At 70.8% G+C, this 56,982-nt stretch carries 46 protein-coding genes and 1 other RNA gene (2 of these 47 running past the window's edge); 35 read left to right on the top strand and 12 right to left on the bottom strand.

The annotated features are described in order from the left end of the window. Nucleotides 1–402 carry the 3' portion of an alpha/beta family hydrolase gene (locus tag O7R11_RS03715; protein WP_337996139.1) on the top strand. The gene continues 234 nt to the left of window position 1, outside the view, so the window shows 402 of its 636 coding nt (coding positions 235–636); its start codon lies off the left edge, out of view; its stop codon occupies nt 400–402. Beyond that, nucleotides 399–626, top strand: a complete 228-nt coding sequence (locus O7R11_RS03710) for a ribbon-helix-helix domain-containing protein (protein ID WP_337996138.1) — start codon at nt 399–401, stop codon at nt 624–626. Before O7R11_RS03715 ends, O7R11_RS03710 begins: the two co-directional genes overlap by 4 nt. A gap of 193 nt (nt 627–819) precedes the next feature. Here O7R11_RS03710 and O7R11_RS03705 read toward each other — a convergent pair whose 3' ends face one another. Beyond that, nucleotides 820–4,203 (bottom strand): AsmA family protein, encoded by a 3,384-nt coding sequence (locus O7R11_RS03705; RefSeq protein ID WP_337996137.1) that lies wholly within the window; start codon nt 4,201–4,203, stop codon nt 820–822. A 205-nt stretch (nt 4,204–4,408) separates the two neighbouring features. Here O7R11_RS03705 and O7R11_RS03700 point away from each other — a divergent pair, with 205 nt between their 5' ends. The 24 genes from O7R11_RS03700 to ligA all read left to right on the top strand — a co-directional run bounded on the left by O7R11_RS03700 (nt 4,409) and on the right by ligA (nt 32,006). Beyond that, entirely contained in the window at nt 4,409–5,191 is a 783-nt protein-coding gene (locus O7R11_RS03700) for a TerB family tellurite resistance protein (protein ID WP_337996136.1), read from the top strand. After that, nucleotides 5,188–6,081, top strand: a complete 894-nt coding sequence (locus O7R11_RS03695) for a DMT family transporter (RefSeq protein ID WP_337996135.1) — start codon at nt 5,188–5,190, stop codon at nt 6,079–6,081. Before O7R11_RS03700 ends, O7R11_RS03695 begins: the two co-directional genes overlap by 4 nt. A gap of 8 nt (nt 6,082–6,089) precedes the next feature. Continuing rightward, complete coding sequence (locus O7R11_RS03690; RefSeq protein ID WP_337996134.1) at nt 6,090–6,782, top strand: N-acetylmuramoyl-L-alanine amidase; 693 nt, start codon at nt 6,090–6,092, stop codon at nt 6,780–6,782. Between the two features lie 40 nt (nt 6,783–6,822). Continuing rightward, nucleotides 6,823–7,211: RNase P RNA component class A (gene rnpB, locus O7R11_RS03685), an RNA gene on the top strand. A gap of 355 nt (nt 7,212–7,566) precedes the next feature. Then, on the top strand, nt 7,567–8,052 hold the full coding sequence (locus O7R11_RS03680; RefSeq protein WP_337996133.1) for a division/cell wall cluster transcriptional repressor MraZ: 486 nt from the start codon (nt 7,567–7,569) through the stop codon (nt 8,050–8,052). After that, nucleotides 8,049–8,993, top strand: a complete 945-nt coding sequence (gene rsmH, locus O7R11_RS03675; protein ID WP_420792968.1) for a 16S rRNA (cytosine(1402)-N(4))-methyltransferase RsmH — start codon at nt 8,049–8,051, stop codon at nt 8,991–8,993. Before O7R11_RS03680 ends, rsmH begins: the two co-directional genes overlap by 4 nt. Further along, nucleotides 8,990–9,352 (top strand): cell division protein FtsL, encoded by a 363-nt coding sequence (ftsL, locus tag O7R11_RS03670; protein WP_337996132.1) that lies wholly within the window; start codon nt 8,990–8,992, stop codon nt 9,350–9,352. Before rsmH ends, ftsL begins: the two co-directional genes overlap by 4 nt. Further along, nucleotides 9,349–11,097 carry a peptidoglycan D,D-transpeptidase FtsI family protein gene (locus O7R11_RS03665; RefSeq protein ID WP_337996131.1) on the top strand — a complete coding sequence of 583 codons (1,749 nt, stop codon included), beginning with the start codon at nt 9,349–9,351 and terminating at the stop codon, nt 11,095–11,097. The genes ftsL and O7R11_RS03665 overlap by 4 nt, the downstream gene beginning before the upstream one ends. Before the next feature lie 4 nt (nt 11,098–11,101). Beyond that, the gene (locus O7R11_RS03660; protein ID WP_337996130.1) at nt 11,102–12,574 is read left to right on the top strand and encodes a UDP-N-acetylmuramoyl-L-alanyl-D-glutamate--2,6-diaminopimelate ligase; all 1,473 of its coding nucleotides are present in this window, start codon (nt 11,102–11,104) and stop codon (nt 12,572–12,574) included. Beyond that, the gene (locus tag O7R11_RS03655; RefSeq protein ID WP_337996129.1) at nt 12,574–13,986 is read left to right on the top strand and encodes a UDP-N-acetylmuramoyl-tripeptide--D-alanyl-D-alanine ligase; all 1,413 of its coding nucleotides are present in this window, start codon (nt 12,574–12,576) and stop codon (nt 13,984–13,986) included. Before O7R11_RS03660 ends, O7R11_RS03655 begins: the two co-directional genes overlap by 1 nt. Nucleotides 13,987–13,999: 13 nt before the next feature. Further along, nucleotides 14,000–15,088: a phospho-N-acetylmuramoyl-pentapeptide-transferase gene (gene mraY, locus O7R11_RS03650; protein ID WP_337996128.1), complete on the top strand. Its 1,089-nt coding sequence runs from the start codon at nt 14,000–14,002 to the stop codon at nt 15,086–15,088. Between the two features lie 16 nt (nt 15,089–15,104). Beyond that, on the top strand, nt 15,105–16,505 hold the full coding sequence (murD, locus tag O7R11_RS03645) for a UDP-N-acetylmuramoyl-L-alanine--D-glutamate ligase (RefSeq protein WP_337996127.1): 1,401 nt from the start codon (nt 15,105–15,107) through the stop codon (nt 16,503–16,505). Beyond that, nucleotides 16,502–17,620, top strand: a complete 1,119-nt coding sequence (locus O7R11_RS03640) for an FtsW/RodA/SpoVE family cell cycle protein (RefSeq protein ID WP_337996126.1) — start codon at nt 16,502–16,504, stop codon at nt 17,618–17,620. Before murD ends, O7R11_RS03640 begins: the two co-directional genes overlap by 4 nt. Then, on the top strand, nt 17,617–18,738 hold the full coding sequence (gene murG / locus O7R11_RS03635) for an undecaprenyldiphospho-muramoylpentapeptide beta-N-acetylglucosaminyltransferase (protein WP_337996125.1): 1,122 nt from the start codon (nt 17,617–17,619) through the stop codon (nt 18,736–18,738). Before O7R11_RS03640 ends, murG begins: the two co-directional genes overlap by 4 nt. Further along, nucleotides 18,735–20,159: a UDP-N-acetylmuramate--L-alanine ligase gene (murC, locus tag O7R11_RS03630; protein ID WP_337996124.1), complete on the top strand. Its 1,425-nt coding sequence runs from the start codon at nt 18,735–18,737 to the stop codon at nt 20,157–20,159. Before murG ends, murC begins: the two co-directional genes overlap by 4 nt. Next, nucleotides 20,156–21,094: a UDP-N-acetylmuramate dehydrogenase gene (gene murB, locus O7R11_RS03625; protein WP_337996123.1), complete on the top strand. Its 939-nt coding sequence runs from the start codon at nt 20,156–20,158 to the stop codon at nt 21,092–21,094. The genes murC and murB overlap by 4 nt, the downstream gene beginning before the upstream one ends. After that, nucleotides 21,091–22,020 (top strand): D-alanine--D-alanine ligase, encoded by a 930-nt coding sequence (locus O7R11_RS03620; RefSeq protein WP_337996122.1) that lies wholly within the window; start codon nt 21,091–21,093, stop codon nt 22,018–22,020. Before murB ends, O7R11_RS03620 begins: the two co-directional genes overlap by 4 nt. Continuing rightward, nucleotides 22,008–22,898, top strand: coding sequence for a cell division protein FtsQ/DivIB (locus O7R11_RS03615; protein WP_337996121.1), 891 nt, complete (start codon nt 22,008–22,010; stop codon nt 22,896–22,898). The genes O7R11_RS03620 and O7R11_RS03615 overlap by 13 nt, the downstream gene beginning before the upstream one ends. Next, on the top strand, nt 22,895–24,193 hold the full coding sequence (gene ftsA, locus O7R11_RS03610) for a cell division protein FtsA (protein ID WP_337996120.1): 1,299 nt from the start codon (nt 22,895–22,897) through the stop codon (nt 24,191–24,193). Before O7R11_RS03615 ends, ftsA begins: the two co-directional genes overlap by 4 nt. Before the next feature lie 131 nt (nt 24,194–24,324). Further along, nucleotides 24,325–25,815 carry a cell division protein FtsZ gene (gene ftsZ / locus O7R11_RS03605; protein WP_337996119.1) on the top strand — a complete coding sequence of 497 codons (1,491 nt, stop codon included), beginning with the start codon at nt 24,325–24,327 and terminating at the stop codon, nt 25,813–25,815. A 373-nt stretch (nt 25,816–26,188) separates the two neighbouring features. Further along, on the top strand, nt 26,189–27,187 hold the full coding sequence (gene lpxC, locus O7R11_RS03600; protein WP_337996118.1) for a UDP-3-O-acyl-N-acetylglucosamine deacetylase: 999 nt from the start codon (nt 26,189–26,191) through the stop codon (nt 27,185–27,187). A 112-nt stretch (nt 27,188–27,299) separates the two neighbouring features. Further along, on the top strand, nt 27,300–28,235 hold the full coding sequence (locus O7R11_RS03595; RefSeq protein WP_337996117.1) for an outer membrane protein assembly factor BamD: 936 nt from the start codon (nt 27,300–27,302) through the stop codon (nt 28,233–28,235). 25 nt (nt 28,236–28,260) lie between these two features. Continuing rightward, complete coding sequence (gene recN / locus O7R11_RS03590; protein WP_337996116.1) at nt 28,261–29,925, top strand: DNA repair protein RecN; 1,665 nt, start codon at nt 28,261–28,263, stop codon at nt 29,923–29,925. Continuing rightward, nucleotides 29,922–32,006 carry an NAD-dependent DNA ligase LigA gene (ligA, locus tag O7R11_RS03585; RefSeq protein ID WP_337996115.1) on the top strand — a complete coding sequence of 695 codons (2,085 nt, stop codon included), beginning with the start codon at nt 29,922–29,924 and terminating at the stop codon, nt 32,004–32,006. The genes recN and ligA overlap by 4 nt, the downstream gene beginning before the upstream one ends. A 1-nt stretch (nt 32,007) precedes the next feature. Here ligA and O7R11_RS03580 read toward each other — a convergent pair whose 3' ends face one another. The 3 genes from O7R11_RS03580 to O7R11_RS03570 all read right to left on the bottom strand — a co-directional run bounded on the left by O7R11_RS03580 (nt 32,008) and on the right by O7R11_RS03570 (nt 37,218). Then, a complete protein-coding gene (locus tag O7R11_RS03580; protein ID WP_337996114.1) occupies nt 32,008–33,804 on the bottom strand; it encodes an aminopeptidase P family protein in 1,797 nt (598 codons plus the stop codon). Between the two features lie 251 nt (nt 33,805–34,055). Further along, complete coding sequence (locus O7R11_RS03575; RefSeq protein ID WP_337996113.1) at nt 34,056–35,000, bottom strand: 50S ribosomal protein L11 methyltransferase; 945 nt, start codon at nt 34,998–35,000, stop codon at nt 34,056–34,058. Between the two features lie 13 nt (nt 35,001–35,013). Continuing rightward, the gene (locus tag O7R11_RS03570; RefSeq protein ID WP_337996112.1) at nt 35,014–37,218 is read right to left on the bottom strand and encodes an ATP-dependent helicase; all 2,205 of its coding nucleotides are present in this window, start codon (nt 37,216–37,218) and stop codon (nt 35,014–35,016) included. A gap of 299 nt (nt 37,219–37,517) precedes the next feature. On the opposite strand from O7R11_RS03570, the gene O7R11_RS03565 reads away from it, so the two are divergent. Continuing rightward, a complete protein-coding gene (locus O7R11_RS03565) occupies nt 37,518–38,921 on the top strand; it encodes a chloride channel protein (protein ID WP_337996111.1) in 1,404 nt (467 codons plus the stop codon). Between the two features lie 7 nt (nt 38,922–38,928). On the opposite strand, the gene O7R11_RS03560 is transcribed toward O7R11_RS03565, so the two are convergent. The 4 genes from O7R11_RS03560 to O7R11_RS03545 form a co-directional block, all read right to left on the bottom strand. Then, on the bottom strand, nt 38,929–39,987 hold the full coding sequence (locus tag O7R11_RS03560; RefSeq protein ID WP_337996110.1) for a GGDEF domain-containing protein: 1,059 nt from the start codon (nt 39,985–39,987) through the stop codon (nt 38,929–38,931). Between the two features lie 45 nt (nt 39,988–40,032). After that, on the bottom strand, nt 40,033–43,527 hold the full coding sequence (gene metH / locus O7R11_RS03555; protein ID WP_337996109.1) for a methionine synthase: 3,495 nt from the start codon (nt 43,525–43,527) through the stop codon (nt 40,033–40,035). A 74-nt stretch (nt 43,528–43,601) separates the two neighbouring features. Further along, nucleotides 43,602–44,528 (bottom strand): methylenetetrahydrofolate reductase [NAD(P)H], encoded by a 927-nt coding sequence (gene metF / locus O7R11_RS03550; protein WP_337996108.1) that lies wholly within the window; start codon nt 44,526–44,528, stop codon nt 43,602–43,604. Continuing rightward, nucleotides 44,525–45,454 (bottom strand): ArsR/SmtB family transcription factor, encoded by a 930-nt coding sequence (locus O7R11_RS03545; RefSeq protein ID WP_337996107.1) that lies wholly within the window; start codon nt 45,452–45,454, stop codon nt 44,525–44,527. Before O7R11_RS03545 ends, metF begins: the two co-directional genes overlap by 4 nt. Before the next feature lie 262 nt (nt 45,455–45,716). Between O7R11_RS03545 and O7R11_RS03540 the strand changes: the two genes are divergently transcribed. Beyond that, on the top strand, nt 45,717–46,505 hold the full coding sequence (locus O7R11_RS03540; protein WP_337996106.1) for an MlaA family lipoprotein: 789 nt from the start codon (nt 45,717–45,719) through the stop codon (nt 46,503–46,505). Nucleotides 46,506–46,536: 31 nt separating this feature from the next. Beyond that, nucleotides 46,537–47,190, top strand: coding sequence for an MlaC/ttg2D family ABC transporter substrate-binding protein (locus O7R11_RS03535; protein ID WP_337996105.1), 654 nt, complete (start codon nt 46,537–46,539; stop codon nt 47,188–47,190). Nucleotides 47,191–47,457: 267 nt separating this feature from the next. Here O7R11_RS03535 and ettA read toward each other — a convergent pair whose 3' ends face one another. The 3 genes from ettA to O7R11_RS03520 form a co-directional block, all read right to left on the bottom strand. After that, on the bottom strand, nt 47,458–49,140 hold the full coding sequence (gene ettA, locus O7R11_RS03530) for an energy-dependent translational throttle protein EttA (RefSeq protein ID WP_337996104.1): 1,683 nt from the start codon (nt 49,138–49,140) through the stop codon (nt 47,458–47,460). Nucleotides 49,141–49,248: 108 nt separating this feature from the next. Next, on the bottom strand, nt 49,249–49,842 hold the full coding sequence (locus O7R11_RS03525) for a mobile mystery protein B (protein ID WP_337996103.1): 594 nt from the start codon (nt 49,840–49,842) through the stop codon (nt 49,249–49,251). Further along, complete coding sequence (locus O7R11_RS03520) at nt 49,835–50,308, bottom strand: mobile mystery protein A (protein WP_337996102.1); 474 nt, start codon at nt 50,306–50,308, stop codon at nt 49,835–49,837. Before O7R11_RS03520 ends, O7R11_RS03525 begins: the two co-directional genes overlap by 8 nt. A gap of 202 nt (nt 50,309–50,510) precedes the next feature. On the opposite strand from O7R11_RS03520, the gene O7R11_RS03515 reads away from it, so the two are divergent. From O7R11_RS03515 to O7R11_RS03505, 3 genes are read left to right on the top strand one after another with little or no spacing between them, the layout of a single operon-like run. Further along, nucleotides 50,511–51,881 (top strand): ribulose-bisphosphate carboxylase, encoded by a 1,371-nt coding sequence (locus O7R11_RS03515; RefSeq protein ID WP_337996101.1) that lies wholly within the window; start codon nt 50,511–50,513, stop codon nt 51,879–51,881. A 21-nt stretch (nt 51,882–51,902) separates the two neighbouring features. Further along, nucleotides 51,903–52,793: a phosphoribulokinase gene (locus O7R11_RS03510; RefSeq protein WP_337996100.1), complete on the top strand. Its 891-nt coding sequence runs from the start codon at nt 51,903–51,905 to the stop codon at nt 52,791–52,793. A gap of 13 nt (nt 52,794–52,806) precedes the next feature. After that, a complete protein-coding gene (locus O7R11_RS03505) occupies nt 52,807–53,223 on the top strand; it encodes a GFA family protein (RefSeq protein ID WP_337996099.1) in 417 nt (138 codons plus the stop codon). 172 nt (nt 53,224–53,395) lie between these two features. Here O7R11_RS03505 and O7R11_RS03500 read toward each other — a convergent pair whose 3' ends face one another. After that, nucleotides 53,396–54,307: a LysR family transcriptional regulator gene (locus O7R11_RS03500; RefSeq protein WP_337996098.1), complete on the bottom strand. Its 912-nt coding sequence runs from the start codon at nt 54,305–54,307 to the stop codon at nt 53,396–53,398. Nucleotides 54,308–54,416: 109 nt separating this feature from the next. Between O7R11_RS03500 and O7R11_RS03495 the strand changes: the two genes are divergently transcribed. From O7R11_RS03495 to O7R11_RS03485, 3 genes are all read left to right on the top strand, one after another. Beyond that, nucleotides 54,417–55,370, top strand: a complete 954-nt coding sequence (locus O7R11_RS03495; protein WP_337996097.1) for a DMT family transporter — start codon at nt 54,417–54,419, stop codon at nt 55,368–55,370. Nucleotides 55,371–55,487: 117 nt separating this feature from the next. Then, nucleotides 55,488–56,669 (top strand): Na+/H+ antiporter NhaA, encoded by a 1,182-nt coding sequence (gene nhaA, locus O7R11_RS03490; RefSeq protein WP_337996096.1) that lies wholly within the window; start codon nt 55,488–55,490, stop codon nt 56,667–56,669. After that, nucleotides 56,666–56,982, top strand: partial view of a TIGR03862 family flavoprotein gene (locus O7R11_RS03485; protein WP_337996095.1) — the 5' portion only. Its footprint extends 886 nt past the window's final position; the window shows 317 of its 1,203 coding nt (coding positions 1–317); its start codon is at nt 56,666–56,668; its stop codon lies beyond the right edge, outside the window. Before nhaA ends, O7R11_RS03485 begins: the two co-directional genes overlap by 4 nt.

Below are 56,982 nucleotides of genomic sequence, written 5' to 3'. Positions count from 1 at the left end.
GCGCGCGCGGCGCAGGCGCGCTTCCCCGGCCTGCCGCTCGCCCTCGGCGGCAAGTCCATGGGCGGCCGCGCCGCGGCGATGGCCGCGCCGGAAATCGCGCCCGGGGCAGTGCTCTGCCTCGGCTATCCGTTCCACGCCGCGGGCAAGGCGGCGACGCCGGAACGCCTCTCCCCCCTGCTCGCCCCGCCGTGCCCGGTGCTGCTGGTGCAGGGGGAACGCGACGCGCTGGGCAGCGCCGCCGACGTCGCCGCTCTCGCCCTGCCGCCCGCGGTGCGCATCGCCTGGATCGCCGACGGCGACCACTCGCTGAAACCGCGCAAGAGCGCCGGAATCACCGCCGAGGAGGCCCTCGACGACGCCGCGCAGGCCGCCGCGGCCTTTCTCGCGGAGGCCGCACGATGACCGCCACGCGCAAGCGCTCGGTGACGCTCGACCGCCACCGCACCAGTTTCTCCCTCGAAGACCCGTTCTGGGAGGCGCTCAAGGAGATCGCCAAGGAACAGGGCAAAAGCCTCCACGCCCTGGTCGAGGAGATCGACCGCACCCGCGCCGAACCGGAAGGCAACCTCTCCGCCGCCCTGCGCGTCTTCGTGCTGCGCGATCTCCAGAAAAAACTCCGCCGCTGACGCGGTAAAAATATAACTTCGCGGAGGGTCGCGGACCCTCCGCCCCTCCCATAACTTTTGGTTTTTGCGCGTCGCGCGATGGAACCGTCACGCGGCGTGACGGTTGCCTGCCGCTTCGCGGCGAAAAACAAGTTATGGGGTCAAGGGGACCGAGTCCCCTTGCGGGGTCCGGGGCAGAGCCCCGGCCTAGTTTTCACTTCTGCGGAATCGCCTGGAGCACTTCGCGCAGCACGTCCTTGGGCTTGAGCTTTCCCTTGGGCGGCGGCGGTTCGTCGGCGGAGGATTTCTGTTTGGAGAGGGACCGCAGGAGGTTTTTCAGGCCCTTCTGGATCATGTAGCCCTGGAAATCGCCGGTATCGAAGAAGACGCGCGGGTTTTCCCATGCGCCTTGCAGGCGCAGGCCGAGGGGCGGCGCGTCCTTGAGGCCGGCGAGCGCGAAGCGCACCTCGGCATTGACCTTGCGCGCCGCGAGGTCGGCGGTGCCGCTGGCGGAGCCTTCGCCCGAGGGGGCGGAGAGCTTGAGGTCCCGGCTTTCGAGAACGCCGCCCGCGACGGTGAAGTTGCCGGCGAGGCTGTCGAAGGCGGTGCGTCCGCGGCCGCCCGCTTCGAAGGCGGAGATCAGGTCCTGGAGGGTCTTGATTTTGGCGAGGCGGTCGTTGACCGCGCCGAGGTCCACCCCGGCGAAGGAGCCGTTCAGCACCGAAAGCTTGCCCTTGCCGTTCAGGCCGCGCAGCAGGGTGTCGGCATCGCCGCCTGCGGCTTCGCCCGCGGCGGCGAGGGTGACGGTTCCGGCGAGCGGCGCATTGCCGGAGAAGAGCGGGCTTTTCGCATCCACCGCGATGTTCTCGGCGTCCACCGTGGCAACGAGCCTGGGGATGGCGGTGAGGTCGGCGCGGCCGCTGGCGGAGAGGCGGCCGCCGAGGAGTTCGGCGGTGGCTTCGTCGAGGGTGAGGAGGCCCTGGTCGAGCCGCGCGGTGAGCTTCACCGCCCGCGCGGTGAGCTTCGGCGCGACCACGGAATCGAAGCTCGCGGCGAGGTCGCCGTCGATGTCGCGCAGCACCGTCCAGGCGGGCGGCGGCGCGGCGGCGGCGTTTGCGGGCTGCTGCGGCGCGGACGGAGCGGCGGGGGCGGCGGGGGCGGCGGCGGGGACGATGCGCGGCGGCAGCGCGGAAGACCGGCGCGGCGGCGCGCCGTTGCGCGGCACGAACACCGGCAGCAGGTTGCCGATCAGGCGCGCCGAGACCTGCGGGCGCGGGCCGTCGGTCTTGACCGTGAGTTCGCCGCCGATGGCGATGTCGCCGGCGGTGGCGGTGAGCGCGGGCACGGCATAGCCATGGGCGTCGCCGTTGAGCGGGATGTAGATCTCCACCGTGCCTTTTTTCGCCATCTCCGGGGCCACGTCGGCATCCAGCACCGCGGCGAGCGCGCCGAGGGTGGGGGCGGAGACGGCGATGTCGCCTTCGGCGCTGGGGCGCATGCGCACCGCGTCGAAGCGGGCGGCGACGGTGAGTTTGACCTCGCCGACGCCGACCGCCGCGTCGGTGCGCAGGTCGGTGAGCGGGCCGTCCGCCGAAAGCGTGGCGGTGAGCGCCCGCCAGGTGCGCACGAAGCCGGGCCAGGAGACCGGCATCAGGCCGAGGAGGCGGTCGGCGCGCGGCGTGGTGACTTCCGCCTTCAGCGCCTCGACGCGGGCCGCGCCGTGGGTGGAGACCTTGCCGGAGGCGGTGATGCGGCCCTCGCCGCCGATCTCCGCCGACAGTCCGGCGATGTCGAGGGTGGAGTCCTGCCAGCGCCCTTGCAGGCGCAGCCTGTCGAGCGGCTGCCCCCCGGCGACGAGGCGTCCGACCTGGAGGTCGAGGTTGGCGTCGAAGCGGTCCCACAGCGGCGGTTCGTCCGCCGGAGCGGCATCGGCGGGCGCGGCGGCGGGAAGGATGCGCGGCGGCGCGGCGGCGGTGGGACCGGGGGCGGCGCCGCGGTAGGCGTCGATGTCGAAGCGGTCCACCGCGAGGGAAAGGCCGAAGGCCGGGCGCGCCCCCCAGCGCAGGTCGAGCGCGCCCTTGGCGTGGGTGGCGTCGAGCACCGCGTCGATGTCGCGCAACTGGATCAGCCCATCGCCGGATATCGCGGCGCGGGCGGAGAACCCGGCGCGGCGCAGGCGGTCGGCGGGCACCGCGGAGGCATCCGCGCCGATCCAGGAAAGCAGGCTGCGCAGGTTGGCGGCCCCCGCCTGGAGGGTGAGGTCGAGGCGTTTCAAGTCGCCGCCGATGAAGCCGATGGCGCGCACCTGCGCCGCGCCCGGCAGTTCCGCCGCGGCCTGGTTGACCACCACGTCGCCGCGGTTGAGCGAGAAGTCGAGAAGCGCGGTGCGCGCCGCATCGCCGTGCCAGGTGACGGCATCGGCGGCAAGCTTGACGTCCGCGTCCAGGCCGGTGGGCAGGGAGAACGTGAAGGCGGGCGCGGCGGCCGCGGCATGGGCGATGGCGGGGGCGAGCAGCGCGACCCCGCCGAAGTCCTCGCCCCTGGCGGCGCGCGCCGGAGCGGCGAAGGCGTCGAGGTCGAGATGGCGGGAGGCGAGATCGACGGAAAGCCTGGGGCGCGACCCGTCGAGGTGCCAGCCGATGCGCCCGGCGGCCTCGGTGGGGCCGAGACGGACCTGGCTTTCGGTCACCTCGCCGCCCTCGGCGGCGAGGCGCACCTGCCCGGAGAGGGAGAGCGCGCGCCCGGCGAACCGCCCCGGCAGGCCCGCGCCGAAACGCGCCGCAAAGGCGGCGACATCGGCGACGGCGGCGTCCAGGTTGCCCTTCAGCACCGGCCCGGCATCGGTATCGCGCAAGAGCAGGCCGTCGAGCTTGACCCGCCCGTTCTCCGCCGTGGCCTCGATGTGCAGCGGCACGGCGCGGCCGGGTTGGACGCGCCCGGAATCCCCCTTGAAGGTGACGGCATGGCCGGAAACCGTGGCCCCGCCCTCGGCGCGGAACGGCCCCTGCGGCGACTGCGCCTGCGCTTCCAGGGCGATGGCGGTGGCGGCGAGGGTGCGCCCCGCCGCGCCGTCGCGGTAGGCGATGCGCCCGTCGCGCACCAGCAGCCTCTCCACCGAGACCGGCGGTCCGTCCTCCGCCTGCGCCGCAGCGGCGGCGGGCGCGGCGGCGGCGGGCGCGGCGGCGGCGTCCGGCCGCGGCGGCATCTGCCCCGGCGGCACGAAGGACCAGTTGCCGCGCCCGGCGCGGCGTTCCAGGGTGAGGCGCGGGGAGTCCAGTTCCACCGTCTTCGCCACCAGGCGGCCGCGCAACAGGTCGCCCGCGGAGACGGTGATGGTCATCCGCTTGACGTCGAGCATCCAGGGTTCGGCGCTGTCCGGCCAGTTGGCGAGGCGCAGACCCTCCGCATGCAGGCGCGGCGTCGGCAGAAGGGAGAAACCGATGTCGCCGATCGCGAGTTCGCGCCCCGTCGCCTCGTAGGCGGCGCGTTCCAGGCGGTGCTGCACCGCGGCCTCGTCGATCAAAAGAGGGGGCAGGACGGCCGCCGCCGCCGACAACCCGGCAACGGCGATCAGCCCGTAACGCAACGATCTCTTCACGGCTCGGTCTTCCCCCGGGGTTCGGCGGCGGCCTTCGGCCGCTCGTTGCTGGATTGCCCGGAGCATAGCGCAAGACGCGCCGGAATGCCCCATGCGATCACAGGAAAAATGCCCCGGACGCGCCGCCGATGCAACCGCCTCTTGCCCTTCCCGGTGCGGCGCGTTAAGTGGGGGGAACGCGATTCGCGGCGACGGACGGATTTCCATGAGTGTCTGGGGAAAAATCATCGGCGGCATGGCCGGCTTCTCGCTGGGCGGGCCGTTGGGCGCCGTCCTCGGCGCGGTGCTGGGCCACGCGGTGGACAAGAAGATGGGCGGCGCGGCCGTGGCTGCGCCGTGGCTGGGCGCGACGCCGCGCTCCGAATACGAGCGCCAGGCCGCCTTCACCCTGGCGGTGATCGCGCTTTCCGCCAAGATGGCCAAGGCCGACGGCGTGGTCACCCGCGCCGAGATCGACGCCTTCAAGCGGCTGTTCCAGATTCCGCCCGCCGAGATGCACAAGGTCGGCCCGATGTTCGACCAGGCGCGGCAGACCTCCGACGGCTTCGAGGTCTACGCCGCGCAGATCGCGGGCCTGTTCTCCGACAGCCCGGCGGTGCTGGAGGAACTTCTGCACGCGCTCTTTTTGATCGCGCAGGCGGACGGCGCGCTGCACCCGAGCGAGGTTTCCTTTCTCGCCCGCGTCGCGCAGATCTTCGGCTTTTCGCCCGCGCATTTCGAGACCATCCGCGCCCGCGCCGCGGCGGGCGGCGGCGCCACCGGCGCGGCGGCGGGCAGCGGCGAGGACCCCTATGCGGTGCTCGGCCTCTCCCGCTCCGCCACCGACCAGGAGGTCAAGGACACCTACCGCCGCCTGCTCCGCGAGAACCACCCCGACGTGCTGACCGCCAAGGGCATGCCGCCGGAGCTGGTCGCCAACGCCAACCGCACCATGGCGGCGATCAACGCCGCCTTCGACCGCATCAAGCGCGAGCGGGGCCTGAAGTGACGCGAGCCTCCGCGCCCGACCGCCTGGGCGGCCGCGACATGCTGTTCGCGATCCTGGTGGTCACCTGCTGGGGCTTCAACTACGCCGCGGTGAAGCTGAGCGTCACCGAGCTGCCGCCGCTCTTCGCCACGGCGCTGCGCTTCGCCCTCGTCGCGGTGCTGGTGATGCCCTTCGTGCGGCTGAAGCGGGAGCAGCTTCCCGCGCTGCTGCTGCTCTCCCTGACCATGGGCAGCCTGCACTTCGGCGTGCTGTTCTACGGCATGGTGGCTATCGACGCCGCCACCGCCGCCATCGTGCTGCAGACCACGGTGCCCTTCGGCGTGCTGGTCGGGGCTCTCTTCTTCCACGAACGCATCGGCCCGCGCCGGGCTCTCGGCGTGCTGCTCGGCTTCGCCGGGGTGGTGGTGCTGGCGGGCGAACCGGGCGGCGGCAGCCCGCCGCTCTCCATCGCGCTGCTGCTGGTCGCCGCGGTGTGCTGGGCCGGGTCCTCCGCGCTGTTCAAGGTGATGCCGTCGATCTCCAGCCTCGCCTACATCGGCGGCACCGCCCTCTTCGCCGTGCCGCAGATGCTCGCCGCCTCGTGGCTGCTGGAGGACGGACAGGCCGCCGCGATGGCGGCGGCGAGCCCGTTCGCCTGGGGCAGCGTGGCCTTTTCGGCGATCGCCGCCTCGATCATCGGCCACGGCTTGTGGTATGGTCTGGTGCAGCGCCACGAGCTGTCGCTGGTGGTGCCGTTCACCCTGCTCGCTCCGGTGATCGGCGTGGTTTCCGCAGTGGTCGTCCTGGGGGAATCGATGAGCCTGGAGCGGCTGCTCGGCGGCTGCCTGACCCTTTCCGGCGTCGCGCTGATCCAGTTCGCCTGGCCGCGCCGCCGCTCCCGCTCCATTTGAGGCCCGCCATGCCTTCCCTCCGCACCGACCTTGCCTCCCCCAATCACGACGCCCGCCCGGACGGCGCGCCCATCGACATGCTGGTGCTGCATTACACCGGCATGGAGACCGCCGCCGCGGCGCTGGCGCGCCTCACCGACCCGGCGGCGAAGGTGAGCGCCCACTACCTGATCGACGAGGACGGCGCGGTCCGCGCCCTGGTGGCGGAGAACCGCCGCGCCTGGCACGCCGGGGTTTCCGCCTGGCGGGGGGAGACCGACGTCAACGCCCGCTCCATCGGCATCGAGCTGGTCAATCCGGGCCACGAGTTCGGCTACCGCGACTTCCCCGCCCGCCAGATCGACGCGCTCGCCGACCTCTGCCGCGGCATCCTCGCCCGCCACCCCATCCCCGCGCGCAACGTCGTCGGTCATTCCGACGTCGCGCCGCGCCGCAAGGCCGACCCGGGCGAACGCTTCCCCTGGGCCGCGCTGGCGAGGCTCGGCATCGGCCTTGCGCCGCAACCCGCCGCCGTGCCGCACTGGGGCCTGGCGTGGACGGAACCCGCCCTCGCCCGCTACGGCTACGACATCGCCGACCCCCACGCCGCGCTCGCCGCCTTGCAGCGCCACTTCCGGCCGAAGCGCATCGACGGCCTGCCCGACCGCGAGAGCGCCGAACTGCTCGCCGGGCTGCTCGCCGCGGTGGAGGAAACCGTCTGAGTTTGCATCGCGGCTCCTCTGCCGCTATCATCCGCCCGCGTCAGAGGGTCGGATGGCCGCTGTTCCGCTCCGGCGGAATGGAGGAAAGTCCGGGCTTCACGAAAACACGGTGCCGGATAACGTCCGGCGGGGGCGACCCCAGGGAAAGTGCCACAGAAAGCAAACCGCCTGCCGAAGCCCTCCGGGGCGAAGGCAGGCAAGGGTGAAAGGGTGCGGTAAGAGCGCACCGCGCCCCCGGCGACGGGGGCGGCATGGTAAACCCCACCGGAAGCAAGACCGAATAGGGGCGGCACGCCGCAAGGCAGGCGTGGTTTTCGCGCCGTCGCCCGGGTTGGTCGCCGGAGGCGCCCGGCAACGGGCGTCCCAGACGAATGGCCATCACCCGCCTCCGGGCGGGGACAGAACCCGGCTTACAGACCCTCTGACGCCTACGCCCACCCCCTACCCGACTCCGCGCGGTTTTTTCCCACCCGGAGCCTCGGACAAGTAGAACAAAAAGAGAACATAGAGTTGCGCCAGTGATCGCCGTCACTCGCGGGGAAAATCCTCTCCGCCGGGGAGATTTTTGCCGGTTTCGGCAAAATCGAGGATTCCGAACGCCTTACCGTATTCTCCCAAGCTACTGCGCGAAACATAGGAAAAACCTGGGTATTTCGCCGGTGTTCAAGCATCTAGCGGCATTGACTGGCACGAGTTCCCATGTTACCCCATAAAAACCCACGAGAGGTTCGCTTTCGCGGGCGGCGCGCCGGACGCGGCGCGGCAATGGAAAGGCGCAGGCACCATGTCGGAACCGGCGAAGGCGAAAGCCTTCCTTTCGACCACGACCGTGAAGGTGGACGGCAAGGGACGGGTCTCCGTCCCTGCGGTGCTGCGCAATCTGTTGATCGAGCGGGGCATGCAGGAAGTGGTCGCCTTTCCGCACTTCAAGCTCCCCTGCATCGAATGCTGCGACTGGGACCGCATCAATGCGATGACCGAAGCGGCCGACGGCATGGACATCTTCTCCGATGCGCTGGACGACATCTCGAGCCTGGTCTTCGCCCAGGCGACGCCGCTGCCGTGGGACACCACGGGGCGGATCAGCCTGCCCGAGCATTTTCTCGGCCATGCCGGAATTTCCGGCACGGCCACCTTCGTCGGGCGCGGGCGGACCTTCCAGATCTGGCGGCCCGAGGACTTCCTGGCTCATCAGAACGAACAACTGCGGCGTGCGAGGGACAAGGGTCTGTCGCTGACCCTGCGCCGACCGCCGGAAGGTGGATCATGACCGTCGGCCCCCACATTCCGGTGCTGTTGCCGGAAGTCGTGGGCGCGCTCCTTCCCCATGACGGCGGCATCTACGTGGACGGCACCTTCGGCGCCGGGGGATATTCCCGCGCCATTCTCGCCGCCGCGGAGTGCACCCTCTACGCCATCGACCGCGACCCCGCGGCGCGCGCCGCGGCGGAGGCGGTGGCCGCCGCCTTCCCCGGGCGCTTCCACTTCCTCGCCGGGCGCTTCGGCGACATGGAAAAGCTGCTGCCCGCCGAGGTTCACGGCAGGATCGACGGCATCGCGCTCGACATCGGCGTCTCGTCGATGCAGATCGACCGGGCGGAGCGCGGCTTTTCCTTCCGGGCGGACGGGCCGCTCGACATGCGCATGGGCGGTGACGGCCCCACCGCCGCCGACCTGGTCAACGCCCTGCCGGAAGCCGAACTCGCCGATCTCGTCTACCGCTTCGGCGAGGAGCGCGCCTCGCGCCGCATCGCCGCCGCCATCGTCGCCGCGCGCAAGGACAAGCCCTTCGCCACGACGCGCGAACTCGCCGCCTGCGTCCGCGCCGTGGTGCGCCCGTCCAAGGACGGCATCGACCCGGCGACCCGCACCTTCCAGGCGCTGCGCATCGCGGTGAACGACGAACTGGGCGAGCTCGAGCGCGCGCTCGCCGCCGCCGAACGCCTGCTGGCGAAGGACGGGGTGCTCGCGGTGGTGAGCTTCCACTCGCTCGAGGACCGCATCGTCAAGCGCTTCCTCGATGCGAAGAGCGGCCGCGCCGCCGCGCCCTCGCGCCACATGCCGCACGCCGCGCCCACCGCGCCGCCCGCCTTTGCGCTGGAGCGCCGCAAGGCGCTTTCCGCCTCCGACAGCGAGACCCGGCTGAACCCGCGGGCCCGCAGCGCGCACCTGCGCGTCGCGGTGCGCACCGCGGCGGGGGGTGCGCGATGATCCGCCTGTTCGTCGTCACCGCCTTCCTGTTCAGCCTGGTGAGCGCCGGTCTGGTCGCGGTGAAGTCCCGCGTGCAGGAGATGGAAACCCGCCTCGCCGCGTTGCAGGCCGACATCAAGGAGGACCGCACCGCGGTCCGCGTGCTCAAGGCGGAGTGGAGCCACCTGAACGACCCGGCGCGGCTGAAGCGCCTCGCCGAGACCTACCTCCACCTCTCCCCGGTCAACTCCGGGCAGATCGCCTCGGTCTCCGCCCTGCCCTACGCCGCGCCGGACGAGGCTCCGCGCCTCGCCGGGGAGCCGCGCCCCGCGCCGCGCGCCGCGCCGCCCGAAGTCGCCAGCCGGAGGACCGCGCCATGATCCGCCGCAAGTCCGCACCCGCCATCGTTCCCGGCGTCGATCTGCGCGCCGCGGCGGAAGCCGCCCGCACCGCGCCGCTGCGCGTCGAAGGCTCGGCGAAGACCGCGCTCGAGACCGGGCGCACCCGGCTGGCCTTCGCCGGCGGCATCTTTCTGCTGCTGTTCCTCGCCGTCGCGGTGCAGCTGATCAACGTGTCCTTCCGCCCGGATGCGGAGCGCATCGCCCGCGCCGCGCCGCGCCCCGAGCTGCCGGTGGGCGCCCTGCGCGCCGACATCACCGACCGCAACGGCGTGCTGCTCGCCACCAACCTGCCCACCGTCAACCTCTATGCCGACGCCCGCCTGGTGCGCGACCCCGACCGCATGGCCGACGACCTCGCCCGGGTGCTGCCGGACATCGACGGCCCGCGCACCCGCGAGCGCCTGAAAAGCCGCCAGGCCTTCGTCTACCTGCATCGCCACCTCACCCCGGCGCAGCAGTTCGCGGTGAACCGCCTGGGCTATCCGGCGCTGAAGTTCGAGGACGGCGAGATGCGGGTCTACCCGCAGGGCGGCCTGTTCGCCCACGTCATCGGCAAGACCGACATCGACAACCGCGGCATCAGCGGCGTGGAGCTGCGCTTCGATGCCGCGCTCAAGGCGGGCGAGCCGCTGCGCCTGTCGCTCGACATCCGGGCGCAGACCGCGGTCACCGCGGTGCTGCGCGACGCGATGGCCGCCTACCAGGCCGCGGGCGCCGCCGCGATCGTGCAGGACGCGCGCACCGGCGAGGTGGTCGCGCTCACCTCCCTGCCCGACTTCGACCCCAACCGCCCGGAAACCATGACCCCCGACGCGATGTTCAACCGCGCCACCCTCGGGGTCTACGAGATCGGCTCGGTGTTCAAGATCTTCAACACCGCGATCGCGCTGGAAAGCGGCAAGATCCACGTTTCCGACCGCTTCGACGCCACCGCGCCGGTACAGATCGCGCGCTACACCATCCACGATCTCCACCCGCAGAAGCGCTGGCTCTCGGTGCCGGAAATCCTGGTGCACTCCTCCAACATCGGCTCGGCGCGCATGGCGCTCGACTTCGGCGCGGAAACGCAGCGCGCCTTCCTCGGCAGGTTCGGCCTGCTTTCCGCTTCCGCCGTCGAGTTGCCGGAGGTCGGCGGGCCGCAGGTGCCGCCCGCGCCGTGGGGCCAGATCACCGTGGCCACCGTCGCCTTCGGCCACGGCATCTCGGTTTCGCCGCTACAGGTGGCGACCGCCGCCTCGGCGGTGGTCAACGGCGGCGTCTTCCACCCCGCCACCCTGGTCGCCCGCGCCGCCGAGGACGCGGCGCCCGGCACCCGCGCGATCTCCGAGCGCACCTCGCGGATGATGCGCCGCCTGATGCGCCTGGTGGTCACCGACGGCTCGGGCAGGAAGGCGGACGTGCTCGGCTACCGCGTCGCGGGCAAGACCGGCACCGCCGAGAAGGTGGTGAACGGCCGCTACTCCCACACCGCGGTGCTGGCGAGCTTCCTCGCCACCTTCCCCGCCGATGCGCCGCGCTACACCGTGCTCGTCGCCCTGGACACCCCCAAGGGCACCCCCGCCACCGCCAACTTCACCACCGCGGGCTGGAACGCCGCGCCCACCGCCGGAAAGATCGTCGCCGCCATCGCGCCGATGCTCGGGGTCGAACCTGCCGCCGACCCGTTCTCCGGCGGCGACCCGAAGAACGGGCCGCTGATGGTGGCCGCGATGGGCAAGGAGTGAGCCGATGCGCCTGAGCCGCCTCATCGCCGCCGGCCGCGCCACCGACCCCGCGCTTTCCATCCGCGGCGAGACCGCCCGCGAGATTTCCGCCATCGCGCTCGATTCCCGCGCCGTCGCGCCGGGGTCCCTGTTCGCCGCGGTCAAGGGCGCCGCCGCCGACGGCCGCGACTTCATCCCCCAGGCGGTGGCCGCGGGCGCATCCGCCATCCTGGCGCCGATCGACACGCCCTCCTACCGCCTGCCCGAGGGCGTCACCGTGCTGGCGAGCGCCAACCCGCGCCGCGTGCTGGCGCACCTCGCCGCCGCCTTCTTCGCGCCGCTGCCCAAGGTTCTCGCCGCGGTCACCGGCACCAACGGCAAGACCTCGATCGCCGAGTTCACCCGCCAGATCTGGGCCGCCGACGGCTGCGCCGCGGCGAGCCTCGGCACCCTCGGGCTGATCTCGCCCGCCGGGCACACCCCGGGCAGGCTCACCACGCCGGACGTGGTCTCGCTTTACGCCGGGCTCTCCGGGCTGGCCGCCGCAGGCGTGGACCACGTGGCGCTGGAGGCCTCGAGCCACGGCCTCGACCAGCGCCGCCTCGACGGCCTGACGCTCGCCGCCGCCGCGTTCACCAACCTGACGCGCGACCACATGGACTACCACGGCACCGAGGAGGCCTACTTCCAGGCCAAGGCGCGGCTGTTCGACACCATTCTGCCCGAGGGCGCGACCGCGGTGATCAACGCCGACGCGCCGCAGGCCGCGGCCTTGCGCGCCATCGCCCGCCGCCGCCATCTCAAGGTGACGGATTACGGCACCACGGCGCAGACCCTGCGCCTGGTGCGCAGCTTCGCCACGCCCGAGGGCCAGTCGCTGGAGGTTGCGCTGTCCGGCCGGGTCACGCGCATCGCGCTGCCGCTCGCCGGGGCCTTCCAGGCGATGAACGCGCTTGCCGCGCTCGGCCTCGTCCTCGCCTGCGGCACCGAAGAGGCGGCGGCGCTGGCGGGCCTCGCCGAACTGAAGGGCGCGCCCGGCCGCCTGGAGCGCCGCGCCCTGCGCGGCGACGGCGCGGCGGTCTATGTGGACTACGCCCACACCCCGGACGCGCTGGAGACGGTGCTGATGGCGCTGCGCCCGCATGCGGCGAGCCGCCTGATCGTGGTGTTCGGCTGCGGCGGCGACCGCGACCGCGGCAAGCGCCCGGTGATGGGCGGGATCGCCGCCCGCCTCGCCGACCGGGTGATCGTCACCGACGACAACCCGCGCTCCGAGACCGCCGCGGCGATCCGCGCGGAGATTCTCGCCGGGTGCCCGCAGGCGGAGGAAATCGGCGACCGCGCCGCGGCGATCGAGGCCGCGATGGCGGAAATGAAAACCGGCGACCTGCTGCTGGTCGCGGGCAAGGGACATGAAACCGGGCAGATCGTCGGAACGACGGTGCTGCCCTTCGACGACCGTGCGGTAGTCGATGCATTGGCTGGGGAGCTGTGGTGATGGTGAAATCGTTGTGGACATCGGCGGCGCTGGAAAAGGCCCTGGGCGGCAAGTCCTCGGCCGGCTTCGCCGCGGCCGGCGTATCCATCGACAGCCGCAGCGTCGCCCCCGGCGACCTCTTCATCGCGCTTGCCGGGCCGTCGCACGACGGCCACGCCTTCGTCGCCGACGCCTTCAAGGCCGGGGCGGCGGGCGCGGTGGTGCACAAGAGCGGCAAATATCCCGGCCCGGTGATCCGCGTGCCCGACACCATGGCGGCGCTCACCGCCCTCGGCGCCGCCGGGCGCGTCCGCGCCAAGGCGGCGCGCGTCATCGGCGTCACCGGCAGCGTCGGCAAGACCGGCACCAAGGAGATGCTGGGCGCGATCCTCGCCGCGCAGGGCAAGGCCCACGTCAGCCAGGGCAGCCACAACAACCATTGGGGGGTGCCGCTCACCCTCTCCCGCCTCCCCGCCGACGCCGCCTTCGCGGTGCAGGAAATCGGGATGAACCACGCGGGCGAGCTTGCCGCGCTGACCCGCATCGCACGCCCCGACGTGGCGGTGATCACCACCGTCGGCCCGGCGCATCTGGAATACTTCGCCGACCTCGCCGCCATCGTCGCCGCGAAGTGCGAAATCTTCGAGGGCCTGACGCCGGGCGGCGCCGCGGTGCTGCCGCTCGACCACGGCTTCTTCGGCGACATGGAGCGCGCGGCGAAGGCCGCAGGCGCGGGCAACGTCATCACCTTCGGCGTCAAGGAAGGCGCGGACCTGCGCCTTCTCTCCGCGCGCGTCATCGCGCTGCGCACCGAGGTCGAGGCGGAGATCGGCGGCCAGGCGGTCGCCTTCTCGCTGCCCTTCGTCGGCGCGCACTGGGGGATGAACGCGCTCGCCGCGATCGGCGGCGCGATCGGCGCGGGAGCGGACATCGCGGCCGCGCTGGATGCCCTGGAGCACATCGAGGTTCCCGCCGGGCGCGGCGCGCTTTCCGAGGTTCCCTGCGCCGACGGCGACTTCGTGCTGATCGACGAGAGCTACAACGCCAATCCGCAGTCGATGACCGCGGCGATCGACGCGCTCGCCGCGGTCGCCACGATGCGCCAGCTCTTCGGCACCGGGCGCGCCTTCGCGGTGCTCGGCGACATGTTCGAGCTCGGCCCCACCGCCAAGGCGCTGCACGCCGCCGTCGCCGCGCAATTGAAGGCCAAGGAGATCGACCGCCTGTTCGCCGCGGGCGGCCTGATGAAGGCCGCCTTCGACGCCGTGCCGGAAAAGATGCGCGCCGCCCATGCCGAAACCGCCGACGCGCTGATCGCGCCGCTGCTGGCGGAGATCCGCGCGGGCGACGTGGTGATGGTCAAGGGGTCGCACGGCATGCGCATGGACCGCATCGCCGCCGCCCTCAAGAACCCCACCCGAAAAGCCGAGTGAAGGGGATCGCGCCATGCTCTACCACCTGCTCTATCCCCTGGCCGACCAGTACCAGATCTTCAATCTGTTCCGCTACGTCACCTTCCGCACCGCGGGCGCGGTGCTCACCGCGCTGCTCTTCGCCTTCGTCTTCGGCCCGGCGATCATCCGCACCCTGCGCCGCAAGCAGGGGCGCGGCCAGCCGATCCGCACCGACGGGCCGGAAACCCACCTGCTGACCAAGCAGGGCACGCCGACCATGGGCGGCATCATGATCCTGATGGGGGCCGGGCTTTCCACCCTGCTGTGGGCGAAGTGGGACAACGGCTACATGTGGTCGGTGCTGCTGGTCACCATCGGCTTCGGCGCCATCGGCTTCTACGACGACTACATGAAGGTGACGAAGCGCAGCTCCGCCGGGTTCTCGGGCAGGAAGAAGCTCGCCGCCGAGTTCGGCGTCACCCTGTTCGCCGCGCTGTGGATGGTCTACCTCTCCGCCGACGACGTGCGCACCGGCCTCGCCGTGCCGTTCCTCAAGGACGTGATGGTCGATCTCGGGCTGTTCTACGTGCCCTTCGCCATGGTGGTGATGGTCGGCGCGGGCAACGCGGTCAACCTCACCGACGGCCTGGACGGCCTCGCCATCGTGCCGGTGATGATCGCCTCCGCGGTGTTCATGATCATTTCCTACCTCTCCGGCCACGCGGTGTTCGCCAACTATCTGCAAATCCACCACACCCCGGGCACCGGCGAGCTGGCGGTGTTCTGCGGCGCGATGGTCGGCGCGGCGATGGGTTTCCTCTGGTTCAACGCGCCGCCCGCGCAGGTGTTCATGGGCGACACCGGCTCGCTGGCGCTCGGCGGCGCGCTCGGGGCGATTTCGGTGGTGACCAAGCACGAGCTGGTGCTCGCCATCGTCGGCGGACTGTTCGTGCTGGAGACGGTTTCGGTGATCGTGCAGGTGGCGAGCTTCAAGCTCACCGGCAAGCGGGTGTTCCGCATGGCGCCCCTGCACCATCACTTCGAGAAGAAGGGCTGGGCCGAGCCCACGGTGGTGATCCGCTTCTGGATCATCGCGATGATCCTCGGCGTGATCGGCCTGACCACGCTGAAACTGCGGTAAGGGAGAAAGCGCGGCGATGATTCCGCTCGGCGCATTCCAGGGACGGACCTTCGTCATCGCCGGACTCGGCAAGTCCGGCCGTGGCGCGCTCGCCGCGCTTTCCGCGGCGGGGGCGAAGGCGTTCGCCTGGGACGACGACGCCGAGTCCCGCGCCCGCGCCGGGGCGCACGCGCTCCCCGCCATCGCCGCCATCGACTGGAGCGGCATCGACGCGGTGATCTGGAGCCCCGGCATCGCCCACACCCTGCCGAAGCCGCACCCGCTCGCCGCCGCGGCGCGCGCCGCGGGCGTGCCGCTCGTCTGCGACGCGGACCTCCTGGCCCGCGCCAAGCCGGACTGCGTCTTCATCGGCGTCACCGGCACCAACGGCAAGTCCACCGTCACCAGCCTGATCGCCCACGTCATCGCGTCTTCCGGGCGGCCCTGCGCCGCGGGCGGCAACCTCGGCACCGCGGCCCTCGACCTGCCGGACCTGCCCGCGGGCGGCGTCTACGTGCTGGAGCTGTCCTCCTACCAGCTGGAACTGGTGCCGTCCCTGCGGCCCGACATCGCGGTGCACCTCAACATCAGCCCCGACCACCTGGAGCGCCACGGCAACCTCGCGGGCTACGTCGCGGCGAAGGCCCGGCTGTTCGACCACCCCGCCGCGGGCGGCGTCGCCATCGTCGCCACCGACGACGCGGACTCCCGCGGCATCGCCGCCGCGGTGCAGGCGCGGGCGGACTGGCGCTTCCTGCCGGTGGCGACCGAGGCGGTGGCCAAGGGCGGCGTCTACGTGCAGGCCGGGCACCTCATCGACGCGGCCGAAGGCACGCCGGAGCACATTCTCGACCTCGCCGAGGTGCCGGTGCTGACCGGCCGCCACAACCACCAGAACGCCGCCGCCGCCTATGCCGCGGCGCGCGCCGCCGGGGTTTCCGTCGCCGCGGCGGTGGCGGGCCTGCGCACCTACCCCGGCCTCGCCCACCGCCAGGAGCGGGTCGGCGAGGCGAACGGCGTGCTCTACGTCAACGACAGCAAGGCGACCAACGCCGACGCGGCGGAAAAGGCGCTCACCGCCTACGACACCCTGTTCTGGATTCTCGGCGGTCAGGCCAAGGCGGGCGGCATCGCGCCGTTGCGCCGCCATTTCCCGCGCATCGTCAAGGCCTACCTGATCGGCGAAGCGGCGGGGCAGTTCGCCCGCACCATCGGCGACGCCATCCCCTGCGAACACTGCGGCACCCTCGATGTGGCGACCGCGCGCGCCCGCGCCGAGGCCGAGGCTTTCGCCGCCGCGCACCCCGGCAGCCGCCCGGTGGTGATGCTCTCCCCCGCCTGCGCGAGCTGGGACCAGTTCGCCAGTTTCGAGGCCCGCGGCGACGCCTTCCGCGCCATGGTGCGCGACATCGCCGCCGCGGCGGGAGGCGCATCATGAGCGCCCGCGGCTTCACCCGCGCGGATACCAGCATCCTCGGCCGCTGGTGGTGGACGGTGGACCGCTGGACGCTGGGCGCGCTCGCCATTCTGATCACCGTGGGGATGATGCTGATCGTCGCCGCCGCGCCGATGAAGAAGGGGGCGGACGCCTTCCACTTCGTGATGCGCCAGGGAATGTTCGTGCCCCTCGCGCTGGCCCTGATCTTCTGGCTGTCGCTGCAAAGCCCGAAGACGGTGCGCCGCGTCGCGGTGGTCGGCTTCGCCGTCGCGCTCGGCCTGATGGCGCTCACCCTGCTCGCCGGGCACGAGGTCAAGGGCGCCACCCGCTGGATCCGCATCGCCGGGTTCTCGCTGCAACCCTCGGAGATGATGAAGCCCTGCTTCGTCGTGGTCACCGCGTGGATGCTCTCCGCCCACCGCGAGGACCCCACCTTCCCCGGCATGCACATCGCCATCGGCCTCTTGGGCATAGTGCTCGGCCTGTTGATTCTCCAGCCGGATTTCGGCATGAGCGTGGTCGTCGCCGCCATCTGGTGCGGCCAGCTGTTCCTCGCCGGGCTGCCGATTCTGTGGATCGCCGGGCTGGCGCTGCTTGCGGTCTCCGGCGGCGTCGGCGCCTACTTCGGCCTCAGCCACGTGCAGAGCCGCGTCGATCGCTTCCTCGACCCCGCCGCCGGCGACACCTACCAGATCACCAAGGCGCTACAGGCCTTCCAGAACGGCAACCTGTTCGGCCGCGGCCCCGGCGAGGGCCGGGTCAAGGAGGTGCTGCCCGACGCGCACACCGACTTCATCTTCGCGGTGGCGGGGGAGGAATTCGGCATGATCCTCTGCCTGTTCCTCATCGTGCTGTTCGCCTTCATCGTGCTGCGCGGCTTCTTCCTCGCGATGAAGGACGACAACCTCTTCGTGCTGCTGGCGGTGGCCGGTCTGCTCGCCGAGTTCGGCATGCAGGCGTTCATCAACATGGGTTCCAGCCTGCATCTGATCCCGACCAAGGGGATGACCCTGCCGTTCATTTCCTACGGCGGCTCGTCGCTGATCGGCATCGCCGTATCCATGGGCGCGGTCCTCGCGCTGACCCGCAGACATCCGGGACGGGGGGACGCATGAGCGCCGCAATCGATCCGAAACGCATCGTTCTCGCCGCCGGGGGCACCGGCGGCCACGTCTTCCCCGCCGAGGCGATGGCCGAGGCGCTGCTCGGGCGCGGCTACGACCTCGCGCTGCTCACCGATGCGCGCGGCCAGGCCTACGGCGGCGCGCTCGGCCGCCTGCCCACCTATCCGCTGCGCGCCGGCGGCATCGCCGGGCGCGGCGTGCTGCGCCGCATCAAGGCGGTGGCCGACCTCGGCGTCGGCGTGCTGCAGGCGCGCCGCCTGCTGGCGGAGCTGAAACCCGCGGTGGTGGTCGGCTTCGGCGGCTATGCCTCGATTCCCGGCATGGTCGCGGCGATCCGCCGCGGCGTGCCCACGGTGATCCACGAACAGAACGCGGTGCTCGGCCGCGCCAACCGCCTGCTCGCGCCGCACGTCAGCCGCATCGCCACCTCGTTCGCCGAGGTCGCGGCGCTGCCGCGCGCCGCGCGGGTGGAACTGGTGGGCATGCCGGTGCGCCCGGCGATCGCCGCGCTCGCCGATGCGCCCTTCCCGGCCTTGAGCGAAGACGGCCTGATCGAAATCCTGGTGATCGGCGGCTCGCAGGGCGCGACCGTGCTCTCCCAGGTGGTGCCCGCCGCAATGACCGCCCTGCCCGCCGCGATGAAGGCGCGCATCCGCCTCAGCCAGCAGTGCCGCCCGGCGGACATCGAGGCGGCGCGCGCCGCCTATGCGGACAGCGGCCTTGCGGTGGAGCTCGCCACCTTCTTCGACGACGTGCCGCAGCGCCTCGCCCGGGCGCATCTCGCCATCGCGCGCGCCGGGGCCTCCACGGTGGCGGAGTTCACCGCCGCCGGACGCCCGGCGATCCTCGTGCCCTATCCGCACGCCATCGACGACCACCAGACCGCCAACGCCCAGGCGATCGCCGAAAAGGGCGGCGCCTGGCTGATGCCGCAGGACGCCTTCACCGCCGAGTCCCTGGCGGCGCGCCTGGAAACCCTGTTCGCGCAGCCGCGCACCCTGGAAAGCGCCGCCGCCTGCGCCCGCGCCGCCGGAACGCCGGACGCCGCGGCGCGCCTGGCCGACCTGGTCGCCGCGCTGCCGCCCGAAACCGAGGAGACGAAGCGATGAGATCCCTCCCGCTCGACATCGGGGTTCTGCACTTCGTCGGCATCGGCGGCATCGGCATGAGCGGCATCGCCGAGGTGCTGCACAACCTCGGCTACACCGTGCAGGGCTCCGACCTCTCCGACGGCGCAAACGTGCAGCGCCTGCGCGGCCTCGGCATTCCGGTGCGCCTCGGGCATACCGCAGAAAACCTCGGCGACGCCCGCGTCGTGGTGATCTCCTCCGCGGTCAAGCCGAGCAATCCCGAGGTCCAGGCGGCGCGCGCCCGCCTCGTCCCGGTGGTGCGCCGCGCCGAGATGCTGGCCGAGTTGATGCGCCTCAAGTGGGCGGTGGCGGTGGGCGGCACCCACGGCAAGACCACCACCACCAGCCTGATCGCCAACCTGTTCGTTTCCGCCGGGCTGGACCCGACGATCATCAACGGCGGCATCATCAACGCCTACGGCACCAACGCCCGCCTCGGCGCCGGCGACTGGACGGTGGTGGAGGCCGACGAGAGCGACGGCACCTTCACCAAGCTGCCCGCCACCGTCGCCGTGGTCACCAACATCGACCCCGAGCACCTGGACTTCTACGGCGACTTCGAGGCGGTGAAGGCGGCGTTCAAGACCTTCGTCGAGAACGTCCCGTTCTACGGCTTCGCGGTCCTGTGCATCGACCATCCGGAGGTGCAGGCGCTGATCCCCAAGGTCTCCGACCGCCGCCTCATCACCTACGGCTTCAGTCCGCAGGCGGACGTGCGCGCGGTCAACCTGTTCTTCGATGCGGCGGGCGCGCACTTCGACGTGACGATCACCAGCCGCCGCAGCGGCAAGGTCACCGCCTGCGAGGGTCTTTCCGTCGGCATGCACGGCGAGCACAACGTGCAGAACGCGCTGGCCGCCGTCGCGGTGGGCCACATGCTGCGCTTCGGCCCCGACTGCATCCGCGCCGCGCTTTCCTCCTTCAGCGGGGTGAAACGGCGCTTCACCAGGACCGGCGAGGCGCACGGCGTCGCGGTGATCGACGACTACGGCCACCACCCGGTGGAGATCGCCGCCGTCCTCAAGGCGGCGCGCCAGGTGGCGGGCGAACACCAGGTGGTGGCGGTGGTGCAGCCGCACCGCTACTCCCGCCTGCACGACCTGTTCGAGGATTTCTGCACCTGCCTCGCCGCCGCCGACCGGGTGTTCGTCGCCGACGTCTACGCGGCGGGCGAAGCGCCGATCGAAGGCGTCTCCCGCGATGCGCTGGTCGAGGGGCTGCGCGCCCGCGGCCACCGCCACGCCGAACCCCTGCCCGGCCCGGAAGCCCTGGCCACGGCGGTGCGCGCGGTGACGCAGCCGGGCGACCTGGTGGTCTGCCTCGGCGCGGGCAGCATCAGCCAGTGGGCCAACGCCCTGCCGGCGCAGCTCGCCGCCCTGCCCGAGGGAGGCAACCCATGACCGCCGCGATCCGCCGCCTCGAGTCCCTGGCCGACATCCTGCCGCGGGTGCGCGGCCGCATCGCCCTGGACGCGCCGCTCGCGCCGATCACCTGGTTCGGCGTCGGCGGCTGCGCCGATGCGCTGTTCAAGCCCGCGGACTTCGCCGATCTCGCCGCCTTCCTGGCGCGGCTGCCCGACGAGGTGCCGGTCACCGTGCTCGGCGTCGGCTCCAACCTGCTGGTGCGCGACGGCGGCGTGCGCGGCGTGGTGATCCGCCTCGGTTCGGCCTTCGCCAAGGTCGCGGTGGAGGGCGAGACGGTGCGCTGCGGCGCCGCCGCGCTCGACACCGCCGCCGCCCGCGCGGCGCAGAAGGCGGGGCTTACCGGGCTGGAATTCCTCTCCGGCATTCCCGGCGCCGTCGGCGGCGCGGTGGCGATGAACGCGGGCGCTTTCGGCGGCGAGGTCAGGGAGGTGCTGGTCAAGGCGACGCTGATGGACCCCTTCGGCTTCCGCCACGTGCTCAACCCCGACGACCTCGGGCTTTCCTACCGCCATTCCGACATCCCCGAAGGCTGGGTGGTGCTGGAGGCGAGCTTCGCGGCGCGGCCCGGCGACGCGGCGGCGATCGCCGAAAAGATGGAGGCGATCCGCGCCGCGCGGGCGGATGCCCAGCCGCAGCGGGTGCGCACCGGCGGCTCCACCTTCGCCAATCCGCCCGGCGCGAAGGCGTGGGAGCTGGTGGACCGCGCGGGCTGCCGCGGGCTTGCCGTCGGCGGCGCGATGGTCTCGGAGAAGCACTGCAATTTCCTGATCAACACCGGGTCGGCCACGGCCCGCGACATCGAAACCCTGGGCGAGGAAGTGCGCCGCCGCGTCAAGGCCGCGACCGGCGTCGATCTCGCCTGGGAAATCCGCCGCATCGGCGAACCCCTGCCCGAGGAGACCGCCCGATGAGCGCCAAGGCCAAGCACGTCACCGTTTTGATGGGCGGCTTCTCCGCCGAGCGCGAGGTCAGCCTGACCTCCGGCGCGGCCTGCGCCGCGGCGCTCGCGGCCGCGGGCTACCGCGTCACCACCCTCGACGTGCGGCGCGACGCCGCGGCGCTGATCGCGGGCATCCCCAAGGATACCGACGTGGTGTTCAACGCCCTGCACGGCCGCTTCGGCGAGGACGGCTGCATCCAGGGCATTCTCGACATCATGGGCATTCCCTACACCCACTCCGGCCGCCTCGCCTCTGCGCTCGCCATGGACAAGCCGATGGCCAAGCACGCGTTTTCCGCCGCGGGGATTCCGGTGGCCGCCGACCTGCTGGCCGACCGCGAAACCCTCAACGCGGGCGACCCGATGCCGCGCCCCTACGTGGTGAAGCCGTTCAACGAAGGCTCCAGCGTCGGCGTGCGCATCGTCCGCCCCGGCGACAACACCGAGCTCTACACCGCCGCCGCCTGGCCCTACGGCGAGAAGGCGATGGTGGAGGAATACATCCCCGGCCGCGAGGTCACCGTGGCGGTGCTCGGCGACCGCGCGCTCGGCGTCACCGAGATCCGCCCGGCCCAGGGGTTCTACGACTACGCGGCGAAGTACACCGAGGGCAAGGCGGTGCACATCTGCCCCGCGCCGCTGCCGCCCGCGCTCACCGCCCACATCTGCGACCTCGCGGTGCGCGCGCACGCGGTGCTGGGGTGCCGCGGCGCGTCGCGCGCCGACTTCCGCATCGACGAGACCGACCCGGCGAAGCCGCGGGTGGTGATTCTCGAGGTCAACACCCAGCCCGGCATGACGCCGCTCTCCCTGGTGCCCGAGCTCGCCCGCCACGTCGGCATGAGCTTCGAGGACCTGGTGTCCTGGATGGTGGAGAACGCCCGATGCGACGCTTGATCCCCTTCCTGCCGGAGAAGCCGCCGCGCTCCGCCCCCGCCAAGCGGGCGGCGGCGCGCAACGCGCGCATCTCGTGGCGCAAGCGGCTTTCCGCCGCGGGGCTGGCGGCGGCCCTGTCCGCGGGCTTGAGTCTCGCCGCCTTCGTCGCCGTTTCCGACAGGCCGGTGCGCGCCTGGCGCGCCGCCGAGGCCGGGGCGCTGGCCTGGACGGCGCGGCGCGGCCTGGTGATTTCCGACATCCAGGCGGTGGGCCGCCAACGCACCGGCGGCGAAGACCTCTTGCGCGCGCTCGGCGTCGGCCGCGACACGCCGATCCTCGGCCTCGATCTGGTGGATGCCAAGCGCCGCGTCGAATCCCTGCCCTGGGTGGCGCATGCGGAGGTGGAGCGCCTGCTGCCGCACACCCTGCGCATCGTGATTTCCGAGCGCGTGCCGGTGGCGATCTCGCAGAACGGCGGGCGCTCGGTGCTGATCGACGCCACCGGCACCGAGATCGTGGCGGTCGCCGCCCAGGCCGCCGGGTTGCCCATCGTCACCGGCCGCGGCGCGCCGCAGGCGGTGGCCGCCCTGCTCGCCGAGATCGCCCCCTTCCCCGAGATCGCCGCCCGCGTCAAGGCGGCGGTGCGGGTCGGCGACCGGCGCTGGGACCTCAAGCTCGACGCGGTGGAAGGCGGCATCGAGGTGCGCCTGCCGGAAACCGGCTCCGCCGCCGCGTGGGGCCGCCTCGCCGAACTCGACCGCAAGCATCGCCTGCTCTCCCGCGACGTGGCGCTGATCGACCTGCGCCTGCCGGACCGCATGGTGGTGCGCCTCGCCAACGGCAAGACCCTGCCGCCGCCGGACCTCGGGCAACCGCGCAAGGGAGGGCGCAGCGCATGAGCGAATCCGCACGCCGCGACATCCTCGCCGCCCTCGACGTCGGCTCCACCAAGGTGACCTGCTTCATCGCCCAGGGCGAGGGCGCGGAGATGCGCCTCTTGGGCATCGGCACCTACCGCTCCACCGGCCTGCGCCACGGCGTGGTGGTGGACATGGACGCCACCGAGGCCGCGGTGGGCAACGCGGTGGACGCGGCGGAGCAGATGGCGGGCACCCGCATCGAGCGGGTCATCCTCGGGGTTTCCGGGGCGCAGATCCGCTCGCACCGGGTGAAGGCCGAGGTCTCGGTAGCGGGCCACGCCATCCAGGCCGCCGACGTGGTGCGGGTGATCGACAGCGCCTCCTCCGCGCTGCGCGACGCCGAGGACAAGGCGGAGGTGGAAAGCGTGCCGGTGCACCGCATCCCGGTGGGATTCGCGGTGGACGGCGGCGCGGGGGTGAAGGACCCCACCGGCATGTTCGGCGAGACCCTCTCGGTGGACGTGCTGCTCGCCACCGCCGCGCCGGGGCCGGTGCGCAACCTGGAAACCGCGATCGAGCGGTGCCACCTGGGAGTGGAGTCCCTGGTGGTGTCGGCCTATGCCTCCGGGCTGTCGTGCCTGGTGGACGACGAGCGGGACCTCGGCGTCACGGTGATCGACATGGGCGGCGGCACCACCTCGGTGGCGGTGTTCCTGGAAGGCTACGTGGTGCACGTGGGGGTGCTGCCGATCGGCGGCCAGCACGTCACCAACGATATCGCCCGTGGGCTTTCCACTCCGGTCGCCTCCGCCGAACGGCTGAAAACCCTCTACGGCCACGCCCTGCACGCGCCCGCCGCCGACCGCGAGATGCTGGAGGTGCCGCTGATCGGCGAGGATGAGGACGGGCAGAGCAACCAGGTGCCGCGCTCCATGCTCACCCAGATCATCCGTCCGCGTTTGGAGGAGACCTTCGAACTGGCGCGCGAACACCTGGAGACCGCCGGTCTCTTCGCCGCCGCCGGACGCCGCGTGGTGCTGACCGGCGGCGCGAGCCAGTTGAACGGCGCGCGCGACGTCGCCGCGGAAGTGCTGCAGCGCCAGGTGCGCCTCGGCCGCCCGATGGGCCTCAAGGGCATGGCGGACGCCGCCGCCGGGCCCGGCTTCGCGGCATGCGCCGGATTGTTGCGTTACGGCATGACGAGTTTGCCGTTCGACCGCGGGCTTGAGCGTTTCCGCAAGCCCTTCGCCACCGGCGAGTCCGGGTCGCCCCGCGCGGCCCGCCCCGCCAGCCGTCTAGGGAGATTGGGACAATGGTTTCGACAGAATTTCTGAACCCGCCGCCGGAAGAATCCGGGGCCATCTCCGGTTCCCGGACGCTTTTCGACGCCGCCGCGGACGGCGCGCCGCCCGCAACCCCCTTTCACGCAAGCCCCTCACCAGCAAGCACAGACGCGGAGACCAGCATGGCGATCAACCTCGGACTGCCCCAGGGAGAAGCCCCCTTGATGAAACCCCGGATTCTCGTGGTCGGCGTCGGCGGAGCCGGCGGCAACGCGGTGAACAACATGATCAGCTCGGACCTCGAAGGCGTCGAGTTCCTGGTCGCCAACACCGACGCGCAGGCGCTCTCCACCTCGAAGAGTCCGCACACCATCCAGCTCGGCGTGTCGGTGACCCAGGGCCTGGGCGCGGGCGCGCGCCCCGAGGTCGGCCGCCGCGCCGCCGAGGAAAGCCTGGAGGAGATCGTGAAGGCGATGCAGGGCGCCAACATGGCCTTCATCACCGCGGGCATGGGCGGCGGCACCGGCACCGGCGCCGCGCCGGTGATCGCCTCCGCCGCGCGCGAGCTCGGCATCCTCACCGTCGGCGTGATCACCAAGCCCTTCGACTTCGAGGGCATCCACCGCCGCCGCCTCGCGGAGAAGGGCATCGAGGAACTGGCGCAGTACGTCGATACCCTGATCATCATCCCCAACCAGAACCTCTTCCGCGTGGCGACGGAAAAGACCACCTTCGCCGACGCCTTCAAGATGGCCGACGACGTGCTGCACTCCGGCGTGCGCAGCGTCACCGACCTGATGATCATGCCCGGCCTGATCAACCTCGACTTCGCCGACGTGCGCACCGTGATGGACGGCATGGGCAAGGCGATGATGGGCACCGGCGAGGCGGAAGGCGACGACCGCGGCGTGCGCGCCGCCGAGATGGCGATCTCCAACCCGCTCCTCGACGACACCTCGATGGCGGGCGCCAAGGGGGTGCTGATCAACATCACCGGCGGCCCGGACCTCGGCCTCTACGAGGCGGACGAGGCCGCCAACCGCATCCGCTCGGAGGTGGACGAGGACGCCAACATCATCTTCGGCTCCTGCTTCGACGAGCGCCTGGCGGGCAAGATCCGCGTCTCGGTGGTCGCCACCGGCATCGGCGGCGCCGCCGCCGCCCACCGGCCGGAGGAACCGGCGGTGCGCATCGCCGCGCCGGTCACCCCCGCTCCGCTGCCGCCGACGCCGCCCTCGGGCGGCCCCAAGGGCCCGGCCCCGACGGTGGAAGGCCCGGCCTTCGACCCGCTCGGCCTGTCGCTGTTCGACCGTCCCGCCGCCGCGCCCGCCGCGCCGCCCGCCGACGCCTTCATCCCCGCCGCGCCGGTGACGCCGGAAGACATCGCCCCCGCCGCGCCCGCAAAGGCGGAGAAGCCGGAAGCGGAAACCGCGGAGCCGCAGCCCGAACCGGAGGACAACGTGGTGCGTCCGCAGCGCCGCTTCCGCCTGTTCGGTCCCGCCGCGCCGGAGCGTTCCGTCGAGACGCCGCTGTTCGGCGCGCCGACCCTCGCGCCGCGCGACGAGGGGGAAAAGCGCCTCGCCGCCGAGCCGGCCGACCGCCCGGACCTCACCGGCGCGCTCGACCCGCAGATCGACAACATTCCGGCGTTCCTGCGCCGCCAGGCCAACTGAAAAACCGGGGCGTTTCCGCAGCCGCGGGAGCGCCCCTCCGGCACAACATGTTGTGTCCGCACTCTTCCGCAGCCACCAGATACCGCATCTCACGGAGCGGCGCGATGCCTTGCGCGGCGGTCGATGGAGCCCCATATCCCAATGATTCGTCAGGGTTTTTCGGGCATTTCAGGTGTAACAATCGGTAACAATCATTGATTTGAGGAGGTGACGGACCGCTGCTACAACCCTCATGGTTCCAAGTGAAGGTGCGAACGGCCCCGCCCCTGCAAATCGGAACCCTCGCGGCCACGCTGAACGGCGCTTTTGTAGCTTCTGCGCCGGTGACCGCCCGGAAGGGCCGGTTGTCTCTTGATCGGAAAGTCCGCGCACCATGTTCGATGCCACCCACGCCACCGAGGCACTTCCCGCAGAGGCCGCAACGGCCCGCGAAGTGACCTTCAAGCAGAAGACCCTGAAGTCGGCGATCGGCTGTTCCGGGGTCGGCCTGCATTCCGGCAAAAAGATTTCGATGACGCTGAAGCCCGCGCCGATCGGCAACGGCATCGTGTTTCATCGCACCGACGCGGCTCCCGGACGGAACCCCGACATCCCCGCGCGCTACGACGCGGTGGTCGATACCCGCCTGTGCACCTGCGTCGGCAACGACGCCGGGCTTTCGGTCGGCACCATCGAGCACCTGATGTCGGCGTTGGCGGGCATGGGGATCGACAACCTGATCATCGACATCGACGGCCCCGAGGTCCCGGTGATGGACGGCTCGGCCGCGCCCTTCGTCTTCCTCATCGAGTGCGCGGGCACCGCCGAACAGGCCGCGCCGCGCCGCGCGATCAAGGTGCTGGAGGCGGTCTCGGTCACCGACGGCGGCATCCTCGCCCGCCTCGACCCGGCGGAGTCGGACTTCTCGGTGTCCTTCGAGATCGCGTTCTCCAACCCGCTGATCGGCCGCCAGACCCTGGACATCACCTTCCCGGTCGCCGACGCCGCGGCCGGCCCCTACCGCGCCGAGGTTTCCTCCGCGCGCACCTTCGGCTTCCTCGAGGACGTGGAGCGCCTCAACAAGATGGGCCTGGCGCTCGGCGGCTCGCTCGACAACGCGGTGGTGATCTCCGGCAACAAGGTGCTGAACGAGGAAGGCCTGCGCTTCGACGACGAATGCGTGCGCCACAAGGCGCTGGATGCGGTGGGCGACCTCTACCTCGCGGGCGCGCCGATCATCGGCCGCTTCTCCGGCAGCAAGTCCGGCCACGCGCACTCCAACCAGCTGCTGCGCGCCCTCTTCGCCAACCCGGCGGCGTGGGCCTTCGTCGAGATCGACGACTACGCCCTCGCGCACCAGTCCGGCTGGCGGCGCGAGGCGGTCTCCGCCTGAATTCCGAGGCACATTTTCGTCCGACGCTGCGGGAGGCTGACAAAGCCTCCCGCTTTGTTTTATAGTCGCCTCCTCGTTCCTCCGCCGCGTGCCGCCAAAGGATATCCCCATCGTGATTCCGCCCTCCCGTTCCCTCCGCTCCCGCGCCGCTTGGCTGCTTGCACCGTTCGCCCTCGCCGTGGCTCTGGGGCTTGCCGGGTGCGCCGGCGATGCGAAGAAGGACGACTACGTCGAAAAGCCGATCTCCACCCTCTACGACGAGGCGATGGGGAAAATGGCGGAGAAGGACTACAAGCTCGCCGCCAAGGCCTTCGAGGAGGTGGAGCGGCAGCACCCCTATTCCACCTGGGCGGTGAAGGCGCAGCTGATGGCCGCCTACGCCTATTACCAGGGGGCGAAGTTCGACGACGCCATCGTCGCCGCCGACCGCTTCATCGAGCTCTACCCCGCCAATTCCGACGTGCCCTATGCCTATTACCTGCGGGCGCTCTGCTACTACGAGCAGATCAGCGACGTCGCCCGCGACCAGAAGATGACGCTGCTCGCCCGCGACACCCTGCAGGAAGTGATCAAGCGCTTCCCCGACAGCGAATACGCCCGCGACGCGCGGCTCAAGCTCGACCTCACCACCGACCACCTGGCGGGCAAGGAGATGGAGATCGGGCGCTACTACCTGAAGCGCGGCGACTGGCTCTCGGCGATCAACCGTTTCCAGACGGTGGCGGAAAAGTTCCAGACCACCAGCCACGTGCCGGAGGCGCTCTATCGCCTGATCGAGGTCTACACCACGCTCGGCCTTACCGACCAGGCGGAGAAGGCGGGCGCGGTTCTGGGCTACAACTACCCCGGCTCCGACTGGTACGTCATGGCCTTCCGCCTGCTCAAGCCGGGCGCGCCCGCGCCGACGCCGAAGCCGGAGCCGGACGCCAAGTCGGTGACGGACTATCTCTGGCCGTTCTCGTCGGGCGAACGCGCGCCCGCGCCGCCGCAGACGAAGCCGGAGAAGGACTCCGGTTCGTCCTGGACCGACAAGCTCTGGCCGTTCTGAACCGAGGGGGGCATCCGCCGCCGCCATGCTGGTTTCCCTGTCGATCCGCGATGTGGTGTTGATCGAACGCCTGGACCTGCATTTCGAGGCGGGGCTTTCCGTGCTCACCGGCGAGACCGGCGCGGGCAAGTCGATCCTCCTCGATGCCTTGGGCCTGGCGCTCGGCGCGCGCGGCGACGCCGGGATGATCCGCGCCGGGGCGGAGCGCCTGGCCGTTTCCGCCGCCTTCGCGCCGTCCGCGGCGCACCCCGCCTGGGCGATGCTCGCCGAGCAGGGCCTCGACGCCGCGGCGAACGAGCCCCTGGTGCTGCGCCGCGTGCTCTCGCGCGACGGCCGCGGCAAGGCCTTTATAAACGACCAGCCGGTGGGGGTGGCGCTGCTGCGCGGCCTCGGCGACCTGCTGGTGGAGGTGCACGGCCAGTTCGAGGCCCAGGGCCTGTTGAACCCCGCCACCCACCGCGCCCTGCTGGACGCCTTCGGCGTCTCCCCCGGCCTGCTTTCCGCCACCGCCGCGGCGCACGCCGCCTGGGGCGAAGCGAAGCAGGCGAAGGCGGCGGCTTCGGGCCGCCTCGCCAGGGCGAAGGCGGAGGAAGAGTTCCTGCGCCACGCCTGCGACGAGATGGCGGCGCTGGCCCCGGTTCCCGGCGAGGAGGAAACCCTGGCGGAGCGCCGCCGCGTGCTGCAGCACGGCGGCAGGCTGATCGAGGCGATCGAGGCGGCGCAGGCGGAGCTCGGCCGCGCCGAGGCGCCGCTCTCCGCCGCCGCGCGCGCGCTGGAGCGCGCCCGCGATGCGGCGGGGGAGGCGATGTTCGCCGCGGTGCTGGAAGGCATCGAGCGCGCCCGCATCGAGGCCGACGAAGCCCTGGCGCAGCTTGCGCCGCTGGCCGCGGACATCGACCTCGACCCGGCGCAGGCCGACGCCATCGAGGAGCGCCTGTTCGCCCTGCGCGCGCTGGCGCGCAAGCACGGCGTGGCGGTGGACGGCCTGCCCGCGCTCGCCGCGGAGATGGCGGCGCGGTTGCAGGCGCTGGACGACGGGGCTTCGGTGCTGGCCAAGCTCGCCCGCGCCGAGGCGCAGGCGCACCGGGCCTATGCGGAGGCGGCGCGCGCGCTGTCCCAGGCCCGCGCCGCGGCGGCCGGGGCGCTGGACGCGCAGGTCGCCGCCGAGTTGCCGCCGCTCAAGCTGGAGAAGGCACGCTTCGTCACCGAGGTTGCCGCCGACCCCGCCAATGCGGCGGCGCACGGCATCGACGCGGTGCGCTTCCTGATTTCCACCAACCCCGGCACGCCGCCCGGACCTCTGGCGAAGATCGCCTCCGGCGGCGAACTGGCGCGCTTCATGCTGGCGCTCAAGGTGGTGCTGGCCCATGCCGACCCGGTGCCGACCCTGGTCTTCGACGAGGTGGACGCGGGCATCGGCGGCGCCACCGCCGCCGCGGTGGGCGAGCGCCTGGGCCGTCTCGCCCGCGAGGCGCAGGTGCTGGTGGTCACCCATTCGCCGCAGGTGGCGGCGCAGGGCGCGCAGCACCTCAAGGTGAAGAAGGATGGCGCGGACGCGGTGGCGACCACGGTGGAGCCGCTCTCCGCCGCCGCGCGCCTGGAAGAGATCGCCCGCATGCTGGCGGGCGCGACCCTGACCGAGGAGGCGCGGCAGGCCGCCGCCGCCCTGTTGCACGGAAGCCGTAGATGAACACGCAAACCCCGGTGGAGGCCCTCTCCCCGCTCGAAGCGGCGGCGGAGCTCGCCCGCCTCGCCAGGCTGATCGCCGCGGCGGACGCCGCCTACTACCAGAAGGACGCTCCGGACCTCACCGATGCGGACTACGACGCGCTGCGGCGGCGCAACGCCGCGATCGAGGCGCGCTTCCCCGAGCTTGCGCGCACCGACAGCCCGAGCCGCCGCGTCGGCGCGGCCCCGGCGGAGGGCTTCCGCAAGGTGCGCCACGCGGCGCCGATGCTGTCGCTGGACAACGCGTTTTCCGCCGAGGACATGGCGGAGTTCGTCGGCTCGGTCCGGCGCTTCCTCAAGCTGCCGGAAAGCGAGGCGGTGGACCTGATCGCCGAGCCGAAGATCGACGGGCTCTCCTTCTCCGCCCGCTACGAGGATCGCCGCCTGGTGCGCGGGGTGACGCGCGGCGACGGCGCGGAGGGCGAGGACATCACCGCCAACCTGATGACCATCGCCGATTTGCCGCACGCGCTGCCCGCCTCCGCCCCCGCGGTGTTCGAGGTGCGCGGCGAGGTGTTCATGGGCAAGGCGGGTTTCGCCGCGCTCAACCGCCGCCAGGCGGAAGCCGGAGAGAAAACCTTCGCCAACCCGCGCAACGCCGCGGCGGGCTCGCTGCGCCAGCTCGACCCGCAGATCACCGCGGCGCGGCCGCTGTCCGCCTTCGCCTATGCCTGGGGCGAGGTTTCCGAGGTCTCCTGGGCGAGCCACTGGGAGTTCCTGGAGACGCTGAAAGCCTGGGGCTTCCCGGTCAACCCGCGCTCGCGGCGCTGCGCCGGCCTGGCGGAGGCGCTCACCGCCTTCGACGACCTGGACCGCGACCGCGCCAGCCTGCCCTACGACATCGACGGCGTGGTCTACAAGGTGGACCGCCTGGACTGGCAGCGCCGCCTCGGCTTCGTCTCCCGCGCGCCGCGCTGGGCGATCGCCCACAAGTTCGCCGCCGAACAGGCGCGCACCACGGTGGAGGCGATCGACATCCAGGTGGGGCGCACCGGCGCGCTCACCCCGGTGGCCCGTCTCGCGCCGGTCACCGTGGGCGGCGTCGTGGTTTCCAACGCCACCCTGCACAACGAGGACGAGATCCGCCGCAAGGACGTGCGCGTCGGCGATACGGTGATCGTGCAGCGCGCGGGCGACGTCATCCCCCAGGTGGTGGCGGTGGCGGCGGATGCGCCGCGCGGCCCCGCGCCCTACGTCTTCCCCGAGACCTGCCCGGTGTGCGGCAGCCACGCGCAACGGCCCGACGGCGAGGCGATCCGCCGCTGCACCGGCGGGCTGACCTGCCCGGCGCAGGCGGTGGAGCGGCTCAAGCACTTCGTCTCCCGCAATGCGATGAACATCGACGGCCTGGGCGACAAGGCGGCGGAGGAGTTCTTCGACCTCGGCTGGGTGAAGCGCCCGTCCGACATTTTCTCCCTGCAGCGCCGCGCTACGGCGGGGGAGATCTCCTTCGCCGGGCGCAAGGGCTGGGGAGCCACTTCCATCGCCAATCTGTTCGCCGCCATCGACGCGCGGCGCGCCGTGCCGCTGCCGCGGCTGATCTTCGCGCTCGGCATCCGCCACATCGGCGAGACCACGGCCAGGGAACTGGCGCGCCTCTACCGCACCCTGCCCGCCTGGACCGAGGCGATGGCCCGCCTCGCCGCGGGAAACGAGGCGGCGCGCGCCGAGTTGCTGGACCGCGACGGCCTGGGCGATGCGGTGGCGGATGCGCTGGCGGAATTCTTCGGCGAGGACCACAACACCGCGGAACTCGCCCGCCTGGCGGAGGAGATTGCCGCCGAGCCGTTCGCCGAGGCGGCGGCCCAGGCGAGCCCGCTCACCGGCAAGACCGTGGTCTTCACCGGCGCCCTCACCCGCCTGTCGCGCAACGAGGCGAAGGCCCGCGCCGAGGCGATGGGGGCCAAGGTCGCCTCCTCGGTCTCGGCCAAGACCGACTACCTGATCGTCGGCGCGGATGCCGGGTCGAAGGCGAAGAAGGCCGCCGAACTCGGCGTAGAAACCCTCACCGAGGACGGCTTCCTGGCGATGGGGGAAGGCTGAGTCAGAGCGGCGCGGCGGCGGCGGCGAGCCAGATCGCGGTTTCGGCGTCGAGCAAGGGGGAGATCACCTCCGCCACGCGGGCGTGGTAGGCGTCGATCCACTCCCGCTGCTCCAGGGTGAGCAGTTCCGTCACGATCAGGCGACGGTCGATCGGCACCAGGGTGAGAATTTCGAAGCCGAGCATCGGCCTCTCCCCGCCTTCCTCCGCTCGCACCGCCAGCAGGTTCTCGATGCGGATGCCGTAGGCCCCGGCCTTGTAGTAGCCGGGCTCGTTGGAGAGCACCATGCCGGGCTTCAGCGCCACCGCGTTCGGCAGCTTGCTGATGCGCTGCGGCCCTTCGTGCACCGAAAGGAACGCGCCGACGCCGTGGCCGGTGCCGTGGTCGTAGTCCAGACCCTCCGCCCACAACGGCCGCCGCGCCAGGGAATCGAGCTGGGTGCCCGTGGTCCCGGCGGGGAACACCGCGCAGGCGAGGTCGATGTGCCCCTGCAGCACGCGGGTGAAGTGGTGGCGCAGCGGCTCCGCCACCTCTCCCACCGGCAGGGTGCGGGTGATGTCGGTGGTGCCGTCGCGGTAGTGCGCGCCGGAATCGAGCAGGAAGAGCTGCCCCGCCTCCAGGGTGCGCGCCGTCGCCGCGCGCACGTGGTAGTGCACGACCGCGCCGTTCGGCCCCGCCCCGGCGATGGTGGGGAAGCTCGGGCAGACGAACAGGTCCTGCTCCTTGCGGAAGTCCAGCAGCGCATTCGCCACCTGCTTCTCGTTCATCCCCTCGGCGTGCGCGTCGTACCACGCGAGGAAGCGCGCCATCGCCGCCGCGTCGCGGCGGTGGGCGCGGCGGAAGCCGTCCAGCTCCACCGCGTTCTTGCACGCCTTGGGCAAGAGGCACGGGTCCGGCGCGGGCACGATGCGCGCCCCCGCGGTCTTCAGCAGGTCCACCACCGCCGCCGGAATGCTCGCGCCGTCCACCCGCACCGCGGCCTTCACCGCCGCCAGCGCGCACAGGGCGATGCGGAACTCGTCGCGCGGACGCACCGTCACGCCGTCGCCCAGGTGCGCGCGCACCGCGCCGTCCACCTTCGCCGCATCGACGAACCACTCCACCCGCGCGTCGCGGTGCACCACCGCGAAGGAAAGAACCACCGGCGTCGCGGGCAGGTCGCGGCCGCGGATGTTGAGCAGCCAGGCGATGGAATCCGGCAGCGTCAGCACCGCCGCGTCCGCGCCGTCGCGCTCCAGGGAGGCCGCGACCTCGCGCCGCTTGTCGAGGCTGACCCGACCGGAAAACTCCACCGGATAGACCTCGGCAGGCGCGCCGGGCGGCGGCGGGCGGTCGCGCCACGCCGCGTCCAGGGGGTTGTTCTCGCAGGCGACCAGCATCGCCCCCGCGGCGCGCGCCGCCTCGTCCAGGCGCTTCACATCCTCGGGAACGTGCAGCCACGGGTCATAGCCGATGCGCTGCCCCGGCTTCGCGCGGGCGCGCAGCCACGCCGCGGGCGGGTCGTCGGTGATGTGGCGGGTTTCGAAACGCGCCGTATCCACCTCGTCGCGCATCTGCAACGTATAGCGCCCGTCGGAAAACACCGCCGCGCAGTCCGGCAGCACCACCGCCGTCCCCGCCGAGCCGGTGAACCCGGTGAGCCAGGCCAGCCGCTTCGCCGCGGCGGGCACGTATTCCCCCTGATGCTCGTCCGCCCGCGGCACCACGAAGCCGTCCAAACCCCGCGCGCGCAACTCGCCGCGCAACAGGTCCAAAGGCAGAAGCGAAACGGGGGAAGAAACCGGGGAAACGTCCATCATGGCCACCAGATAATACGCCGCGCGCCATTATGCCCGCTTTGCCGCGCCGGAAAAGACAGGAAAAACACGCGGGCTCCGCCCGCACCTGCAAGGGGACTCGGTCCCCTTGACCCCATAACCTCGGTTTTTGCGCGTAGCGCCATAAAGCCATGCGGGGGCAGGGATAGGATTTATCCCGCTTCGCGGAGAAACAAGTTATGGGGTGCGCGAGGGGTCCGAGACCCCTCGCAAAGCTTTGGTTTTTCCCCGCCCTAGATCGTCACCGGGCCGCGCGGGGTGAAGCGCGGCAGGCGGATGCGGCCGGGGGTTCCGGGGCCGGATTTGCGCAGGATCAGGGTGCTCCAGCCGCGGTGGCGGAACGAGGCGACCTTGGCGAGGCCCTGGGCGCGGTGGGCGGCAAGCACCATCGCCTCCTGTTTGCAGAGCAGGCCGGAGAGCACCGCGATGCCGCCCGGCGCGAGGGCGCGGTCGAGGGCGGGAGCCATGTTCATCAACGGCCTGGCGAGGATGTTGGAAAGGATGAGGGCATAGGGCCTGCCGCGGCGCGCCAGCGGCGTGCGGTAGCCGTCGCCCGCCTCGGCGGCGAGCGCGTGGGCGACGCGGTTGCGCACCGCGTTGAAACGGGTGACGCGCACCGATTCCGGGTCGATATCCACCGCGTCGATGCGGCTCGGCCAGATCTTCGCCGCGCCGATGGAGAGGATGCCGGAGCCGCAGCCCATGTCGAGCACCTTGGCGGGGCGCGCATCGAGGCGCTTGAGCGCGTCGAGGGCCAAGAGGCAGCCCATGGTGGTGGGGTGTTCGCCGGAGCCGAAGGCGGTGGCGGCGTCCACCAGGATGGCGACGCGGCCGGAGCGGCAGGGCGCGGCGATATGGCCGCCGTGGACGAAGAAGCGGCCGATGGGGAGCGGCGGGAAGCTGATCAGGTTCTCGCGCAGCCAGTCGCGTTGTTCCAGGTCTTCCAGGGTATAGGCCGGGGCCTCGCGCCCGAGCGCCGCGGCGGTGCGGGCCAGCGCGGCGGCGATGCCGTCGCGGTCCGGTTCGTCCTCGCCGATGGCTTCCAGCGTCCAGATGCCCTTGGCCTCGTCCGCCTCGAAGGCGAGCAGCGCCGGGGCGAAGTCTTCCAGCGCCGCCTCATAGGCCTGCACCGCCGCCTTGTAGTCGGTCAGCGCCAGCCGCCATTGCCGGTTTTCCATATGCGTCTCCGTTTCAGGCGGGCGCGACGAAGCGCGCCATCACCTTTTTCAGTCCCGCCTTGTCGAAGGCGATGTCGAGTTTGTTGCCGTCCACGGCGCGGATCTCGCCATAGCCGAACTTGTCGTGGAATATTCTGTCGCCGCGCTTGTAGCCGCTTTCGTCGCCGCCCGCGCCGCCGAACGGGGCGTCCTCGGCGCGCTGCGCCCCGGCGCGCGGCGCGGCATAGCCGCCGATGCCGGATTCCGAGATGCGCTCGATGTGCGCCTCCGGCAGGTCGTCGAGGAAGCGGCTGGGCATGTTGTTCTGCCACTGGCCATAGATGCGCCGCGCCGCGGCGAAGGTGATGACCACGCCCTTGCGCGCGCGGGTGAGGCCGACGTGGGCGAGGCGGCGCTCCTCCTCCAGGCCCTTGGCCCCGGTTTCGTCGAGCGCGCGCTGGTTGGGGAACACCCCGTCCTCCCATCCGGGCAGGAAGATGTGATCGAACTCCAGGCCCTTGGCGGCGTGCAGGGTCATCACCGAGAGGCGGTCCGCGTCGTCTCCGGTCTGGTTCTCCATCACCAGGCTGACGTATTCCAGGAACTCCGCGAGGTCGGCGAACTCGTCGAGCGCGGCGATCAGTTCCTTGAGGTTTTCGACCCGCCCCGGCGCGTCGGGGGATTTGTCCTGCCGCCACATCTCGAGGTAGCCCGCGGCCTCCAGCACCTCGGAAAGCAGGGTGCGCGGGTCCGCGCCCGCCGCCAGGGCGCGCCAGCCCTCGAGGTCGGAAAGAAAGCGGGACAGCGCGCCGCGCGCCCGCGCGGGCAGGGCGTTCTGTTCGATCATCCGCGCCGCGGCGCGGCTCATCGGCGCGCCCGCGGCGCGCGCGGCGGCGCGCACCTGGTCCACCGTGGCGCCGCCGATGCCGCGGCGCGGCAGGTTGACGATGCGCTCGAAGGCGAGGTCGTCGGCGGGCTGGCGGATGAGGCGGAGATAGGCCACCGCATCGCGGATTTCCTGCCGTTCGTAGAAGCGCGGGCCGCCGACCACGCGGTAGGGCACGCCCGTGCTCATCAGGCGCTCTTCGAAGGCGCGGGTCTGGTATCCGGCGCGCACCAGGATGGCGATCTCGGCGAGCGGCACTCCGCGGCGTTGCAGCGCCTCCGCCTCCTCCACCACGGCGCGGGCCTCGTCGTCGCCGGTCCACACCGCGCGCACCTTCACCTTCTCCCCCGCCTCGCCGGAGGCCGGGCGCAGGGTCTTGCCGAGGCGGTCGGCGTTGCGCGAAATCAGGTGCGCCGCGGCGGCGAGGATGTGGCCGGTGGAGCGGTAGTTGGTCTCCAGCCGGATGATCCGCGCACCGGGAAAGTCGTGGCTGAAGCGCAGGATGTTGCCGACCTCCGCGCCGCGCCAGGAATAGATCGACTGGTCGTCGTCGCCGACGCAGCAGAGGTTGCGGTGCCCCATCGCCAGCGCCTTGAGCCACAGCGACTGGGCGACGTTGGTGTCCTGGTATTCGTCCACCAGGATATAGCGGAAGCGCCGCTGGTAGCGTTCCAGCACGTCGGGCGCGGCCTGGAAGAGTTCCAGGCACTTCAGCAGAAGGTCGCCGAAGTCGCAGGCGGCAAGGCGGGCGAGTTCCGCCTGGTAGGCGCGGTAGAGCGCCACGGCGCGGCCGGCCGCGTATTCCGCCCCCGGGTCCGCGCCGACGCGTTCCGGCGGCACGCCGCGGTCCTTCCAGCGCTGGATCACCGCGAGGATCGCCTGCGGCGGCCAGCGCTTGGGGTCGAGGTCCATGCCCGCCGCCACCTGCTTGACCAGGCGCAGCTGGTCGTCGGCGTCGAGGATGGTGAAGTCGCGCGAGAGCCCGATGCGCTCGCCGTCGCGGCGCAGCATGCGCGCGCCGAGGGCATGGAAGGTGCCGAGCGCCACCGAGGCGGCCTCGTCGCCGATCATCGCGGTGACGCGCTCGCGCATCTCGCGCGCCGCGCGGTTGGTGAAGGTGACCGCCAGGCACTGCCACGGCTGGGCGAAGCCGCCCGCGAGCAGATAGGCGAGCCGCGCGGTGAGCACCCGGGTCTTGCCGGTGCCCGCGCCGGAGAGCACCAGCACCGGCCCCTCGGTGGCGCGCACCGCCTCCGCCTGCTGCGGATTCAGCCCGGCGAGCAGGGCTTCGGGCGAGGGTCCGGCGGGCGGCGGGGCCGCATCGCGGTCATCGAGGGCGAAAGGGTCGGTCATGGCAACGGTTCCGGGGCAGCGCAAGGCCCCCTGTTGTGCCCCATTCCGGAGCGGCGTGGCAAGGTCTTGTCGGCCATGCCGAAACTGCATGCAAAAACCGCGAAAAAATCTGGACGCGAACGATTGTACGTTCTAAGTATACGCCCCGCCGGCAGGCACCATCGACCAGAAACGCTTTCCGCCATGGGCGCGAGGCGCGGACCGCCAGGGTTCGCGGCCTGCCTGCGCCCATCGGGATATCGTCTTTCTCGCGGATGCGCCCGGCGATGCCCCTTCGAGCACGGGCCGACAGAGCACTCATGAACACCTTCCTGCACCGCCCCCACCTGGGGCACCGATTCGCCAAGATCAAGCACGCCTATCCGTGGCGCGTCGTCGAGCACTGGCCGCAGCGCATTTCCGTGTGGCTCGGCGGCATCGGCGTGGCGCTCTGCGCCATCGTTTTCGCCATGGCGACGGACCGCGCCTTCGAACTGTTCCAGCGGGCGATCGCCTGGCATTCCGCCACCGCCTGCATCATCGCGCCGGTGGGTCTGGTGCTGGTGGCGTGGCTGACGCTGCGCTTCGTCCCCGGCGCGCAGGGCAGCGGCATTCCGCAGACCATCGCGGCGCTGACGATGACGCCCGCGCAGCGCAAGGGGGTGCTGTCGCTGCGCATCGCCTTCGCCAAGGTCGCCCTCACCTCGATCGGGCTCGCCGCGGGCGCCTCGGTGGGGCGCGAAGGCCCCTCGGTGCAAGTGGGCGCGTCGCTGATGCTGCGCCTGGGCAAGCTCTTCCGCCTACAGGGCACGCTGAACGAACGCAGCCTGACGCTCGCGGGCGGCGCGGCGGGCATCGCCGCGGCGTTCAATACGCCGCTGGCGGGCGTCGTCTTCGCCATCGAGGAGTTGTCCCGCTCCTACGAGGCGCGGACCAGCGGCACGGTGCTCACCGCGGTGATCCTCGCGGGCATCACCTCGCTCGCCCTGGTCGGCAACTCCCCCTATTTCGGCCACGCCAGCGTGATCCTCGAACTCGGCAAGGGCTGGTTCGCCGTCGGCCTGATCGGCCTGTGCGGCGGCATCCTCGGCGGGCTGTTCTCGCAACTGCTCGTCGTCGCCTCGCAGCGCGGCCTGCCCGGCCCGATCGGGCGGCTGGCGCGGCAGCGGCCGATCGTCTTCGCCGCCGCGTGCGGGCTGGCCATCGCGCTCATCGGCATCCTCTCCAGCCACACCACCTACGGCACCGGCTATCAGGAAGGCCGGGCGCTGCTGGAAGGCGAGACCCTGCCGTGGGCGTTCTTCCCGCTGAAGATTCTCGCCACGGTGTTCTCCTACCTCAGCGGCATTCCGGGCGGCCTGTTCTCGCCGTCGCTTTCCGCCGGTGCGGGCCTGGGGGCGACGATGGCGCACCTTCTGCCCGACACCCCGGCGAAGGCGTGCATCCTGCTCGGCATGGCGGCCTACTTCACCGGCGTGGTGCAGTCGCCGATCACCGCGGCGGTGATCGTCATGGAGATGACCGACAACCGCGAACTCACCGTGCCGCTGATGGCCGCCTCGTTCGTCGCCTTCGGCGCGTCGCGGCTGGTCTGCCCGCACCCGCTCTACAAGGCGCTGGCGGTGCGCTTCCTCGCGCACAAGAGCAGCGGCAGCCCGCAGCCGGTGCGCACCGACCTGAGCGACGAGGTCAACCCCCTCCCGCCGCGCACCGCCGCGGAATAGCAAAGTCTCAGGAGGCTGCGACCGCGCGGTTGCGGCCCTGCGCCTTGGCTTCGTGCAGGGCGGTACCGGCGCGGCGGATCACGTCCGCCGGGGCCTCGCCGGAACGCCACTCGGCGATCCCGAGCGACAGCGTCACCTGCCCCAGGCTGGTCTGGGTGCGGCGGTTGACCACGCTTCTCGCCGCGAGGCCGACGCGGATGCTCTCCGCCGTCGCCTCCGCCTGGGGCAACCCGGTGTCGGGCAGGATCGCGGCGAAGCTCTGCTCGCCGTAGCGCGCCACGGTGTCCTGGCCGCGCACCGCCTCGGTCACCGAGCGGCCGATCAGGCGCAGCACCTGGTCGCCCACCCGCTCGCCGAAGCTGCCGCGGAAGGTCTGGAAGTTGTCCACATCCATGACGATGACGGAGAGCGGCCGCTTGTCGTGCTCCGCCAGCACCACGCTTTCCTTCAGCGCGATGTCGAACACCCGGCGGTTGGCCAGCCCGGTCACCGCATCGGTGCGGCCCTCGCGGCGCAGCGCCTCCAGGTGCTCGCGCACCTCGGCGATCTCGCGCGAGCTCTGCGCCAGGTTCTCCTCCAGGGCGCGGTTGAAGCTGACGAAGCGCCGCGTCTCCTCCGCCGCCTGGGTGAGCACCAGGGCGAACTCGTCCTGCTCCGCCGCGGCGTCGAGGCGGCCGGAGACCTCTTCGATGGTGCGGCCGTAGTCGGAAGCGCCGCGGTGCGCCGCGCCGACGTATTCCATGGCGCGCAGCACGCTCCGGCGCACGCTTTCGCTCGCCGCCTCCCAGGTCGGGTCGGCGGCGGGCTCGGCGAGGAAGCGGGCGTGGAAGCTGGCGCAGCGCGCCTCGGTGAAGGGCCGGCCCGCGGCGACCGCCGCATCCACCGCACGCACCAGTTCGGGCGGAACTCCGGCGCAGTAGGCATACCACAGGGCATAATTGCGCGGGTGCGGCACCACGCCGTGCAGCGTCATGGCGTCGGCGGCGCGCCGCGCCGTCGCCAGGGCCTGTTCCGGTGTTTCGGTGAAGTCCATCGCCCGCCCACCCAGAAGTGTCGCACGGTCCATGGTGCGGCCTGCCGCACCCCGGATCAAGCCCCCCTGACTCTTTCTTTACACACCGAAGTACTTCGCCTGCGGGTGGTGAAGGACGATCGCCGAGGTGGACTGCTCCGGCTCCAGCTGGAACTCGTCGGAGAGAGTCACGCCGATGCGCTCCGCCCCCAGGAGCGCGAGAATCTGCGTCTGGTCCTCGAGGTTCGGGCAGGCCGGATAGCCGAAGGAATAGCGCGAGCCGCGGTAGCCCTGGTTGAGCATCGCCTCGATATCCCGCGCGTCCTCCGCCGCGAAGCCGAGCTCGGCGCGGATGCGCTTGTGGGTGTGCTCGGCCAGGGCTTCCGCCAGTTCCACCGACGCGCCGTGCAGGTAGAGGTAGTCCTGGTACTTGTCGGCGGCGAACCACTGCCGCGCCACTTCCGAGGCCCTGGCCCCCACCGTCACCACCTGCAGGCCGATGACGTCGCGCTCGCCGGAGGCCGCATCGCGGAAGAAGTCGGCGATGCACAGCCCGCCCTCGCCGCTCTGCCGCGGAAAGGCGAAGCGCGCCACCTCCTCGCTTGCGTTTTCCGGGTCGAAGAGGACCACCGCGTCGCCCTCGGAGACGCACGGCCAATAGCCGTAGACGGCGCGCGGCGCGAGAATGCTCTCCGCCTCGCAGCGGGCGACGAGGCCGTGGAAGATCGGGCGGATCTCCTTGGCCGCATAGGCCGTCCATTCCGCGAGGCCGCGGCCCTGCTTCTTGAAGCCCCACTGGAACTGATAGAGCATGCGCTCGTTGACGAAGGGGATCAGGCTCTTCACCGCCACGCCTTCGACGATGCGCGCGCCCCAGAACGGCGGCGTCGGCACCGGCGCGGTCTTCGCCAGTTCGGCGCGGCGGAGATGCAGCTCCGCGAGGTCCAGCGGGCGCTCCGCCGGGCGCATCGCGCGGCCGAGTTCGCGCCGGGTGTTGGAGGGGCGGCCCGCCCGCTTCTCCTGCTGTCCGGCGAGGTAGGAGTCGAAGCCGCCCGCCATCACCTTGCCCATCAGGTCCAGGCCGTCGAAGGCGTCGCGCGCATAGGCGACGCGGCCGCAGGTTTCGTAGGCGGCGACGCAGTCCTCCTCCACGTACTTGCGGGTCAACGCCGCGCCGCCGAGGATCACCGGCGTGGCGAGGCCGCGCTTCGCCATCTCGATGAGGTTTTCGCGCATGATCACCGTGGACTTCACCAGCAGGCCGGACAGGCCGATGACGTCGGCGTTATGTTCCGCCGCGGCCTTCAGGATGTCCTCCACCGGCTGCTTGATGCCGAGGTTGACCACCTTGTAGCCGTTGTTGGTGAGGATGATGTCCACCAGGTTCTTGCCGATGTCGTGGACGTCGCCCTTCACCGTGGCGAGCACCATGGTGCCCTTGTGGCTGCCCTCGGCGCGCTCCATGAACGGCTCGAGGAACGCCACCGCGGTCTTCATCGTCTCCGCCGATTGCAGCACGAAGGGCAGCTGCATCTTGCCGGAGCCGAACAGCTCGCCCACCGTCTTCATGCCGTCGAGCAGCAGGGTGTTGATGATGTCGAGGGGCGAATAGGTTTCCATCGCCGTCTTGAGGTCGTCCTCGATGCCGACGCGGTTGCCGTCCACGATGCGGCGGACCAGCCGTTCCTCCACCGTCGCGGGCTCGGCGCGGGTTTCCTCCGCCGCCTCGGCCTTGTTCTCGAACAGCGCGATGAACGCCGAGAGCGGGTCGTAGCCCTCGCTCCGGCGGTCGAGGATGAGGTCCTCCGCCGCCTTGGCCTCCGCTTCCGGAATCGCGTGCAGCGGCATGATCTTGGAAACGTGGAGGATCGCCCCGGTCATCCCCGCTTTCATCGCGTGGTCGAGGAACACCGAATTGAGCGCGTGGCGCGCCGCGGGCTTCAGCCCGAAGGAGACGTTGGAAAGGCCGAGCACCACCTGGCATTCCGGCATCTCGGCGCGGATTCGGCGGATCGCCTCCAGGGTTTCCAGCGCGAGGCGGCGGTCGTCCGGGTTGCCGGTGCAGATGGTGAAGGTGAGCGGGTCGAACATCAGGTCCGACGGCGGCAGGCCGTGCGTAACGCAGGCGAACTCGTAGAGCCGCTTGGCGATGGCGAGCTTGCCCGCCGCGTCCTTGGCCATGCCCTCCTCGTCGATGGTCAGCGCCACCACCGCCGCGCCGTGCTCGCGGGCGAGCGCCAGGCGCTCCGCCGCCTCCGCCTCGCCGTCCTCGAAATTGATCGAGTTGATGATCGCCTTGCCGCCATAGAGCTTGAGCGCCGCGGCGATCACCTTGGTGTCGGTGGAATCGATCACCAGCGGCGCATCGACGGAGCCGCGCAGCCGCGTCAGCACCTCGGTCATGTCGGAAATCTCGGGCCGCCCGACGAAGGCGGTGCACACGTCGAGCGCGTGCGAGCCCTCCTTCACCTGCTCGCGCGCCATGCCGACGATGCCGTCCCAGTTCTCCGCATCCTGGAAGTCGCGGAACTTCTTGGAGCCGTTGGCGTTGCAGCGCTCGCCGATGGAGAACACCGCATTCTCCTGGCGCAGCGCCACGGCGCCGTAGAGCGAGGCGACCGCGGGCGCCCAGTGCACCGAGCGCGCCACCGGCGCGGGCCGCGCCTTGCCGCCGGAGAGGCGGCGCAGCATCGCGTCCACCGCGGCGATGTGCTCCGGCCGGGTGCCGCAGCAGCCGCCGACCATGTTCACCCCGTCCTCGGTGACGAAGCGCTGGTGCCACGAGGCGAGCTCGGCAGGGCTGAGCGGATAGAAGGTCTGCCCGTCCACCAGTTCCGGCAGCCCGGCGTTGGGCTGCACCGAGATCATTCCCGGCCAGTTCTCGGAAATCCACTTCACGTGCTTGGCCATCTCCGCCGGGCCGGTGGCGCAGTTGAGGCCGAACGAATCGACGCCGAGCGCCTGCACCGCGGTGGCCGCGGCGGCGATGTCGGCCCCCACCAGCAGGGTGCCGGTGGTCTCCACCGTCACCTGCACGAGAATCGGCAGGAAGGTCTTCGCCTCGGCGAACGCCGCCTTGGCGCCGTTCACCGCCGCCTTGATCTGCAACGGGTCCTGGCAGGTCTCGATGAGAATGGCGTCCGCCCCGCCCGCGACCAGACCGGCGCACTGCACGGCGTAGGCGGCGACCAGGGAGTCGTAGCCGATGTGGCCGAGGCTCGGCAGCTTGGTGCCCGGCCCGACCCCGCCGAGGACGAACCGCCGCCGCCCGTCGGCAAAGCCTTCCGCCGCCTCGCGCGCGAGTTCCACGGCGCGCTTGTTGATTTCGTGCGCGCGGCCGGCAAGGCCGAATTCGCCCAGCGTGATCGGCGAACCGCCGAAGGTGTCGGTCTCCACGCAGTCCGCGCCCGCGGCGTAATACTGCGCATGGATGTCGCGGATCACGTCCGGCCGCGCCAGCACCAGCGCCTCGGTGCAGTTCTCCTTGCCCATGAAGTCGGTCTCCACGGAAAGGTCCAGGGCCTGCACCAGGCTGCCCATGCCGCCGTCGCACAGGAGCACGCGATCGGACAGCGCATTCAAAAAATCACTCATCGGCCTCGTCTTTCGGTTTTTCGAGCCAAACCATCGCCGCGCGCCGCCTCTGCCGGGCGGCTCTCCGCGGCGCGTCACTTCGCCGGGCGCACCCCCAGCAGGTGGCAGATCGCAAAGGTGAGATCGGCGCGGTTGAGGGTGTAGAAGTGGAAGTCGCGGATGCCGTCCGCCTCCAGCGCCTGCACCTGCTCGTAGGCGAGCGTCGCGGCGACCAGGCGGCGGGTGTCCGGGTCGTCGTCCAGGCCGTCGAAGGCGCGGTGCATCCAGCCGGGAACCGTCGCGCCGCACGCGGCGGAGAACTTCACCACCTGACCGAAGTTGGTCACCGGCAGGATGCCCGGCACCACCGGAATGACGATCCCCGCGGCGGCGACGCGGTCGCGGAAGCGGCGGAACACGTCCGCGCCGAAGAAATACTGGGAAATCGCGCGGGTGGCGCCCGCGTCGATCTTGCGCTTCAAATTATCGATGTCGGCGGCGAGGGACGGCGACTGCGGGTGCCCCTCCGGGTAGGCGGCGACGGAGATTTCGAAATCGGCGAGGCGCTTCAGCCCGGCCACCAGGTCGGAGGCGTAGGCATAGCCGCCGGGGTGCGGCACGTAGTCGCTCTGGCCGTCCGGCGGGTCGCCGCGCAGCGCCACCACATGGCGGATGCCCGCCTGCCAATAGGCGCGCGCCACCGCGTCGATCTCGCCCTGCGTCGCGGCGACGCAGGTGAGATGGGCGGCAGGCTTCATCGCGGTTTCGCGGGCGATGCGCACCACGGTTTCGTGGGTGCGTTCGCGCGTCGAGCCGCCCGCGCCGTAGGTGACGGAAACGAAGCTCGGGGCCAGCGGCTCCAGGCGCTTCACCGCCTCCCACAGGGATTCCGCCATCTTCTCCGTCTTCGGCGGGAAGAATTCGAAGGATACCCGCACCGCATTGCGCGCCGCGGCGACGATCGGCAGGCCGCCGTCATCTTCCACGTGTCCGCCCATCTCCTTGGCCTTCCCCTCGCTCATGCTCTCTTCTCTCCCATCCAGATGCCGACGGTCAGCGGATCGCCGGGAACGCGCCGCTCCGCCACCGGCGCAAGCTCCGCGGCGGAAAACCAGGACGCCACCTCCGCCGCCGGAAACCCCAGCCGCGCATGATTGTGCTCGGTGCGCAGCTCGTCCAGCCCGTGCGGCAGAAAGTCCACCACCATCACCCGGCCGCCGGGCGCGAGCACGCGCGCCGCCTCGGCCACCGCGGCGGCGGGCCGCCGCGCATAATGCAGCACCTGGTGGAAAACCACCATGTCGAAGCCCGCGAGATCGCCCGGCAGGCGCTCCATGTCGGCCTGGCGCACCAGGCAGTGGCGCAGCCCGGCGGCGGCGAGATTCTCCCGCGCCAGGGCCAGCATCTCGGGCGACAGGTCGATGCCCTGCCCGTGCGCCACCTCGGGCCCCAGCAGAGTCAACATGTGGGCGGTGCCGGTGCCGATGTCCAAGAGGCTGCGCACCGGGCGATCGCACACCAGCGCGCGGATCGCCGCATCCACCACCGCCTCGTCGGCTTGAAGCGCCCGCAGGCGGTCCCAGTCCGCCGCCACCGCGGCGAAATACCCGCGCGCCCGGGCGGAACGCACCTCCTCCAGGCGTTTCAGGCGGGCGAGATCGGCGGCGAGCGCCGGATCGTCCTCGGGCAGCGCGGCCAGCGCCGCCTCCACCACCGCCGCCGCCGCGCCGCGCCGCGCCAGGCGGTAGAACACCCAGCTCCCCTCGCGGAAGCGGTCGAGCACGCCGCCCTCCACCAGCAGCTTGAGATGCCGGGATATCCCCGGCTGGCTGCCGCCCAGAAGCGCGGTGAGGTCGGAAACCGTCAGGTCGTCGCGCGCGCACAGCCGCGCCAGGCGCAGGCGCGTCGGCTCGGCAAGGGCTTTCAGGCAGGCGAGAACGGCGGACATGCGGGGATTTCTCCGAAAACGCCCCCTGAAGATATACACGAATGTTCATATGTCAATATCGACCGGGCGTGGCGCACGTCACACCCGGTGCCGCGGAGTGTACGATTTTTGCCACAGGAGACCGAAAAGCTCTGGCAATGCAAGCGAATGGACTAGCCGCGCGGACCCCCCGTATGGTATGGGAGAAGGTGTTCGGACATGTGTCACGGACCGTTTTTTGCTGGTTATTCGCCCTTCCGGCCACAAGAGATAAGAGACCGACATGCCCGGCTTCGCCTTTCTCCGCAACAGTTTCCGCCGCCTCGCCTTGGCCTCCCTGTGCTCCGTCGCCCTGGCCTCGGCGCCCGCGTTCGCGGATACCCCGGACGAAACCAAAGACCCGCTCGAATCGTTCAACCGGGCGATGTTCTCCTTCAACATGGGCCTCGACAACGTCTTCCTGGCGCCGGTGGCCCGCGGCTACCGCGACTACACGCCGGACCCGCTGCAGAAGGGCATCCACAACTTCCTGGTCAACCTGCGCGCCCCGATCGACTTCCTCAACACGCTGCTGCAGGGCGACTTCGACCGCTCGCTGATCGTCGTCAAGCGCTTCGTGGTGAACTCCACCGCCGGCATCGGCGGCCTGATGGACGTCGCGGCGGAGACCGGCGACACCCGCCAGAAGGAAGACTTCGGCCAGACGCTGGCGGTGTGGGGCGCGGGCGGCAACCCCTATGTGGTGTGGCCGCTGCTCGGCCCGTCGAACCCGCGCGACAGCGTCGGCGGCATCGTCGATGTCGCCTCCGACCCGCTGTTCTGGCTGGGCATGGGGTCCGACTGGGACCTCGCGGAGCCGTTGATGTGGACCCGCTTCGGCATGACCGTGATCGACAACCGCGTGCCGCTGCTCGACCCGCTGGAAGAACTGGAACGCACCTCGGTGGACTTCTACGTCGCGGTGCGCGACTTCGTGCGGCAGCAGCGCATGCTCGACATCATGAACCGCTCCTCCGCCGACCGTCCCGGCGAGGGCGAAGGCTACCGCTTCAGCTTCACGCCGCAGTCGTGACCGCTTTTCCGCCAGACGTGAGGACTCGTCGATGACCCATCTCCGCCGCCGTGCCGCCCTTGCGGTCCAGGGGCTGGCCTGCGCTTTTCTGCTGCTGTTTTCCGCCCCGGCGCAGGCGCTCTCCACCGACGACGCCACCCGCTTCGTCACCAAACTGGTGGACACCGCGGTCAACGACGTGATCGGCGCGCCCCTTCCGCAGGCGCAGAAGGAAGAACGCTTCCGCAAGCTCTTCGTCGAGGCCGCCGACATCCCCGGCATCGCCGCCTTCGTCATCGGCCGCGAATGGCGCTCCGCCACGCCGGAACAGAAGACCCGGTTCATCGACCTGTTCGAGGACGTCTCCATCCTCACCTGGATCTCCCACCTCGAGGAATACAAGAACGTCAAGATCGAGGTCACCGGCGCCTATGCCGACAAGTCCGACGTGTTCGTCGAAAGCCAGGTGGCCGCCACCGACGGCAAGCCGATCCCGATCGTCTGGCGGGTGCAGGAACGCCCGGGCAGCCGGATCAAGCTGATCGACGTGGTGATCGAAGCCAACTCCATGCTGATCAACACCCGCAAGCAGTACGCCTCGGTGATGAAACGCGACGGCGGCCTCGCCGGTCTCATGGCCTCGCTGGAAAAAATGCGCGCCGACCTGCGCTCCGGCAAAACCCCGGAACCGCTGCCGAAGCAGTAGAACCAGGCCAGGGCTGCAGTTCGGAAAATGCGTTAAGCATTTTCCTCATCCTCGGCTTCGCCTCGGACCGTTGCCTACGGCAACGTCCCTGCGAACGCCTTCGGCGTTCTCCGTGCCCTGGACCCGCGAGGGGACTCGACCCCATGACTCGTTTTCGCCGCGAAGCGGCAATCAACCCCTGCCGCATCGGGCAGAGGCTTTATAGCGCTGCGCGCAAAAACCAAAAGTTATGGGAGGCCCGGAGGGACCGAGTCCCTCCGGAAAGTTTTACCCCCGCGTCAGGGGCTTGAACTTCAGGCGGTGCGGCTGGTCGGCATCCGCGCCGAGACGGCGGTGCTTGTCGGCCTCGTAGTCCTGGAAGTTGCCCTCGAACCATTCCACATGGCTGTCGCCCTCGAAGGCGAGGATATGGGTGGCCAGCCGGTCGAGGAACCAGCGGTCGTGGGAGATCACCACCGCACAGCCGGGGAAATCCACCAGCGAGTCTTCCAGCGCGCGCAGGGTTTCCACGTCGAGGTCGTTGGTCGGTTCGTCGAGGAGCAGCACGTTGACGCCGGATTTCAGCATCTTGGCGAGGTGGACGCGGTTGCGTTCGCCGCCGGAGAGCTGGCCGACCTTCTTCTGCTGGTCGGCGCCCTTGAAGTTGAACTGCCCGACATAGGCGCGGGACGGCATCTTGCGGGAGCCGAGGTTGACCTCCGCCTCGCCGTCGGAGATTTCCTCCCACACCGTCTTGCCGGCATGCAGCGAGTCGCGCGACTGATCGACGTAGCCGAGCTTCACCGTGTCGCCGACGCGGAAGGTTCCGGCGTCGGGCTTCTCCTGGCCGGTGATCAGGCGGAACATCGTGGACTTGCCCGCGCCGTTGGCGCCGATCACCCCGACGATGCCGCCGGGCGGCAGCTTGAAGGAGAGGTTGTCGAAGAGCAGGCGGTCGGCATAGCCCTTGGCGAGGTTTTCCGCCTCGATCACCAGGCCGCCCAGGCGCGGGCCGGGCGGGATGACGATCTGCGCCTCGTCGAGGCCGCGCTTCTGCGCGCGTTCGACCAGATCGTCGAAGGCGGAGATACGGGCCTTGGACTTGGCCTGGCGCGCCTTCGGCGACTGGCGGATCCACTCCAACTCCTGGCGGATGGTGCGCTGGCGGGCGCTCTCCTCGCGGGATTCCTGTTCCAGGCGCTTCTGCTTCTGCTCCAGCCACGAGGTGTAGTTGCCCTCGTAGGGAATGCCCTGGCCGCGGTCGAGTTCGAGAATCCAGCCGGTGACGTTGTCGAGGAAGTAGCGGTCGTGGGTGACCACCACCACGGTGCCCGCGTATTCGCGCAGGTGCTGTTCCAGCCACTGCACCGATTCCGCGTCCAGGTGGTTGGTCGGTTCGTCGAGGAGCAGGAGGTCGGGCTTGGCGAGCAAAAGGCGGCACAGCGCGACGCGACGGCGCTCGCCGCCGGAGAGCACGGAAACGTCGGCGTCGCCCGGCGGGCAGCGCAGCGCATCCATGGCGATCTCCACGGTGCGCTGGAGGTCCCAGGCGTTGGCGGCGTCGATCTTCTCCTGCAACTCCGCCTGCTCGGCGATGAGATCGTTCATCTCGTCGTCGGTCATCTCCTCGGCGAAGCGGGCGGAGACCGCCTCGAAGCGGTCCAAGAGGCCCTTCACCTCGGCGACGCCGTCCATGACGTTGCCGAGCACGTCCTTCTCCGGGTCGAGATGCGGCTCCTGTTCCAGATAGCCGACCTTGGCGCCCTCGGCGGACCAGGCCTCGCCGCCGAACTCGGTGTCGAGACCGGCCATGATCTTCAAGAGGGTGGATTTGCCCGCGCCGTTGGCGCCCAGCACGCCGATCTTCGCGCCGGGGAAGAACGACAGGGACAACCCCTTCAGAATCTCCTTCCCGCCGGGATAGATCTTGGTCAGGTGCTTCATCACGTAGATGTACTGGTAGGCGGCCATCGGGCTCTCCGCTTGGTGGACTTCGCGGCGAGACTCTACGGACTCGCGCGGTGAAAGCAACAGGGAATCTGGCGGGGCGGCAGACCGGGGACCGAAGCCCCGAATCGATCAGCCGGCATCCGGAACGCCGGCGAACGCCAGCAGCGGCGCGTAATCGCCGAGATCCGCCGCACGCAAAGCGGTTATGTACTGCGTGCGGCGCCCGGTCATGGCTTGCAGGCCTTGCCCTCCCGCCCAATCGATCCCCGGCAGGCCGAAGCATTCCGTCAACAAAACGTCGGCGATGATGCGGGCATGCCGCCCGTTGCCGTTGGGGAACGGATGAATCGAGACCAGCCGATGATGGAACCGGACGGCGATCTCCATCGGGGAAAAGGTTCCGTTTTCGACCCAATAGAGAACATCGCCCAGAAGCATCCGCAACTGTTCCTCGATCTGCTCGTGCGCAACGCCGGTGTTCTTGTCGGAACGGCGGAAGGATCCCGCCCAGCGCCAGACCTGGCCGAACATTCGCCGGTGCAACGCCGCGACGAAATCCCGGGTCAGCACGCCTCCCTTCCGCCGCCGCGGCAGCCAAGCCAGCGCCTCTTGAATGTTCGCCTGCTCCAGGCGGTCCAGTTGGCCCCGCGTCGTCACATGCCGATGCCTCAGTCCCGCCAATTCGTCGGGATCGAGGGGCGTCGCGCCGTCCGGCTCATCCATGCGGATCATCCTTCCAAAAATCGGACGGCATGGCGATCGCCAGTTCCCGGGCCAGACGTTCCTCTTCATCGGAGGACTGGCGCGATGACAGGCCCTGGCTTTCCAGCGCCATATGCAACCCGGCGTTCTTCACCAGGGATCGCGCTTTGCGGCGCGCCTGGACAAGAATGATCTGATCGATCGGCTGACGCGGCACCAGCGCATAAACCAGCCGACAGTCCAGGGCATCCGCCATTTCCCACATGGTGCGCAGGGTGACGCGCCCCGAAACCTCCGCCGCTTCGGCCTGCGCAACACGGGCACGCGTCACGCCGAGGCGTGCGGCCATTTGCGCGCCGGACATGCCGAGCGCCTTGCGCACGGTACGCAGCCACCCCTCCGGCGGAGTCTCGACACCGGACGCCCGCTCCGCGGCCGCCTCGACGAGCATCCGGTATTGCCTCTGCACAAGCTGTCTCAGGCCCATATGTCAATCTCTAAGTTGACTTAGTCATATAATTAGTATGTAAATAACTATATAAAATACTCATTTACGTCAATCTATATATTGACATCATGACTCAATCCCATGGCTGTACCGCTCTCCCGAACCTCAGAGGGGCCTTGCCGAAAGCCGCGCGCTCGCCTACCCTCTTTGGTTCCCCCACCCTCGCGCGGAGAAGCGCTCCATGGACCAGTCGTCGCGGTATGCGGCCCTCGACCTCCCCGAAGCCCGGCTGATCGCCGAGGGGCGGCACGTTCTGGCCGCCTATGCGATGCGGCCGAAGAGCGGGGACTACCTGGCGGCGGCGGCGCACTTCGCGGCGGAGTCTTCCACCGGCACCAACGTGGAGGTCGGCACCACCGACGACTTCACCCGCGGCGTCGATGCCCTGGTCTATGCGGCGGATGAAGACGCGGGGGTGATGAAGCTCGCCTTCCCCCTCGCCCTCTTCGACCGCAACATCACCGACGGCAAGGCGATCCTCTCCTCGCTGCTCACCCTGCTGGTCGGCAACAACCAGGGCATGGGCGACATCGCCTACGCCAAGCTGCTGGATTTCTATGCGCCGCCCGGCTACCTCGGCCTGTTCGACGGCCCGGCGGCGAACATCGACGACATGCGCCGCGTGCTGCGCCGCCCGGCGGGCGACGCCGAGCCGGTGGTCGGCACCATCGTCAAGCCGAAGCTGGGCCTGAGGCCGCAGCTCTTCGCCGATGCGTGCCACGCCTTCTGGCTTTCCGGCGACTTCGTGAAGAACGACGAACCGCAGGGCAACCAGCCCTTCGCGCCGATGCTGGAGACGATGCGCGCGGTGGCCGACGCCATGGCCCGCGCCCAGGACGAGACCGGCGAGGCGAAACTGTTTTCCGCCAACGTCACCGCCGACGACCCGGCGGAGATCGTCGCGCGCGGCGAGGCGGTCTTGAAGATCTTCGGCGAGAACGCCTCCCACATCGCCTTCCTGGTGGACGGATTCCTCGCCGGGCCCACCGCGGTGACCTGCGTGCGCCGCACTTTTCCCGGCCAGTTTTTGCACTATCACCGCGCCGGGCACGGGGCGATCACCTCGCCGCAGTCGCAGCGCGGCTACACCGCGCTGGTGCTGGCCAAGCTCGCGCGCATGGCCGGGGCCTCGGGGATTCACGTCGGCACCTTCGGCGTCGGCAAGATGGAAGGCGGCCCCACGGACCGCGCCGCCGCGATGATGCTGGACCAGCCGGTGGCCGAGGGGCCGTTCTTCCGGCAGGAGTGGGGCGGCATGAAAGCGACCACCCCGATCATCTCCGGCGGCATGAACGCCTTGCGCTTGCCGGTTTTTTTCGCCAGTTTGGGACATGCCAACGTGATTCAGACCTGCGGCGGCGGGGTGTTCGGGCACCTCGACGGACCTGCCGCCGGGGCCCGGTCGCTGCGGCAGGCGGTGGGGGCCTGGCGTGAGGGGGTCGATCCGGTACGCTATGCGCTCAGCCACCGCGAGCTTGCCCGCGCTTTCGCCTCGTTTCCCGGAGACGCGGACGCCCTTTATCCCGGCTGGAGGGAGGTCCTCGCCGGGTAGGCAGCAGGAAGGCAGAAGATCATGTCGCGCAGATTTCCGATCATCGCCGTCACCGGGTCCTCGGGCGCGGGGACCAGCACGGTGCGCGAGGCCTTCGAGCACATGTTCCGCCGCGAGAGCATCACCGCGACGATCGTCGAGGGCGACGGCTTCCACCGCTACACCCGCGCCGAGATGCGCCTGCGCATCCGCGAGGCGGACGCCGCAGGCAAGCGCATCAGCCACTTCGGCCCGCACGGCAACCTCTGGCCGGAACTCGAGGCCCTGTTCTCCGACTATGCGAAAGAAGGCAAGGGGCGCTACCGCCGCTATCTCCACAACGAGCGCGAGGCGCGGCCCTTCGCCGACGCCGGGCTGAAGGCGGGAGACTTCTCCCCCTGGGTCGATGTCGCGCCCGATACCGAGGTGCTGCTCTACGAGGGCCTGCACGGCTGCCTGCGCACCGACGGCCTCGACTTCACCCAGTACGTGGACCTCAAGGTCGGCGTCGCGCCGGTGATCAACCTCGAATGGATTCAGAAGATCCACCGCGACACCTGCATCCGCGGCTATTCCGAGGAGGCGGTGGTGGACACCATCCTGCGCCGCATGGACGACTACGTGCGCTACGTCGTCCCGCAGTTCGAACTCACCGACATCAACTTCCAGCGGGTGCCGGTCGTCGATACCTCGAACCCGCTGATCGCCCGCGACATCCCGGATACCGACGAAACCCTGACGGTGATCCGCTTCCGCCAGCCGGACCTCATCCGCGTCGATTTCCCCTATCTGCTGCAAATGCTGCAAGGCTCGTGGATGACGCGGCGCAACACCATCGTGGTGCCCGGCGGCAAGACCCGGCTGGCCATGGAGCTGATCATCACGCCGATCCTGCGGCGCGTCATGGCCGACCGCTACTGCCTGATCCACTGAGGGAGGAACCGCCATGCCCGCCTGGACCGGAGGCTGCCTGTGCGGCGCGGTGCGCTTCCGCATCGATGCCGACCCGCTCTCCGGCGTCGCCTGCCACTGCCGCGACTGCCGGCACGTGAGCGGCGGCGCGGAGGCCGACTTCGTGGTGGTTCCCGCCGCCGCCTTCACCAAACTCTCCGGCGCCGAGACCGTCTACCGCTCCACCGCCGATTCCGGCGCGGCGATCTGGCGCGCCTTCTGCCCGGTGTGCGGCGCACCGCTGTTCTCCGGCAGCGAGAGCAGCCCGGACCTGCTGTTCGTGATGGCGGGCAGCTTCGACGACCCCGCGGCGTTCCAACGCCGGCTCCACATCTGGATGCGCTCCGCGCCGCCCTGGCATCTGGTGGAGCCGGACGTCCCCGCCTTCCCCGGCGAACACGGTTCCGTCTAGGCCCCGCGAAAGAAACAACTTCGCGAGGGGACTCGGTCCCCTCGCGCACCCCATAACTTTGGGTTTTTGCGCGTAGCGCGAGAGAACCATCACGCTGCGTGACGGTTGATAGCCGCTGCGCGGCGAAAAAAGTTATGGGGGGTGCGGGGGGCCCAAGGTCCCCCGCGAAGTTTTAGCTTTTCACCCCCGCCCCGGGGAGCCAGTCGGCCCAGCCGCGCACCACGTCGGCAAGCGCCAGGGCGGCGCGGGAGAGCGGGTAGTCGCGCGCCCAGGCGAGCACCGCCTGGCGGCGCATCTCCGCATCGGAGAAGCGCAGCACCTTGAGCGCGCCCGCCGCCTCGCCGAGGTGGCAGGCGGGGCGCGGGAACACCGAGCAGCCCATGCCGCGCGCCACCAGGTCGAGTTGCAGGTTCATCGAGGCGAGCTCCACCGGCACGCGGACGGAGAGCCCCTGCGCCACCGCCGCGTTCTCCACCGCGGCGCGCAGACCGTGCCCGGCGGAGGGCAGCACCAGGGGCTGCTCCAGCGCCTCGGCGAGAGTGATTTCGGTACGGCCGCTCCACGGCGGGCGGTTGGGCGCGACGAAGGAGAGGGTCTCGGACCACAGGGGTTCGGTGCGCAGGCTCGGCCCGGTCATGTCGGGGAAGATCACCCCGAGGTCGAGGCGGCCGCGCAGCAGCGCATCGCGCGCGGTGACGCTCAACACGGTGATCGCCTCCACCTTCACCGCCGGGTGCGCCGCGAGGAAGCGTTCGAGGATCGCGCCGCCGTAGGCCGCGCCGATGCTCGGCGCGAACGCCAGGCGCACGGTGCCCGCAACCTCGGCGGCGCGCGCCAGCATGTCGGCGCGCAGCGCCTCGAAATCGGCGAGCAGGCGGCGCGCCCGGGACTCCAGTTCCAGCCCCGCCGGGGTGGGCCGCACGCCGCGCCCGGTGCGCAACAGCAGCGCGGAGCCCACTTCCTCTTCCAGCAGGCGGATCTGCCGCGTCAGGGCGGGTTGGGAGAGATGCACCCGCGCCGCGGCGCGGCTGAGGCTGCCGGTTTCCACGACGTGCACGAAGCTGCGCAACTGGCGGAGGTCCATGGGCGGCTCCGATATCAGTTTTCCTGATATCTGATAGAACGAATTATGCATCGATGGATAGCGGAAAACGCGCTACATCGGAACGGTCGTTGTTGGGAGTATACGATCCGTGTCGTTTTTCCTGTCGCCTTCCGCCGATGACGACGATGCCTCCGGCGCCACGGCTGCGGTTCTCGCCGCCACCCTGGCCTTCTCCTTCAAGGGCATCGTCGCCAAGCTCGCCTACGCCACCGGCATGGGGGTTTCCGCCTTCCTGGTGATCCGCTTCGCCGTGGCGGTGCCGCTGTTCTGGCTGGGGGCGCACTGGCTGGTGAAGGGCGGCCTCGGCCTCACCCGCGCCCAGTGGCTGAAGAGCTGCATGACCGGACTCGCCTTCTTCATGGCCGCCTACACCGACCTCACCGCGATCTCGCTGATCCCGGCGGGCACCTCGCGCCTGGTGCTGTTCACCTTCCCGGTGGTGGTGATCCTGCTCAACGCGGCGCTGGAACGCCGGCCGCCGGGCCTGCGCGACATCCTCACCTTCGCCGTCACCTATGCCGGGGTGGCGATGGTGGCGCTGCCCAAGGGGTTCGCCGCGCTCACGCCGACGCAGGTGCACGGGATGTGCTGGGCGTTCGCCTCCGCCGTCACCTATGCGATCTACCTCACCGCCAGCCAGCGGATCATGAAGGAGATCGGCTCGGCGCGCTTCACCGCCTCCTCCAACACCATCACGCTTGCCGCCATGGTCACCCTGATCGGCGTCACGCCGGGCTTTTCCGCCCTCACCTATCCGGCGGAGGGCGTGGTCTGGGGCGTGGTCAACGCCATCGCCTGCACGGTGATTCCGTTCTTCCTGCTGTTCGAGGGCATCCGCCGCGTCGGCGCGGTGCGCGCCTCGCTGCTCACCCTGTCCGGCCCGGTGGTCACCGCCATCGCCGCCTGGGCGATTCTCGGCGAGACCCTCTCGCCGATCCAGGCCGCAGGCTTCGCCGTGACCATCGGCGGCGTCGCCTCGCTGTCGCTGCCCAAGGAGCTCTTCGCCCGCCTGCCCTTCCGGCGGCGCTGCCGCGCCTCCTGATCCGCCGAATCCCCTGGTGAAAAACCGGGCCTTTCCCCTATATGGAAGGCACCGGTTTTTCCCGCCGCACCCGCGACGCGTGCCCTTTCCCGACCCTCGCCCAGAAGGACCGCCGCCATGTCCCGCCGCATTTTCTCCCTCGACCCCGACGCCGCCGGGGGCCTGTTGCTGCTGCTTGCCGCCGCGCTTGCGATTTTCCTCGACAATTCGGCCTTCGCGCCGCTCTACGATGCGCTGCTCGCCACGCCGTTCTCGGTGCGCCTGGGCGAGGCCGGGCTGGACAAGCCGCTGCTGCTGTGGATCAACGACGGCCTGATGGCGCTGTTCTTCGTGCTCGTCGGGCTGGAGATCAAGCGGGAGATCCTGGTCGGCCGCCTCTCCTCGCCGCGGCGCGCGGCGCTGCCCGTCATCGCCGCGGTGGGCGGCATGGGCGCGCCCGCCCTGGTGTTCGTCCTGTTCAACCTGGGCTCGCCGGAAAACCTCGGGGGCTGGGCGATCCCCACCGCCACCGACATCGCCTTCGCCATCGGCGTGCTCGCCCTCCTCGGGCCGCGGGTGCCGCCGGGGCTGAAGATCTTCCTGATGGCGCTCGCGGTGATCGACGACTTGGGCGCGATCGTCATCATCGCGCTGTTCTACACCGCCGGTCTCTCCACCGTGGCGCTTTCCGTCGCCGCGGCGTGCATCGTCCTGCTCGCCGCCTTGAACCGCCTGCACGTCACCCGCCTCACCCCCTATGCCCTGGTCGGCGCGGTGCTGTGGGTGGCGGTGCTGAAGTCCGGCGTGCACGCCACGCTTGCGGGCGTCGTCGTCGCGCTGGCGATTCCGGCGCGCGGCCACGCGCCGGAGGACCCCTCCCCCCTCGAACGCCTGGAGCACCGGCTGCACGGCTGGGTCAACTTCTTCATCATGCCGGTGTTCGCCTTCGCCAACGCCGGAGTGCCGCTTGCCGGCGTCGGCCTGGCCGATCTCCTCTCGCCGCTCACCCTCGGCATCGGCCTCGGCCTCTTCCTCGGCAAGCAGGCGGGGGTGATGGGCGCATCGTGGCTGGCGGTGCGCACCGGCCTCGCCGGACTGCCGGAGGGGGTGACCTGGCGCGCCATGTACGGCGTCTCGCTGATCACCGGCATCGGCTTCACCATGAGCCTGTTCATCGGCATGCTCGCCTTCGCCGACCCGGCGCACGCCGGTGCGGTGCGCATGGGGGTGCTCGGCGGCAGCTTCGCCTCCGCAGCGCTCGGTTTCGCGTGGCTGCGCCTGCTGCCGGTCCGCCGGACGGGGGCCGCCCCCGCAGAATGACCCGGAGCGCCCTCATCGTCGGCGGCGGCCCCGCCGGATTGATGGCCGCCGAAACCCTCGCCGCGGCGGGCGCGGCGGTGGAGGTGTGCGAGGCGATGCCGACGCCGGGGCGCAAGTTCCTGCGCGCCGGGATCGGCGGCCTCAACCTCACCCGCGACGAGGACCTGGACAGCTTCCTCGGCCATTACGGCGCGGCGCGGGCGTGGATCGCCCCCTACCTTGCCGCCTTCGGACCGGGCGAGGCGCGCGCCTGGGCCGACGGCCTGGGGGCGGACACCTTCACCGGCAGTTCGCGCCGCGTCTTCCCCCGCGC

The sequence above is a fragment of the Oleispirillum naphthae genome (assembly GCA_027864655.1).
GTDB lineage: Bacteria > Pseudomonadota > Alphaproteobacteria > Rhodospirillales > Rhodospirillaceae > Oleispirillum > Oleispirillum naphthae.
This window is presented reverse-complemented; position numbering and strand designations above follow the sequence as displayed.

Excerpts from the sequence above, each read along its gene's own strand:
- recN (WP_337996116.1), top strand. The coding sequence starts at position 28,261 with ATGCTGGTTTCCCTGTCGATCCGCGATGTGGTGTTGATCGAACGCCTG.
- O7R11_RS03505 (WP_337996099.1), top strand. The coding sequence starts at position 52,807 with ATGCCCGCCTGGACCGGAGGCTGCCTGTGCGGCGCGGTGCGCTTCCGC.
- O7R11_RS03540 (WP_337996106.1), top strand. The coding sequence starts at position 45,717 with ATGCCCGGCTTCGCCTTTCTCCGCAACAGTTTCCGCCGCCTCGCCTTG.
- O7R11_RS03640 (WP_337996126.1), top strand. The coding sequence starts at position 16,502 with ATGAGCGCCCGCGGCTTCACCCGCGCGGATACCAGCATCCTCGGCCGC.
- O7R11_RS03655 (WP_337996129.1), top strand. The coding sequence starts at position 12,574 with ATGGTGAAATCGTTGTGGACATCGGCGGCGCTGGAAAAGGCCCTGGGC.
- O7R11_RS03580 (WP_337996114.1), bottom strand. The coding sequence starts at position 33,804 with ATGATGGACGTTTCCCCGGTTTCTTCCCCCGTTTCGCTTCTGCCTTTG.
- O7R11_RS03620 (WP_337996122.1), top strand. The coding sequence starts at position 21,091 with ATGAGCGCCAAGGCCAAGCACGTCACCGTTTTGATGGGCGGCTTCTCC.
- O7R11_RS03700 (WP_337996136.1), top strand. The coding sequence starts at position 4,409 with ATGAGTGTCTGGGGAAAAATCATCGGCGGCATGGCCGGCTTCTCGCTG.
- ftsL (WP_337996132.1), top strand. The coding sequence starts at position 8,990 with ATGATCCGCCTGTTCGTCGTCACCGCCTTCCTGTTCAGCCTGGTGAGC.
- O7R11_RS03680 (WP_337996133.1), top strand. The coding sequence starts at position 7,567 with ATGTCGGAACCGGCGAAGGCGAAAGCCTTCCTTTCGACCACGACCGTG.
- O7R11_RS03615 (WP_337996121.1), top strand. The coding sequence starts at position 22,008 with ATGCGACGCTTGATCCCCTTCCTGCCGGAGAAGCCGCCGCGCTCCGCC.
- murC (WP_337996124.1), top strand. The coding sequence starts at position 18,735 with ATGAGATCCCTCCCGCTCGACATCGGGGTTCTGCACTTCGTCGGCATC.
- ligA (WP_337996115.1), top strand. The coding sequence starts at position 29,922 with ATGAACACGCAAACCCCGGTGGAGGCCCTCTCCCCGCTCGAAGCGGCG.
- O7R11_RS03665 (WP_337996131.1), top strand. The coding sequence starts at position 9,349 with ATGATCCGCCGCAAGTCCGCACCCGCCATCGTTCCCGGCGTCGATCTG.
- O7R11_RS03535 (WP_337996105.1), top strand. The coding sequence starts at position 46,537 with ATGACCCATCTCCGCCGCCGTGCCGCCCTTGCGGTCCAGGGGCTGGCC.
- O7R11_RS03545 (WP_337996107.1), bottom strand. The coding sequence starts at position 45,454 with ATGTCCGCCGTTCTCGCCTGCCTGAAAGCCCTTGCCGAGCCGACGCGC.
- O7R11_RS03710 (WP_337996138.1), top strand. The coding sequence starts at position 399 with ATGACCGCCACGCGCAAGCGCTCGGTGACGCTCGACCGCCACCGCACC.
- O7R11_RS03660 (WP_337996130.1), top strand. The coding sequence starts at position 11,102 with ATGCGCCTGAGCCGCCTCATCGCCGCCGGCCGCGCCACCGACCCCGCG.
- O7R11_RS03525 (WP_337996103.1), bottom strand. The coding sequence starts at position 49,842 with ATGGATGAGCCGGACGGCGCGACGCCCCTCGATCCCGACGAATTGGCG.
- ftsA (WP_337996120.1), top strand. The coding sequence starts at position 22,895 with ATGAGCGAATCCGCACGCCGCGACATCCTCGCCGCCCTCGACGTCGGC.
- O7R11_RS03575 (WP_337996113.1), bottom strand. The coding sequence starts at position 35,000 with ATGGAAAACCGGCAATGGCGGCTGGCGCTGACCGACTACAAGGCGGCG.
- O7R11_RS03690 (WP_337996134.1), top strand. The coding sequence starts at position 6,090 with ATGCCTTCCCTCCGCACCGACCTTGCCTCCCCCAATCACGACGCCCGC.
- O7R11_RS03515 (WP_337996101.1), top strand. The coding sequence starts at position 50,511 with ATGGACCAGTCGTCGCGGTATGCGGCCCTCGACCTCCCCGAAGCCCGG.
- murD (WP_337996127.1), top strand. The coding sequence starts at position 15,105 with ATGATTCCGCTCGGCGCATTCCAGGGACGGACCTTCGTCATCGCCGGA.
- O7R11_RS03520 (WP_337996102.1), bottom strand. The coding sequence starts at position 50,308 with ATGGGCCTGAGACAGCTTGTGCAGAGGCAATACCGGATGCTCGTCGAG.
- murB (WP_337996123.1), top strand. The coding sequence starts at position 20,156 with ATGACCGCCGCGATCCGCCGCCTCGAGTCCCTGGCCGACATCCTGCCG.
- O7R11_RS03565 (WP_337996111.1), top strand. The coding sequence starts at position 37,518 with ATGAACACCTTCCTGCACCGCCCCCACCTGGGGCACCGATTCGCCAAG.
- rsmH (WP_420792968.1), top strand. The coding sequence starts at position 8,049 with ATGACCGTCGGCCCCCACATTCCGGTGCTGTTGCCGGAAGTCGTGGGC.
- metH (WP_337996109.1), bottom strand. The coding sequence starts at position 43,527 with ATGAGTGATTTTTTGAATGCGCTGTCCGATCGCGTGCTCCTGTGCGAC.
- ettA (WP_337996104.1), bottom strand. The coding sequence starts at position 49,140 with ATGGCCGCCTACCAGTACATCTACGTGATGAAGCACCTGACCAAGATC.
- nhaA (WP_337996096.1), top strand. The coding sequence starts at position 55,488 with ATGTCCCGCCGCATTTTCTCCCTCGACCCCGACGCCGCCGGGGGCCTG.
- ftsZ (WP_337996119.1), top strand. The coding sequence starts at position 24,325 with ATGGCGATCAACCTCGGACTGCCCCAGGGAGAAGCCCCCTTGATGAAA.
- O7R11_RS03570 (WP_337996112.1), bottom strand. The coding sequence starts at position 37,218 with ATGACCGACCCTTTCGCCCTCGATGACCGCGATGCGGCCCCGCCGCCC.
- O7R11_RS03510 (WP_337996100.1), top strand. The coding sequence starts at position 51,903 with ATGTCGCGCAGATTTCCGATCATCGCCGTCACCGGGTCCTCGGGCGCG.
- O7R11_RS03560 (WP_337996110.1), bottom strand. The coding sequence starts at position 39,987 with ATGGACCGTGCGACACTTCTGGGTGGGCGGGCGATGGACTTCACCGAA.
- O7R11_RS03500 (WP_337996098.1), bottom strand. The coding sequence starts at position 54,307 with ATGGACCTCCGCCAGTTGCGCAGCTTCGTGCACGTCGTGGAAACCGGC.
- murG (WP_337996125.1), top strand. The coding sequence starts at position 17,617 with ATGAGCGCCGCAATCGATCCGAAACGCATCGTTCTCGCCGCCGGGGGC.
- mraY (WP_337996128.1), top strand. The coding sequence starts at position 14,000 with ATGCTCTACCACCTGCTCTATCCCCTGGCCGACCAGTACCAGATCTTC.
- metF (WP_337996108.1), bottom strand. The coding sequence starts at position 44,528 with ATGAGCGAGGGGAAGGCCAAGGAGATGGGCGGACACGTGGAAGATGAC.
- lpxC (WP_337996118.1), top strand. The coding sequence starts at position 26,189 with ATGTTCGATGCCACCCACGCCACCGAGGCACTTCCCGCAGAGGCCGCA.